The 42,230-nt window shown below is 35.6% G+C and carries 44 protein-coding genes, 1 pseudogene and 1 other annotated feature; of the genes and pseudogenes, 43 read left to right on the top strand and 2 right to left on the bottom strand.

What is annotated here, in order from left to right; all coding sequences use genetic code 11:
* The first annotated feature begins 205 nt into the window (after positions 1-205).
* The 33 genes and pseudogenes from BUA73_RS11300 to BUA73_RS11140 all read left to right on the top strand — a co-directional run bounded on the left by BUA73_RS11300 (position 206) and on the right by BUA73_RS11140 (position 27,971).
* A complete protein-coding gene (locus BUA73_RS11300; protein WP_072904231.1) occupies positions 206-697 on the top strand; it encodes a P-loop NTPase family protein in 492 nt (163 codons plus the stop codon).
* Between the two features lie 115 nt (positions 698-812).
* Positions 813-1,715 (top strand): radical SAM protein, encoded by a 903-nt coding sequence (locus BUA73_RS11295; protein ID WP_072904230.1) that lies wholly within the window; start codon positions 813-815, stop codon positions 1,713-1,715.
* A gap of 20 nt (positions 1,716-1,735) precedes the next feature.
* On the top strand, positions 1,736-2,989 hold the full coding sequence (locus tag BUA73_RS11290; RefSeq protein WP_072904229.1) for a coproporphyrinogen-III oxidase family protein: 1,254 nt from the start codon (positions 1,736-1,738) through the stop codon (positions 2,987-2,989).
* Between the two features lie 185 nt (positions 2,990-3,174).
* Positions 3,175-4,044, top strand: a complete 870-nt coding sequence (locus BUA73_RS11285; RefSeq protein WP_072904228.1) for a putative ABC transporter permease — start codon at positions 3,175-3,177, stop codon at positions 4,042-4,044.
* Between the two features lie 155 nt (positions 4,045-4,199).
* The gene (locus tag BUA73_RS11280) at positions 4,200-4,523 is read left to right on the top strand and encodes a metal-sensing transcriptional repressor (protein ID WP_072904227.1); all 324 of its coding nucleotides are present in this window, start codon (positions 4,200-4,202) and stop codon (positions 4,521-4,523) included.
* A gap of 51 nt (positions 4,524-4,574) precedes the next feature.
* Positions 4,575-7,244 carry a heavy metal translocating P-type ATPase gene (locus tag BUA73_RS11275; RefSeq protein ID WP_072904226.1) on the top strand — a complete coding sequence of 890 codons (2,670 nt, stop codon included), beginning with the start codon at positions 4,575-4,577 and terminating at the stop codon, positions 7,242-7,244.
* Between the two features lie 183 nt (positions 7,245-7,427).
* Positions 7,428-7,913 (top strand): NUDIX hydrolase, encoded by a 486-nt coding sequence (locus BUA73_RS11270; protein ID WP_072904225.1) that lies wholly within the window; start codon positions 7,428-7,430, stop codon positions 7,911-7,913.
* A 177-nt stretch (positions 7,914-8,090) separates the two neighbouring features.
* Positions 8,091-8,465 (top strand): annotated as a pseudogene (locus BUA73_RS11265) (RNA polymerase sigma factor); the annotation flags it as partial.
* Positions 8,458-9,426: a DUF4825 domain-containing protein gene (locus tag BUA73_RS11260; protein ID WP_072904224.1), complete on the top strand. Its 969-nt coding sequence runs from the start codon at positions 8,458-8,460 to the stop codon at positions 9,424-9,426. The pseudogene BUA73_RS11265 and the gene BUA73_RS11260, both read left to right, overlap by 8 nt.
* Positions 9,427-9,454: 28 nt before the next feature.
* Positions 9,455-10,045, top strand: coding sequence for a histidine phosphatase family protein (locus tag BUA73_RS11255; protein WP_072904223.1), 591 nt, complete (start codon positions 9,455-9,457; stop codon positions 10,043-10,045).
* Between the two features lie 211 nt (positions 10,046-10,256).
* Positions 10,257-10,382 (top strand): hypothetical protein, encoded by a 126-nt coding sequence (locus tag BUA73_RS14525; protein ID WP_278319415.1) that lies wholly within the window; start codon positions 10,257-10,259, stop codon positions 10,380-10,382.
* A 45-nt stretch (positions 10,383-10,427) separates the two neighbouring features.
* Positions 10,428-10,913, top strand: a complete 486-nt coding sequence (locus BUA73_RS11245) for a DNA-deoxyinosine glycosylase (RefSeq protein WP_072904221.1) — start codon at positions 10,428-10,430, stop codon at positions 10,911-10,913.
* A 31-nt stretch (positions 10,914-10,944) separates the two neighbouring features.
* Positions 10,945-11,820, top strand: coding sequence for an SPL family radical SAM protein (locus BUA73_RS11240; RefSeq protein WP_072904220.1), 876 nt, complete (start codon positions 10,945-10,947; stop codon positions 11,818-11,820).
* Positions 11,821-11,887: 67 nt separating this feature from the next.
* Positions 11,888-12,514: a pseudouridine synthase gene (locus BUA73_RS11235; RefSeq protein ID WP_072904219.1), complete on the top strand. Its 627-nt coding sequence runs from the start codon at positions 11,888-11,890 to the stop codon at positions 12,512-12,514.
* 92 nt (positions 12,515-12,606) lie between these two features.
* Entirely contained in the window at positions 12,607-13,173 is a 567-nt protein-coding gene (locus tag BUA73_RS11230) for a TetR/AcrR family transcriptional regulator (protein WP_072904218.1), read from the top strand.
* A gap of 71 nt (positions 13,174-13,244) precedes the next feature.
* Entirely contained in the window at positions 13,245-13,919 is a 675-nt protein-coding gene (locus BUA73_RS11225; RefSeq protein ID WP_072904217.1) for a hypothetical protein, read from the top strand.
* A gap of 60 nt (positions 13,920-13,979) precedes the next feature.
* On the top strand, positions 13,980-14,756 hold the full coding sequence (locus BUA73_RS11220; RefSeq protein ID WP_072904216.1) for a ZIP family metal transporter: 777 nt from the start codon (positions 13,980-13,982) through the stop codon (positions 14,754-14,756).
* A 182-nt stretch (positions 14,757-14,938) separates the two neighbouring features.
* Entirely contained in the window at positions 14,939-15,559 is a 621-nt protein-coding gene (locus BUA73_RS11215; RefSeq protein ID WP_072904215.1) for a DUF3793 family protein, read from the top strand.
* A gap of 12 nt (positions 15,560-15,571) precedes the next feature.
* Positions 15,572-16,012 (top strand): flavodoxin, encoded by a 441-nt coding sequence (locus BUA73_RS11210; RefSeq protein WP_072904214.1) that lies wholly within the window; start codon positions 15,572-15,574, stop codon positions 16,010-16,012.
* An 86-nt stretch (positions 16,013-16,098) separates the two neighbouring features.
* Positions 16,099-16,343: a binding site (T-box leader), on the top strand.
* Positions 16,344-16,405: 62 nt separating this feature from the next.
* Entirely contained in the window at positions 16,406-17,527 is a 1,122-nt protein-coding gene (gene hisZ, locus BUA73_RS11205) for an ATP phosphoribosyltransferase regulatory subunit (RefSeq protein WP_072904213.1), read from the top strand.
* Positions 17,527-18,153: an ATP phosphoribosyltransferase gene (gene hisG, locus BUA73_RS11200; RefSeq protein ID WP_072904212.1), complete on the top strand. Its 627-nt coding sequence runs from the start codon at positions 17,527-17,529 to the stop codon at positions 18,151-18,153. The genes hisZ and hisG overlap by 1 nt, the downstream gene beginning before the upstream one ends.
* A 42-nt stretch (positions 18,154-18,195) precedes the next feature.
* Positions 18,196-19,485: a histidinol dehydrogenase gene (gene hisD / locus BUA73_RS11195; protein ID WP_072904234.1), complete on the top strand. Its 1,290-nt coding sequence runs from the start codon at positions 18,196-18,198 to the stop codon at positions 19,483-19,485.
* A 24-nt stretch (positions 19,486-19,509) separates the two neighbouring features.
* Positions 19,510-20,529: a pyridoxal phosphate-dependent aminotransferase gene (locus BUA73_RS11190; RefSeq protein WP_072904211.1), complete on the top strand. Its 1,020-nt coding sequence runs from the start codon at positions 19,510-19,512 to the stop codon at positions 20,527-20,529.
* A gap of 30 nt (positions 20,530-20,559) precedes the next feature.
* Positions 20,560-21,156, top strand: a complete 597-nt coding sequence (hisB, locus tag BUA73_RS11185; RefSeq protein WP_072904210.1) for an imidazoleglycerol-phosphate dehydratase HisB — start codon at positions 20,560-20,562, stop codon at positions 21,154-21,156.
* The gene (gene hisH / locus BUA73_RS11180; RefSeq protein WP_072904209.1) at positions 21,156-21,788 is read left to right on the top strand and encodes an imidazole glycerol phosphate synthase subunit HisH; all 633 of its coding nucleotides are present in this window, start codon (positions 21,156-21,158) and stop codon (positions 21,786-21,788) included. Before hisB ends, hisH begins: the two co-directional genes overlap by 1 nt.
* Positions 21,779-22,498 carry a 1-(5-phosphoribosyl)-5-[(5-phosphoribosylamino)methylideneamino]imidazole-4-carboxamide isomerase gene (gene hisA / locus BUA73_RS11175; RefSeq protein ID WP_072904208.1) on the top strand — a complete coding sequence of 240 codons (720 nt, stop codon included), beginning with the start codon at positions 21,779-21,781 and terminating at the stop codon, positions 22,496-22,498. Before hisH ends, hisA begins: the two co-directional genes overlap by 10 nt.
* Before the next feature lie 6 nt (positions 22,499-22,504).
* The gene (gene hisF, locus BUA73_RS11170; protein ID WP_072904207.1) at positions 22,505-23,263 is read left to right on the top strand and encodes an imidazole glycerol phosphate synthase subunit HisF; all 759 of its coding nucleotides are present in this window, start codon (positions 22,505-22,507) and stop codon (positions 23,261-23,263) included.
* An 11-nt stretch (positions 23,264-23,274) separates the two neighbouring features.
* Positions 23,275-23,589, top strand: coding sequence for a phosphoribosyl-AMP cyclohydrolase (gene hisI / locus BUA73_RS11165; RefSeq protein ID WP_072904206.1), 315 nt, complete (start codon positions 23,275-23,277; stop codon positions 23,587-23,589).
* Positions 23,590-23,609: 20 nt separating this feature from the next.
* Positions 23,610-23,933, top strand: a complete 324-nt coding sequence (hisE, locus tag BUA73_RS11160; protein WP_072904205.1) for a phosphoribosyl-ATP diphosphatase — start codon at positions 23,610-23,612, stop codon at positions 23,931-23,933.
* A 104-nt stretch (positions 23,934-24,037) separates the two neighbouring features.
* Positions 24,038-25,177 carry an ABC transporter permease subunit gene (locus tag BUA73_RS11155; protein WP_072904204.1) on the top strand — a complete coding sequence of 380 codons (1,140 nt, stop codon included), beginning with the start codon at positions 24,038-24,040 and terminating at the stop codon, positions 25,175-25,177.
* Positions 25,178-25,193: 16 nt separating this feature from the next.
* Positions 25,194-25,889 carry an ABC transporter ATP-binding protein gene (locus BUA73_RS11150; RefSeq protein WP_072904203.1) on the top strand — a complete coding sequence of 232 codons (696 nt, stop codon included), beginning with the start codon at positions 25,194-25,196 and terminating at the stop codon, positions 25,887-25,889.
* Positions 25,855-27,030, top strand: coding sequence for an ABC transporter permease subunit (locus tag BUA73_RS11145; RefSeq protein WP_084672248.1), 1,176 nt, complete (start codon positions 25,855-25,857; stop codon positions 27,028-27,030). Before BUA73_RS11150 ends, BUA73_RS11145 begins: the two co-directional genes overlap by 35 nt.
* 137 nt (positions 27,031-27,167) lie before the next feature.
* Positions 27,168-27,971 carry a sugar nucleotide-binding protein gene (locus tag BUA73_RS11140; protein WP_072904201.1) on the top strand — a complete coding sequence of 268 codons (804 nt, stop codon included), beginning with the start codon at positions 27,168-27,170 and terminating at the stop codon, positions 27,969-27,971.
* A gap of 109 nt (positions 27,972-28,080) precedes the next feature.
* Here the strand turns inward: BUA73_RS11140 and BUA73_RS11135 are convergent, their stop codons facing one another.
* Positions 28,081-29,079 (bottom strand): PLP-dependent cysteine synthase family protein, encoded by a 999-nt coding sequence (locus BUA73_RS11135; RefSeq protein WP_242942380.1) that lies wholly within the window; start codon positions 29,077-29,079, stop codon positions 28,081-28,083.
* 219 nt (positions 29,080-29,298) lie between these two features.
* Between BUA73_RS11135 and citC the strand changes: the two genes are divergently transcribed.
* From citC to BUA73_RS11085, 10 genes are all read left to right on the top strand, one after another.
* Positions 29,299-30,342: a [citrate (pro-3S)-lyase] ligase gene (gene citC, locus BUA73_RS11130; RefSeq protein WP_072904199.1), complete on the top strand. Its 1,044-nt coding sequence runs from the start codon at positions 29,299-29,301 to the stop codon at positions 30,340-30,342.
* A gap of 28 nt (positions 30,343-30,370) precedes the next feature.
* Positions 30,371-30,913, top strand: coding sequence for a citrate lyase holo-[acyl-carrier protein] synthase (gene citX, locus BUA73_RS11125; protein WP_072904198.1), 543 nt, complete (start codon positions 30,371-30,373; stop codon positions 30,911-30,913).
* A 124-nt stretch (positions 30,914-31,037) separates the two neighbouring features.
* Positions 31,038-31,916: a triphosphoribosyl-dephospho-CoA synthase CitG gene (gene citG / locus BUA73_RS11120; RefSeq protein ID WP_242942379.1), complete on the top strand. Its 879-nt coding sequence runs from the start codon at positions 31,038-31,040 to the stop codon at positions 31,914-31,916.
* Position 31,917: 1 nt separating this feature from the next.
* Positions 31,918-33,186, top strand: coding sequence for a tetratricopeptide repeat protein (locus tag BUA73_RS11115; RefSeq protein WP_072904197.1), 1,269 nt, complete (start codon positions 31,918-31,920; stop codon positions 33,184-33,186).
* A 148-nt stretch (positions 33,187-33,334) separates the two neighbouring features.
* Positions 33,335-34,189, top strand: a complete 855-nt coding sequence (cdaA, locus tag BUA73_RS11110; RefSeq protein WP_072904196.1) for a diadenylate cyclase CdaA — start codon at positions 33,335-33,337, stop codon at positions 34,187-34,189.
* Complete coding sequence (locus BUA73_RS11105; protein ID WP_072904195.1) at positions 34,165-35,385, top strand: CdaR family protein; 1,221 nt, start codon at positions 34,165-34,167, stop codon at positions 35,383-35,385. Before cdaA ends, BUA73_RS11105 begins: the two co-directional genes overlap by 25 nt.
* Positions 35,386-35,392: 7 nt before the next feature.
* Complete coding sequence (locus BUA73_RS11100) at positions 35,393-36,997, top strand: NAD(P)/FAD-dependent oxidoreductase (RefSeq protein ID WP_072904194.1); 1,605 nt, start codon at positions 35,393-35,395, stop codon at positions 36,995-36,997.
* A gap of 26 nt (positions 36,998-37,023) precedes the next feature.
* Positions 37,024-38,109, top strand: coding sequence for a butyrate kinase (locus BUA73_RS11095; protein ID WP_072904193.1), 1,086 nt, complete (start codon positions 37,024-37,026; stop codon positions 38,107-38,109).
* Positions 38,110-38,111: 2 nt separating this feature from the next.
* Complete coding sequence (gene buk, locus BUA73_RS11090; RefSeq protein WP_072904192.1) at positions 38,112-39,227, top strand: butyrate kinase; 1,116 nt, start codon at positions 38,112-38,114, stop codon at positions 39,225-39,227.
* Positions 39,228-39,232: 5 nt separating this feature from the next.
* Positions 39,233-40,063 (top strand): YdcF family protein, encoded by an 831-nt coding sequence (locus BUA73_RS11085; RefSeq protein WP_084672247.1) that lies wholly within the window; start codon positions 39,233-39,235, stop codon positions 40,061-40,063.
* Positions 40,064-40,124: 61 nt separating this feature from the next.
* Here BUA73_RS11085 and BUA73_RS11080 read toward each other — a convergent pair whose 3' ends face one another.
* Positions 40,125-41,837 carry an amylo-alpha-1,6-glucosidase gene (locus BUA73_RS11080; protein WP_072904191.1) on the bottom strand — a complete coding sequence of 571 codons (1,713 nt, stop codon included), beginning with the start codon at positions 41,835-41,837 and terminating at the stop codon, positions 40,125-40,127.
* Positions 41,838-42,230: the final 393 nt, after the last annotated feature.

The following is a 42,230-nucleotide window of genomic DNA, read 5'->3' as shown; positions in this document are numbered from 1 at the left end:
GATAGAGATGCTAATGCAAGTAAGAATATTCTAAAGCAAGGATTAAAAGAACTAAAAATAGAGGTGGCGTAATCCTGTAATAAATACGGTAGGAACTATCGGAATCAAGCCTGTGGAGATAGTAGATTGCGAGGTCGAAGAAGCAGGAAGCCCCATCCCCTTGTGGATGGGGTAAGTTCACTATTAATATTTAAGGAGATTGCTCATGAATAAAAAAATCATTGTCATAGGTTCACCGGGTAGTGGAAAAAGCTATTTTTCAAAAAAATTAGCTAAGCTACTAAACATTCCAGTATATCATATGGACAATATCTATTGGAGGGAGGACAAGACCCATATTTCCAGAGAGGAATTGGTACATTCTATTGATGATATTATGAATAAAGAACAGTGGATTATCGATGGAAATTATTTTTCCACTATGGAGCAACGCCTTAAGGGCGCTGAAACTATTGTCTATTTGGATTTTGATACAGAACAGTGCGTTGAAGGAATAAAGAGCAGAATACGCATAAAACGCGACGATATGCCATGGATTGAAGAGGAGGTTGATGAAGAGTTTCTTGATTTTGTTACTGGATTTAGAGAAAAAATTGGACCACAGATTACTAATCTTCTAGAGCAGTATAAGGATAAGGAGATAATTCGTTTTTCATCTCGTGAAGAAGAGGAAAGACTTTTAAGTGAGTATTTTTAATAATTAGTAAATAAATAGATTACCATGCGTATAAATGTTATAATGTAAATCAATAGAGGGGACATGCTACTTTAGAAAAAACAAACACATTATAGTGAAATTGGGGGGTTGAAAATTGAAATTATCATCTTTTTTATACTTTGCCAGGTTTGGCATAAAGACGTTTTTATTTAAGAAGAAAGATCCTATTCTAGGCACAGTGATTTTGACGGATAAATGCAACTTGAGCTGTAAGCACTGTTCAGTGAATAATATAACTGCCGTAATTCATCCCTATGAGCAAATTAAATCTGAAATGAAGCAACTTTACAATATGGGTGTGAGAATTTTGTTCTTCTGTGGTGGAGAAACATTTATGTGGCAGTATGGTGGAAAGACCTTAAGGGATCTAGTGATAGAAGCTAAAAAAATGGGATTTTTCATTGTGAATACTGTTACTAATGGTACATTTCCGCTGGATTTACCAGAAGCTGATTTGATTCTTCTAAGCCTTGACGGGAATAGAGAAAAGCATAACGAAATTCGAGGGGATACCTACGATAAAATTATGGAAAACATAGAAAATGCCACAAGCAATAACATCTGTTTTTATATGGCTATTAATCAAATAAATAAGGATACTATTGAAGATGTGTGTGAAGTGGCAAAGAAGACGAAGAATGTACGTGCAGTGTCTTTTAACTTTCATACGCCATACCCTAATACCAAGAGTCTTGCATTGTCAAGGGAGGAAAAACAACAGTGCTGTAATGTTATTTCTGAAATGATGGACAATGGTGTCCCTGTGTTTAATTTGAAAAGTGCTTTTCCATATCTCATAGATAATAAATTTCCTACACCTTGTCATCAATGTGTTGTCATAGAGAATGGAAAAATTAGCACTTGTGGACGTTGTATAGATATACCAGGACTTTGTGAACAATGTGGATATTTTTTTGTGGCGGAATACACTCTTTTGTTTGCTGGCAATGTAAAAATAGTAGGGGAAATGCTTAAAACATATCTAAAATATATTTAAACATATATAGGGGGGATCATATGGGGTGTATAACTACTCTTACAAGAATGTGGCTTACTAGGTCATTTAAACCTTTTCAATTTAAGGATGAATACGATAATCAACTGCCTTTTAAGGACTGTGAAAAGCTTGGGCTTTATGTTCATATTCCATTCTGCAAACAAATATGCCAGTTTTGTCCGTACTGCAAAGAGCTTTATTCAAAAGAGAAGTGTGATAAATACGTGGACTATCTTATAAGAGAGATACATAAAGTTGGTTCTCAAAACATGGAGAAAAAGCAGGTGACAAGCCTTTATTTTGGTGGTGGTACTCCAGCACTTGTCTCCCATAGAATGTGTGAAATTATTGAAGCTATTGAGGATCATTTTGTAATAAATGAAGGCATAGGTGTAGAATTGCATCCACAAAATGTAGATGAGGAAACTTTAGTGTATTTGAAAAATGCTGGGGTTACTAAGATTAGTATAGGAATACAATCTTTTAGTTCTAAATTTCTATGTGTTTTAGGTAGAAATAATTTTGATATTAATAAAATATCAGAGACGTTAAAAAAGGTGGAATTTGATACGGTTTCCATGGATTTTATATTTGCCCTTCCAAAGCAAAATATAGATGACTTGAAAGATGACATTGATACTGCCTTTTTAAGTGGTGCCAATCACATTGCCATTTATCCTTTCATTGATTTTACATTTAATAAAAGTACTTTTAAACCCATGGGGAAAAAGGAAAAAAGAAAATTGCTTGATGATATAACAATATATTGTGAGTCCAAAGGTTATATTAGAGATTCCATTTGGACTTTTTCAAAGGATAAAAATGCAAAATACTCTTCTATGACTCGGGATAACTTTTTAGGCTTTGGCTGTTCTGCCACTACGCTTTTAAATGATCAGTTTAAAGTTAATACTTTTTCTATAGAAGAATATGAAAAAAGAATAGATGGAGATGAGCTTCCAACTTCTCTTACAATACGATTTACGAAAAGACAAAGAATGATATACTATCTATTTTGGACGGCATATAGCACTAAAGTAGATTCTAAGGATTTTCAAACATTCTTTGGTGTACCATTAAAGAAGATGTATGGTTTTGAATTTTGGCTGGCAAAAACTTTAGGATTTTTCACAGAAGAAGATGGTACATTTTATATGACACTTAAAGGTGCATTTTATTATCATTATTATGAGAATTACTATACTCTTTCATATATTGATAAGATGTGGGGGATCCTGCGAAAAGAAGCTTTCCCAGAGAAAATTGAATTTTAATTTAAAAATGTGGAGCTTGATTACTGTAGTGTGTATGATTTAAATGCAAATGGAAAGTGGAATATGCATGGACATAGGAAATAAATAGTTTATATAAGTAGCTTGTTGGCATTGACTATGTTAAATGGTATAGTATATTGTAATAAACTACTGAGTAAACTAATGACTAAATATAGGAGGTCACCATGGTGGATTTTAATTTTGTTAATATATGCATACTTGTTATTACATTTTTTGTATTTTCCGTCCTTGGATGGCTTATGGAAGTAATGTTGAAGTATATTCAATTCCACAGATTCATTAATAGAGGCTTCTTCATTGGACCATACTGCCCTATATATGGCTGTGGAGTTGTAGTTATATCCGTGGTTGTTGGAGGTATTTTTGGAAAACATGGGACTTATGGCGATATTTTTTTAGCTGGAGTTGTAATTTGTGGCGCGCTAGAGTACTTTGTTAGCTGGTACATGGAGAAAGCCTTCCATGCGAGATGGTGGGATTACAGCGGAAAACCAATGAATTTAAATGGTCGAATATGGATTGGCAATCTTGTGTTGTTTGGACTAGCCTCCGTGATAATTGTTAAGTGGGTTGACCCCATAATGATGGAAATTGTAAGTGGTTGGCCAACGGTATTCATTAAAATTATGACTATGGTAATTATAGTTATTTTTATACTGGATTATGTGGCTTCCCATGTTTTAATGAACATGGTGAAAATGGAGATAGACAAGAGTGACGAAGACAACACAGAAGAAATTAGTAAAAAAATACATGATTTGCTTAAGCAAAGAACTAAGTTAACTCGCCGTATACATGAGGCTTATCCTAATTTACAAGCGAGACCATTATGGCTTACAAACCAGCTAAAGAAAAGTCAAGCTGAGTTTAGGCGAATAAAGAAGGCCACAGAAGAGGAAATTAAGAAAGCACTTAAATCTAATGATAAAGATAGAGAAAAACGTGTGGCTGCAGCAAAGCTAAGACAAAAGGAAGCAAAGTTGAAACTTGAGAAAATAAGGAGACGCTTTATATATAGGAAAGATGATATTTAGCGGTTCCAGGAATTAAATATATGAAAAGTGTCCAGAGGTGGAAGAAGCAAAAGAATATTTTAAGTAAATAATTTCTTGACAAATACCCCCATAAGGTATATTATCTAATTAAGATAATACCCTATGGGGGTATTGTGACGCGTGGAGGAAAGTAAATGAAAAATAAGAACGAAGTAAAAGATGAAAAGTGTTGTTGTGTGAGGCATAAAGCGATTCCTAGAAGTGAAAAGACACAGAAACAACTACAGACTAGATTAAACAGGATGATTGGTCAGATGAACGGTATAAAAAAGATGCTTGATGAAAATCGTTATTGTGGTGATATTTTAACACAAATCGCAGCGGTGGAAAGTGCACTGCAGAGCCTTGGGTATATAGTTTTGCAGGAGCATATGGAAACTTGTGTTGTGGAAGAAATACAAAAAGGAAACACACAGATTTTGGACGAAGCAATAGGATTAATGAAGAAGTTAAAGTAGAAAGTTAAAACCAATAAAAATTTAAAAAAAAAGTATGGGGAGAAGAAAAGGATGAAAATTGAGAAATTTAGTATTAGCGGTATGACTTGCGCGTCTTGCCAAGCCAACATTACACGAAATATTGAAAAACTGAGGGGGGTAGAAAAGGTCAGCGTAAATCTTTTAGCAAATCAAATGAGTGTAGAATATGATGAGGATTTGATTGAAAGTGAAGATATTGAAAAAGCTGTTACTAATATAGGGTATGGGGCGTGCTCTATGGAAAACAACACTTCAGAAGAACATGGGTTCCGAGGTGAGTGGAACAAGAGAAAGATACAAGCTGAAGAGGAACAAAGTTATATGAAGAAACGTTTGTTGTATTCTGTAGTATTGCTTATTCCCCTTATGTATATTGCTATGGGACACATGGTTTCCTTGTCAGTACCTAAAATCCTCTCTGGTGTGGAAAATGATCTGTTTTATGCTGTAGTTCAGATGTTCATATCAGCAGCGGTTTTGATTATAAATTGGCATTTTTATTCCTCTGGATTTAAGGCTATTACAAAAGGTGTACCCAATATGGATACATTAGTTGCCATAGGTTCAGGCGCATCTATGTTATATGGTGTTTTTGCAGTGGGACGTATGTTTTACGGTGTAAATACTGGAGATATAGCTTTAGTCCATCATTATTCGCACATCCTTTATTTTGAATCTAGTGCTATGATTTTAACTCTGGTAACACTGGGAAAATACTTGGAGGCTCGTTCGAAGTCAAAGACCTCAGATGCACTGGGAAAGCTTATGGATCTGGCACCTAAAACTACTACGGTTGTAAGGGATGGGCAGGAAGAAATTATTCCTTCTGAGCAAGTTGTGGCAGGTGATATTGTCATCATAAAACCGGGTGAAAGTATACCCGTAGATGGTATAGTTATTGAAGGTATGGGATACGTAGATCAGTCTGCAATTACAGGTGAGAGTATACCTATAGAGAAAAATGTGGGAGATGAAATCATCTCCGCCACTATAAATAAAAATGGTTCTTTTCGTTTTAAAGCTTCAAAGGTGGGAGATGACACCACACTAGCGCAAATTATACGTCTCGTGGACGAAGCAGGAAACTCAAAGGCTCCTATTGCAAGACTTGCCGATAAGGTCAGTGGCATTTTTGTACCTGTAGTTCTTATTATCGCATTAATTACAGGCATTGGATGGGTTGTGGCGGGATATGGTTTTGAGTTTGCACTGAATTGTGCTGTATCCGTTCTTGTGATTTCTTGTCCATGTGCATTGGGTCTGGCAACCCCTGTGGCTATCATGGTTGGTACAGGGAAAGCCGCTGAATATGGAATCCTTGTAAAATCAGCAGAAAGCCTTGAAAAGCTTCAATCCATAGACACCGTTGTACTAGATAAGACAGGTACCATTACTTCAGGTCATCCATCTGTTACGGATATTATAGTAGTAAAAGAAGGCATGTCTCAGGAGGAATTCCTTTCACAGGCCGCTAGCTTAGAGGCTGGAAGTGCTCATCCACTGGCAGAGGCTGTCATAGAAAAAGCCAAGGCTGAAAATATTATTATAGAAGCTGTAGAGAAATTCCAAATTATTGATGGAAGAGGTGTAAAAGCTGAAGTTAATGGTGAAAAATGCTTTGCCGGTAACGCAAAACTTATGTATGATGAAGGGATTATGGACAAAGAAAGCTCTGTTGCAGGCGAGGTAGAAAAACTATCTGCTCAGGGAAAAACACCATTGATTTTTGCTAGTCATGGTGCAGTTACAGGAATAATCGCAGTGGCTGATACTATTCGTGAAACTAGTAGAGAGGCTCTCTCTGTATTGAAGGCTATGGGTATGCACATAATTATGTTAACTGGAGACAATCATTTAACTGCGGAAGCCATAAGAAAAGAGCTGGATATAGAAGAGGCCATTTCTGATGTGCTTCCAGCTGATAAAGAAGCTTGCATACGTTCTCTCCAAGAAAAAGGTTATAAAGTAGCCATGGTAGGCGATGGTATAAATGATGCTCCAGCCCTTATGAGAGCAGATATAGGTATAGCCATAGGTGCAGGCACAGATGTTGCCATAGATTCGGCGGATGTGGTATTGATGAAGGACTCCCTTATGGATGTAGCAACAGCGGTGAAGCTTAGCAAGTCTGTGGTAAAGAACATAAGAATGAATCTTTTCTGGGCTTTCTTCTACAATATTCTGGGCATTCCAGTGGCAGCAGGTATTTTGTATCCGGCCTTTGGACTTTTACTTAGTCCTATGATTGGATCGGCTGCCATGAGCCTTAGTTCCATATGTGTAGTTACAAATGCCTTAAGATTGAGATTCTTTAAGGCTGAGAGTAAGGTAGATACCTTACAATTGGAAAAAGAGAATGCAAGTGATAAAAGGGAAAGCAATAATGAAAATAAAGAGTTAAAAGACAATAAGGAAGACAAAGATAACATGGTAATTTATGATGCCGAAAGTATATCTGAATTAAATGAAAGTGAGGATGTTGTGATGAAAAAAGTACTTGTAGTTGATGGAATGATGTGTGCGCATTGCCAAAGTCACGTTGAGAAAGCATTAAGTGCTGTAGATGGAGTAAGTGAGGTTGTGGTAAACCTTGAAAGCAAGGAAGCTATTGTTCAGCTTACAAGGGACGTGTCAGGCAATGATCTTAAAAATGCAGTAACAGAAGCAGGATATACTGTGTTGAGCTGTGAAGAAGTATAGAAATTAATATTGAAATAGAACTAAGATAAAAAAGATGCTTGGGGCGTTTTCCTAAGCATCTTTTTTGTGAAAGTTATCATAGTTGCAACCATCAGTTGCTATAATGCAAAGTCTCATATGCTTGTCAGCAACTTTCAAAAATGATACATTATTAATAAATAACTAATGTGGGGGAATAATATTATGGAACAAGAATATGATTGTGGTTTTACAAGGGAAAATCATTGGTTTAGGTATAGGGCAGCAGCTATTATTATAGAAAATGGCTGCGTTTTATTTGCGAAGAATGATATGAATGACTATTATTATACTGTAGGCGGAGGAGTGCATATAGGTGAAAGCTCCGAAGAGGCTGTGAAGCGAGAAGTCTTTGAAGAGACGGGCATTAATTATGAAGTTGATAGACTAGCTTTTATCAATGAAGCTTTTTTTGAGGATCAGGGCACTCTATGTCATGCTTTGGAATTTTATTATTTAATGAAACCAAGAGGAACACAGGAACTTCACAGTGATAGTTATTCTCAAGGCGTTAAGGAAAATATGCATTGGTTGCCTATAGAAAAACTTTCGGAATATAAAGCTTTTCCTGAGTTTTTTAGAAATAAACTATTTAATATACCAGAGAATATACAACACATAATTTCAGACGAAATAATTAATAAAAAATAATTTCTTCTTCTGTAACAAAAAGCAGTTTTAAAACATTAATAAGTAGAAACAACAATGAAAGGAGAGGGCGATATGCAAGAAATGGACAAGGTATACCGTGAATATTCTAACACTGTGTATGGTTTTCTTCTTTCATTGACTCATGATAACTTAATATCAGAGTAGCTCACCCAAGAGACTTTTTACCAAGCTATAAAGTGTATAGAAAAGTTTGATGGAAGTTGTAAAATTTCAACGTGGCTGTGTGCTATTGCAAAGAATCAGTGGAAAGCATACATAAGGAAACATAAAGTAGAAGATGAAATGGATGGGATAGAAGTAACATCTCCATCGGCAGAAAGTGAAGGCATATCAAATCTAAGTAGAATAGAGATTATAAAACAGCTACATGAAATTAAGGAACCAATGAGGGAAATCATGTACCTTCGCATGTTTGGAAATCTGTCTTTCAAGGAAATTGGAGATATCTTGGGCAAAACAGAAAATTGGGCCAGAGTTAATTACTATCGTGGCAAAGAGAAACTGCTTAAGGAGATGAAAAATAATGAGTGATGAAATCAAGTGCCAAATTGTAAGAGATTTATTGCCCTTATATGTGGATGGACTTACTAGTGATGTTACTAAGGAAGCTGTAGAAAATCATATAATTCATTGTGAACAATGTAAAGAAAGCTTAGAATTCATGATGGCAAATGAAAATGAAAATAAATATGAAGCAAAGGAAGTGGATTATCTAAAGAAGATAAAAAAGAGGAATTCACGTAAGATGTTCATAGGCATTTTTAGTGCTGTGATTTTAATTACATGTATTTTTGTATGGCGAGTGTTCATACATGGATTCATTGCAAATGCATCTGGTATAGATTATAAGGTTCTTATAAATGGGAAAAATCTTGTGTTAAATGGCAGTCTTTTAAATAGTGGAGAGGGATATTCTCATATTAAAATGACTAAAAACCAAGGTGTTATTAACTTAAAGGTATATACAGCACCCATAAATATTTTTAGGAAAAGTGGTGATTTTAAAGAAACCTTTGAATTAAGTGAGGATATAAAAACAGTTTATCTAGGAGACGTTATTATATATGATAATGGAGAGATAATACCAAAGAGGGTTGCGGAAGTCTTCAATGCTAAGACTCCTTATATTGGAGATATCTCAAAGGCTTTAGGGGTTACTCAAGCACTGGGCGTCAATAGATCTTTAGGGAATTTTACTAGCGAACTTCAAACTTTTGAAGAACCATACAAATGGCAGTTAAATTTCACCGAAAATACCTTTGAAGATATGAAACAATTGGAAAATGAAATTTTTGCATATTCCTGTATAATGCTTGCCACCATTGATAATTTAGGTGAGGTATCTTGGAATTGCAATATAGCAGGCGAGTATAAGATTTCTACTGTGACTGCTGAGTTTGCCTCTAATTTTGCTGGGAAGGACATAAAGAAATGCGCTACTAGTGCAAATGAGCTAAAAAAACTTATGGTAAAATTAGGCCTGTATAGATAATTAAAAATTAACTTTAAGGGAGAACAATATGAATATTTATCTTGTAAGACATGGGAAAGATGATGAAACCGTTCGAGGTGGGTGGAGTAAGGCGTCATTAACTGAAGAGGGCGTCATGCAAGTTAAAAAACTAGCTGAATATATAAGTTCACATAATAAAGAATTGAATATTAAAAAAATATATTCTAGTGATTTAGAACGTGCAAGTGAGACAGCAGGATTTATAGCGGCTGCATTAAATTTATCTGTAGAAAAAGCTCCACAGTTTAGGGAAAATAACAACGGGGAACTAGCTGGTATAAAGAATGATATTGCCAAAGACAAATATCCTGGATTATATTGGAACACCCTTTTATGGGAACAATGTTATCCAGGGGGTGAAAGTCCAAAGTTATTTTTTCATAGGATAAGCAATGCATGGACAGAATTTACCGCTAAAAGTATAAAAGATAATGAAAATGTCATGCTTGTAACTCACGGCGGTGTACTGGAAATAATATTTTCTATTATCAATAACATACCTTATTCCAATAAAGAGAAAATATATTCATTCCATAATGCTTGTCTTATAAAACTAGAATATAATGAAGGTAAATGGAGCAGTGAGGAAATATATTAACTTTCATGCGATGTCATAAGGTGCCATTGTAAATAAAAGTATAACTAAATTTAATTATGAAGATTGATTGAAAAGGCTTCAGCCATTGTCATATGGTTGAGCCTTTTAATTATATAGCCTAATAGACAAGGTTATTGAATTAACAAGTCAGCTATACTACAATATTACTTGATAGCTAGAAAACACATTGATAATAAAGGGGATGATGTACATGTTTTATCATGCTTCACAGGTGAGGGGGATAGAAAACCTTGTGCCTCATATATCGAATCATGGCAAGTCCTTGGTGTACCTTTCAACAAAAAAAGAAAAAAAGAAATCTACAAAGGTTGGGTAAAATATCTACAAGGTAATTATATAGAATATGAGGAGATGAATGCTTATGGCAGAAAAGCTTACCCATGAATTTAAACCAGTTTATAATAGGGAATCGAGAATATTAATTTTGGGCACATTTCCATCGGTGAAATCAAGACAGTGTAACTTTTATTATGGTCATCCACAAAATAGATTTTGGAAAGTGTTAGCTACAATTTTTGGGGAAGGTGTACCGAAAACTGTGGAGGATAAAAAAGACTTTCTTTTAAAAAATAAGGTGGCCATATGGGACGTCATACAAAGTTGCACCATAGAGGGTTCCTCTGATAGTTCCATTAGGGATGTGGTTCCCAGTGATATTACAGAAATCCTTAAAAATGCAGATATAAAATGTATATATGGCAATGGTGCGAAAGCCTGTGAGCTTTACAAAAAGTATATTTTCCCTACAACAAATAGAGAAATAGTAAAGTTGCCTTCAACGAGTCCAGCTAATGCAGTTTGCAATATGGAAAAGTTGGTGAAGCAGTGGAGCGCGATAAAACTATAGGTATAATACAAATGAAAGGGGATTTATGTAAATGCATGAAAAAATGGCAAAGTCTATTTTATCGCCCCAAAATGGCATGAATATTTACAGAGGATGTACTCATGGCTGCATATACTGCGATGCCAGAAGCACGTGTTACCAGATGCAACATAAGTTTGAAGATATTGAAGTGAAAATTAATGCTCCTGAACTTTTAGAGCAGGCTCTTAGAAGTAAGAGAAAAAAGTGCATTATAGGCACTGGAGCCATGAGTGATCCTTATGTTCATGCAGAAAGAGAATTAAAACTTACAAGAAGATGTCTAGAAATCATAGAATATTACGGGTTCGGACTTAGCATACAAACTAAATCTGATATGATTTTAAGAGATCTTGACCTTCTTAAGAAAATAAATAAGAAAGCAAAATGTACTGTGCAGATGACTATGACCACTTGTGATGAAAAACTTTGTGGCATCATAGAGCCTAATGTTTGTACAACCAAGAGGCGAGCAGAAGTATTGAACATCATGGGTGATGAGGGAATCCCTACTATATGTTGGATGACTCCAACACTGCCTTTTATTAATGATACCGAAGAAAATATCTTAGGTATTCTTGATTATTGCATAAAAGCTAAGGTGTATGGACTATTGTTTTTTGACATTGGAGTTACTTTGAGAGATGGAGACCGACAATTTTTCTACAGTAAACTAGATAAGCATTTCCCAGGGCTGAAGGAAAAGTATATAAGAACATACGGTAACAACTACATTGTTCCATCACCAAAAAATAAAGAATTATCCCAGCTAGTGAAAGAGCAGTGCACAAATCATGGTATAATTTACGATGTAAACGAACTCTTTCAATATATGAGAACTTATGAGGAAAAAGAAGTTGCGCACCAACTTAGCATTTTTGAGTTGTAGTATCATAGGACAAATGAATGTGCTAGAGTGGCTGTTACAATACTAAAGATAAAGGAATATATTATTAATGGCAAAATATACAGAAAAAGAAAAGAGATATTACATGTTTCACAAACCTATGGGATGCGTTACTGCTAGAATTGATAAAGATCATAAAACAGTGTTTGATTATTTCAATGAAGAGGATGCAAAGGGACTTTTTCATGTGGGGCGTTTAGATAAGGACACAGAGGGGCTTTTGTTCATCACCAATGATGGAGAATTTGAACACAAACTAATGTATCCGGAAAATCATGTTTGCAAAACATACTTTTTTTGGGCCATAGGATCATTGGAGACAGAAGATATAAAAAAATTGGAGTGCGGTGTGAGTATTGTAAATGGTACTAAAACCACAAAACCTGCTAGGGTAGAAATACTGCACCATGATTCTTATGAGGCGTTGAAGGATAGTATTGATGATCAATGTGGAAGAAATCTTAATTATAATAATCAATATGTTACAGCTGGGTATCTTACAATTTCAGAAGGGTGCAAGCATCAAGTGAAACGAATGCTAAAAGCTGTTGGCTGCTATGTGGTTTACCTTAAGAGAATATCCATTGGTAGTGTGAAATTAGATGAAAGATTGAGAAAGGGAGCTTACAGGCCTTTGTCCCAAGATGAGGTAAGTAGGTTGATAGATGGAGAATAATACCTATTGACAAGTTTATTAAAAAAGTATAAAATGAACATTGTTCAGATAGAATATATAAGTTAACTTAGGTAAGTGTGGTGGAGAAAGTTATGAATAAAACTGATATATCCAATGAAAAGATTATAGAGGTGTCCATAGATATGTTAAAGGGAAGCGAAGTACCGGATCTTAATATGAGACATGTGGCAAAAAAATGTAATATATCTGTGGGAACTATTTATAATTATTTTCCCACCAAATCAGAGCTTATGATAGCTGTAATTCAAGAGGTTTGGAGCAGAGTTTTTCATGGTGATATGTTAAAACCAGAAGTAAATGAGCCTTTTACGCAATACATTTCAAGTATGTATAAGCGTGCTTTTGTATCTCAAAAAGAGTATCGAAATTTCTTCGTAATGCATAGAAATATCATGGATTCTCATTCAAAAAATCACGGACGAATTGTCATGGAAAAGTATATAGGCCATATAAAGCAAGCTTTGACTGAAAAATTGCGCAGTGATGAAAATATTAGCAAAGAAATATGGACAAAGGAATTTAGCCACGAAAAATTAGTTGATTTTATCTTTGAAAATATGGTTTCTATGTTGTCAAAAGGCCAAGATAACTGCGAGTTTTTAATAATGGTATTAAATAAAATATTATATACAAAATAATTCCGCTGGGTAGCGGATTATTATTTAAAGCAAAATGAACAATGTTCATAAACAAAAAAGGAGAGATAATTATGCAAGCTATTATGGAAACATTATTTGATGTAGTGTATTTGCTAACTGTTATAACAGTTGGTATAAAAATGATTAAAGGTAGTAAGGGCAATAAACAATACCTGTTATTTGGAGTCATGGCTGTGACTTTGGGAGCAGGGGATGCCTTTCATTTAGTGCCTAGGGCCGTGGCATTGTGCACTACAGGTCTTGAAAATTACACTGTAGCTTTGGGTATTGGAAAACTGATAACTTCTATAACCATGACAGTTTTTTATGTTATTTTATATTATGTATGGCGTTTAAGATACAAAATCAAGGGTAAAAACTATCTTACAATAAGCATGTATATTTTAGCGGCTATAAGAGTTATATTGTGTCTTTTCCCACAAAATATGTGGACAAGTATTGATGCACCCCTTTCATGGGGAATTTATAGAAACATTCCTTTTGCTATTATGGGGCTCATAGTCATAGTTTTATTTTTTGGTGAAGCTAGAAAAAACAATGATAAAGAGTACAGTTTAATGTGGTTAACTATAGTGTTGAGTTTTGGATTCTATATTCCAGTGGTACTTTGGGCAGACACTATGCCACTAATAGGTATGCTTATGATTCCGAAGACTTGTGCATATGTATGGACCATATTAATCGGATATTTCGATATGAAGAAAAATCATGACAAATTAATTTAGTTGTGATACACTTGTGCTGATGAGTAAAATAGACAAGATTCAAGAAAGGGTGAATATAGTATGCAATTATTTACTGGATTATTGATTCCGTTTTTAGGTACTGTTTTAGGATCAGCCATGGTATTTTTTATGAAGGATAAGATGAATAAGCAGTTAGAGAAAATACTTCTCGGTTTTGCAGCGGGGGTAATGATAGCGGCATCGGTTTGGTCTTTGCTTATACCGTCTATAGAGATGGCACAGGAACAAGGTAAAATTGGCTGGATTCCAGCTTCGGTGGGCTTTTTACTTGGTGTGGCTTTTTTGCTTATACTTGATACAATAATTCCTCACTTGCATATGGATAGTGAAAAACCCGAGGGGATAAAAGCAAATCTAAAGAAAAAGACTATGCTTGTACTAGCGGTTACACTTCACAATATACCTGAAGGTATGGCTGTAGGAGTTACTTTTGCAGGAGCTTTAATGGGAAATATGGGTATAACCATGACAGGTGCCTTTGCACTTGCTATAGGGATAGCAATTCAAAACTTTCCTGAAGGCGCTATTATATCTATGCCTCTAAAAAGTGAGGGTATGACTAGATTAAAAGCTTTTTCTTACGGAGCCATGTCTGGTATAGTCGAACCCATAGGTGCTATTATAACTATACTTTTAACTAATTTGGTGGTGCCAATTCTGCCTTACTTCCTATCATTTGCGGCGGGTGCCATGATATACGTTGTGGTAGAAGAATTAATTCCTGAAGCACAGGTGGGTGAACATTCAAATTTAGGTACAATTGGTGTTGCCATTGGTTTTGTTATTATGATGGTGTTGGATGTAGCATTAGGATAATTAAAAATCGTCTTTTAGACGATTTTTTTTCTTGATTTTTTTATTGTAATGATGTATGCTTTAATTGTGGTTAGTTATCACTAACTCAATAGAAATGAATATAATAAATAATAATATAAATTAAGAAGAAATTAATGCGTTAGAATAGTTATATAGAACTAACTGTAAGAGAGGAAATAAGCATGAGCAATGAAGTGTTACAAGTAGTAAAAAATGTAGATATGAAAAGCTTAGAAATTCAGATGGCTCTTCAATGTGCACCATTACTTTCGGGACTTAAAATGTCTAATTTGCTGAAAATTAGTAAGGATAGAGCCAGGGGTATTGAAAGTGTATTGGCCCAAACTTGTATTTGCTATTTTAAACTTTACGAATCTAGAGAAAAAGTATTTTTTCTTTTATACAAGGAAAGGCAACTCCAGGAATATATTTCCGGGGGAAAGGTTGTAAAGCTTTTAAGGACCATGGGGTATGAAGATTTTAAGCTTAAAAGTGTTTTAAATGTATTTAGAAATAGGTATAGGATTTATATGAATAATGAGGGCGATTTCCCCCATGAGATGGGTATTTTGTTTGGGTATCCTGTGGAAGATGTAACTGGTTTTATTGATAATAAGGGAAAAAATTTTTTGCATTGTGGATATTGGAAAGTTTATGACAATGTTGAAGAAAAAATAGAATTGTTTCAAAGGTTTCAACGAGCTGAGGATAGTGTAGTGAAACTTATGGTATATGGTTTAAAAATCAATCAAATTACGGAATTATTTAAATATAATAATAAACTGCTAAATTTAGCAGTATAGGAGGAGAGAGAAATGGAAAAAATCAATGTGGTATACTGGTCACAGTCAGGAAACACAGAAGAGATGGCTGAGGCCATAGTAAGAGGAATCACAGAAGCCGGGGGAGAAGGTGAAGCCATCCAGGTAAGCAATGCTTCTCTAGAGCAACTTAAAAGCTCAAAGGTATTTGCCTTGGGTTGTCCTGCTATGGGTGCAGAGGTATTAGAAGAGTGTGAGATGGAGCCATTTGTAAGTCAGGTAGAAGGTTTTGCTAAAGAAAAAAACATAGCATTGTTCGGATCCTATGGCTGGGGTGATGGAGAATGGATGCGCAACTGGGTACAGCGTATGAATGATGTTGGGGCAAATGTAGTGAACCCAGAAGGCTTGATTTGCAATGAAGCTCCAGATAATGAGGCCATTAAGCAGTGTGAAGATCTAGGAAAACAGTTAGTTGAAATATTAAAATCTTAGTAAAAAATTATTTTACAATATAAACTTAGAGTATTGACATTAATAAAAAATGGTGATATTATTAATTAAAATTTAAATATGGTGAATTAAAAGCAAAGAAGAGAAATAGTATCAGTGTGAAACTTTACAGAGACTTTTCGGTTGGTGAAAGAAAAGAGGGGAAGCAGTGTGAACACATCTCAGAGCTGCAAAGGCGAAAATTACAGTAGTCTTTGACGGAATCCTTGTACCCGTTACAGTACTAGAGTATGATTGTACTCGAAGAGGTTATTTTCGGGAGAAGATAATGAATTAAGGTGGAACCACGAAGTTATAAGCTTTCGTCCTTTTATAGGATGAGGGCTTTTTTTTCGTCTATTTTTACATGATTTTTTTTAGAGGAGGGAAAAGTTAATGAGTAAGTTTAGCATACCAGATGGAACTAGAGATTTATGTTTAAGTCAGTGCAGTATAAAAAAGCAATTGCAAAATAACATTGAGAAGGTTATGGAGCTTTGGGGTTATAGGGAAATTGTAACACCTACTGTAGAGTATTATGACACCTACAACCATGGCTTTGGCAATTTAGAAGATGAAAAAATGGTGAGATTTTTCGATAGAGCCGGCAAAATAGTGACTTTGAGAATGGATATGACAGTACCTATTGCCAGAGTGGTAGCTACAAAATTTAAGGATGAAAGAGCCCCTTTAAGATTTAGGTACTGTGCCAATGTGTTTAGAATAGAGAATTATTTATCTGGCATGAAAAATGAGTTGACGGATTGTGGGGTAGAGCTTGTAGGACTTAATAGTGAACAGGGAGATCTTGAAATCATATGTTGTGCCATGGAAGTATTGAAGGAGATAAAGGCAAAGGTTTATACTTTGGAAATTGGAAATACAGAGTTTTTAAAGGAAGCTTTTAAAAGTATGGGACTTCATGTGGAGAAACAGCAGGATTTAGCTTTGCTGATACACAATAAAAAAATAGATGAGTTAAAGACATATGTGGACGGGTTAAATTTAAATAAGGAGTACTCGGAATTCTTGAAATATATGCCGTTGCTTTGTGGTGGTGTAGAGGTACTAAAAATTGCAAAGCAGTATTGCTTTGATTGTAAGCTTCTCCGTGTGGTGGAACAGTTACAACAGTTGTGGGATGATTTGAAGGAACTTGGATATGGAGAGAACATAAGCTTTGATTTAGGAAAGATACCTGGACTTAATTATTATACGGGGATAATTTTCGAGGCCTTTGTGGAAAATGTGGGAAAAGCAGTGCTTAGCGGTGGTAGATACGATGACCTCATTGGAAGATTTGGTGTTAATTTACCTGCAGTAGGTTTTTCTGTGAAGTTAGATTATGCCATGGAAATTGTGAAAGCACAGGATAAAACAAAGCTTATACTGCTAAAGTATCCTTTGAGTAAGAAAGTGGAGGCAATGAAGCTGGCAGGAAAACTTAGAAAATATAATGTAGTTCGGTTAGTACCATGGAGTGATGGGGAAATCACTGTAAAGGAGGTGGAGGAATAATGGGATTATCAATAGCGCTAACCAAGGGTAGACTGGAGACGGAGATAGTCAGACTATTAGGTTATAGGGGCTATGGCGTTGAAGTTTTAAAGAACAAGGGGCGTCAACTGGTTTTTCAAGATTCGGTGAAGGATATAAAATACTTTCTTGTGAAATCTAATGATTGCTTGACTTATGTTCAACATGGTGTGGCGGATATAGGGATTGTTGGGAAGGATACTATACTAGAAGTTGGAGGCGACTACTATGAGGTCATGGATCTTGGCATTGGAAAGTGCAAGTTTATAGTGGCTGGAATACAGGGTAAAGAGTTGTCAAAAGTTCATGGAAGAATTAAGATTGGGACAAAATATCCTGCAGTGGCTAGAGAGTATTTTACTAAAAAATCTATGGATGTGGAAATTATTAAGATTGATGGATCCGTGGAGCTTGCTCCTATATTGGGATTATGTCATGGTATTGTGGACATCATGGAGACTGGAAGCACATTGAAGGAAAATGGACTTGTGGTTTTTGATACGGTTTGCCATATAAGTGCAAGAGTTATAGTAAATAGGGCTAGTTTTAAACTGAAAAACCGTGAAGTAATGGAATTCATAGGGCATTTAAAGCAGAATGAAGATTAATAACACTTTAAAGTGCCAGTGTTTTAAATTGGGAGGGTGAAAATAGTGAGATTAAGTGAAATAAATATAGAAGATAAAAAAGTGTTGAAAAAATACCTGGATAGTAGAAGAGAAGATATAAATTCAGATATATTAAAAAATGTGGTTGATATTTTGCAAGAAGTTAAGTTAAGGGGCGATGCGGCATTAAGGCAATACACTGCAAAATTCGATGGTGTAGAGCTTGGAAGTTTTGAAATAAGTAAGACAGAACTAGAACAATGTTTTAATAAAGTAGATCCGTTTTTTGTGGAAAGCATGAAACAGGCAAAGGAAAATATAGAGTTTTATCATAAAGCACAGATACAAAATGGGTATACGTTATACAAAGAATATGGTGTATATCTTGGACAAAGGGTAATACCTTTGGACAGTGTAGGTGTATACGTGCCTGGGGGAAGAGCTCAGTATCCTTCAAGTGTTCTCATGAATGTAATTCCAGCAAAATTAGCTGGTGTAAAGAACATTGTCATGATAACTCCGCCAAGCAAAGGTGGTGGTATAGATCCATACATTGGGGTGGCAGCTTGTATGGCAGGTGTGGACAAAATATACACTTTGGGCGGGGCACAGGGCATAGCTGCTCTTGCGTATGGCACAGAGACCATAGAAAAAGTAGATAAAATCATAGGTCCTGGAAATATATATGTGGCAGCGGCAAAAAAATTAGTATATGGCACTGTGGACATTGATATGATAGCAGGTCCTAGCGAAATTCTAGTCATTGCCGATGAAGGGGCTGATCCATCCTACGTGGCAGCGGATCTTTTATCCCAGGCAGAACACGACACCATGGCAAGTAGTATATTGCTTACTACTAGCAAGGAAGTTGCAGAAAAAACAAACTATGAACTGGAAAAACAGCTTTCACTTCTTCCAAAGAAAGATATAGCGGAAGATTCAGTAAAGAACTTTGGAAAGTTTGTGCTATGTAAATCTATTGAACAATGCGTGGAGTTGTCTAATGAGATTGCACCAGAACATTTGGAACTTATGATAAAAAATCCTATGGAGTATTTAGCTAGTGTCCGTCATGCCGGCAGTGTATTTTTAGGATACTATACTTGCGAGAGTATTGGAGATTACTTTGGAGGTACCAATCACGTATTGCCTACAGGTGGTACAGCGAGATTTTGCTCTGCTTTGTCTGTGGACAGCTTTATTAAGAAATCTAGCTATCTTTATTACAGCAGAGAAGCTGTTGAAAAGTATGGTGACAATATAATGGAAATTGCTATGAAGGAAAATCTACAAGGTCATGCCAATGCGGTCAAGGTAAGGCTAGGAAAATAACTTAACGGGAAATGGAGTGATAATATGGTAAATGAAAAAGTTGTGGATGTATATAAGTGTGCAGAAAATACGGGGATTTTACTAAATGCCAATGAACTTTATGAAAACGTAAATAATAATCTTATGTCGCAAATTAAAGAGGCCATGGGTGATGTGATGTTCAATAGGTATCCAGATACTAGCTGTAAAACTTTGAGAGACGAATATGCAAAGCTGCAAGGCATAGACAGTCATGAGGTATTAGCTGGCAATGGCAGCGATGAACTTATCGGTTTACTTATAGGCATTGCACTAGGCAATGGAAAAAAGCTGTTTACTCTTGTACCGGATTTCTCCATGTATAATTATTATGCTTCTATGAATGAAGCTCAGGTTGTGGGATTAAAAACTAAGGAGGATGGAAGTTTTCAAATTGAGGATTTCATAAGTGAAGCGAAGAAAGAAAATCCTGACATGATAATGTTTTCGAATCCCAATAATCCCACGGGAAGTTATGTGGAAAGTGAAGATATAATAAAGATCTTAGAGGCTTTTCCAAAGATACCGGTAATAATTGATGAAGCCTATGGTGAATTTGCAGGGGAAAGTATGATACCGTATATCAATATATATGAAAATTTATATGTGACGAGAACACTGTCAAAAGCTTATGGATTAGCTGCAGCCAGGGTTGGATTTTTGGTGAGCAATAGTAAAAATATTAGTTTTGTTAAGGAAAAGCAAGTACCTTTTACAGTAAATAGTATGTCCCAAGCTATAGGAACCATAGTAATTAAAAATGCGGACAAGTTTATTCCTGTAATAGAAAACATAAGGAAATGGAGAGATACCCTATATAACAAGTGTAAAAGTGGCAAGGACTATAATATATATCCATCTAGGGCTAACTTTTTAATGGTGAGAAGTAAGAAAAAAATTGAGATATTACAGGCATTTAAACAACATAATATTGCCGTAAGAAATTTTAAAGATGATACATTCCGTATAACCATAGGAAATGAAGAGGAAAACTTAAAAGTAAAGGGAATATTAGAAAGATTTTAAAAAGATTTTAAAGGCAGGGGAGGAATAAACATGGAATGCAATCAGTATGGTAGAATAGCTAAAATACAGAGAGATACTAAGGAGACAAAAATAAATTGTGCATTGAATATAGATGGCCATGGTGCAAGTGATGTAGATACAGGTGTGGGTTTTTTTGACCATATGCTGCAGCTTCTAGCTTTTCACTCGGGTATGAATCTGGAGATAGAAGCTATAGGTGATTTAGGTGTATGCGATCATCACACCATTGAGGATGTGGGAATTACTTTAGGAAAGTGTTTTAATATGGCTCTTGGAGATAAAAAAGGGATAAATAGATATGGATTTATGAGTTTACCCATGGACGAATCTTTGGCCCAAGTAACTTTAGATATTAGTGGCAGAAGTTTTCTTGTATACAATTGTGAATTAAAGAGAGAAAAGGTAGGGGAGATGTCCTGTGAAATGGTGGAGGAATTCTTGAGGGCTTTTGCATTCAATGCAGGCATTACTCTTCATGTACAGGTTCCCTATGGAACTAATGATCATCACAAAATTGAGGCTATATTTAAAGGATTGGGAAGGGCATTAAATATGGCTACAAAAATCATAGGCAATGAATTGCCAAGTAGCAAGGGGGTTTTGTAATGATAGTTATCATAGATTATGGCATGGGAAATCTTAAGAGTGTAGAAAATGCTTTAAAAAAGATAAATTGTCCTTGCAAAATATCTAGTAAAAGAGAAGATATAATTTCGGCTCAAGGATTGATACTGCCTGGGGTTGGTGCATTTTATGATTGTATGAAAAATTTAGAATATAGCGGACTTGTACCTGTAATAAAGGAACAAGTGAAAGGTGGAAAACCATTACTGGGCATATGTCTTGGTATGCAAGTACTATTTGAACGGGGTTTTGAAACGGAACCTTGTAATGGATTAGGTCTTTTCAAAGGAAACATAATAAAGATGGAAGATAGTACCGTAAAAATTCCACATATAGGTTGGAATATGTTGGTTGGAAATGATCAATGCAAGTATACATCAGATGTTTTTAATAGATTGTCCAAGAAACCTTTTGTATATTACGTTCACTCTTTTTATGTATCAGATTATTGTGAAGAGGAGCTTGTAGCATATTCCCATTATGGAATCATGAAGGTGCCTGGTATGTTTAGAAAAGATAACCTTATGGGTTGTCAGTTTCATCCTGAAAAGAGCGGAGAAGATGGATTAGCTATTTTAAAATATTATGTGGAGGAAGTGGTCAAATGCAAATAATACCAGCTATAGATATAATAAACGGGAAACCTGTGAGGCTTTATCAAGGTGATTATTCTAAAATGGAGCAAGTGGGAGAAAGTATTCTGGATATAGCAAAAAGATTTGAGAAGGAAGGGACAGAGTATCTTCATCTTGTAGATCTTGATGCCGCCAAATGTGGAGTGCCCTGTAATGAAGAGATTATTATTAAGGTGGCTCAAAGCATTGATATACCTGTGGAAGTCGGCGGAGGAATAAGAAATATGGAGCAGATCAAACATTACCTGAATAATGGCGTAAATAGGGTTATTCTTGGGACTGCTGCCATAGAAGATGAAGAATTATTAAGAGAAGCAGTGAGGGAATATGGCGATTCAGTGGCTGTGGGTATAGATTGCAAAGATGGATATGCCTATGGTAGGGGATGGCTTGCCTCTTCGGATAAGGAGTATATAACTTTTGCACAAAAACTGCAGTCCATGGGAGTGAGAACCATTATTTTCACCGATATTTCCAAGGATGGCACGCTCCAGGGTCCCAACTTAGCTATGTTAAAGAAACTTAGGGAAAGTGTAGACATGTATATCATAGCTTCTGGGGGAATTAGGGATATAGAGAACATTGAAGAACTTAGAAAAATGGGAGTAGATGCGGCTATAACTGGAAAAGCCATGTACGCAGGTACGTTGAATCTGGCAGATGCCATTAAAATTGGAAGAGAGGTGTAGAAGAAAATGCACACTAAACGAATAATTCCTTGTCTTGATGTGAAGGATGGAAAAGTTGTAAAGGGGGTAAACTTTCAGGTATTAAAGCAAGTAGGAGATCCTGTGGAATTGGCAAAGTCTTATTATGAACAAGGAGCAGATGAATTGGTGTTCCTAGATATAAGTGCCACAAATGAAGGACGAGGTACCATGGTAAATGTGGTGGAGAGCATTTCCAAGGAGATTTTCATTCCCTTTACTGTGGGCGGTGGAATAAAAACTTTGGACAACATAAAACAACTTTTGAGAGCAGGTGCTGACAAGATAAGCTTGAATTCCGCTGCTATAAAAGATAAAAGTCTTATTGCTAAAGGAGCAAGAATTTTCGGAAGTCAGTGTATTGCTCTTGCTGTAGACGCAAAGCGAAATGGCAGAGGAGGATTTAATGTATATATCAATGGAGGCCTTGTAGATACTGGATTAGAGTTAGTGGATTGGGTTAAAGAAGGTGTGGGATTAGGTGCTGGAGAGATACTCCTTACTAGCATGGATGGAGATGGCACTAAGCATGGTTTTGATTGTGAAATGTATAGGGCTATAAAGGATAAAGTAAATGTACCAATAATCGCTTCCGGTGGTTGCGGAATTGTGGAAGATTTCTATGAGGTTTTTAAGGATGAGCTTTGTGATGCCGCTTTGGCAGCTTCTATTTTTCACTATGGGGAGGCCACTGTGGGAGATGTGAAGAAATATCTTAATAATAAAAATATAGACGTGAGATTGTAGGTGAAAACATTATGATATCAGTTGATTTTAAAAAAGCTGGTGGACTTGTACCTGCCATTGTGCAAGATTATAAAAGCAAAGAGGTATTAATGCTTGCATACATGAATGAGGAGAGTCTTAGCATAACAATGAAAGAGGGGAGGGCATGTTATTACAGTCGTTCTAGGCAGGAGCTTTGGAGAAAAGGCCAAACTTCCGGCCATGTACAATACGTAAAGGAAATAAAAATCGATTGCGACAACGACACTTTGTTATTATTTGTGGAACAGGTAGGAGCTGCTTGCCACACCGGTAATAAATCATGTTTTTATAGAACTATGAAATAAGAATGGAGGATGAGAGGAATATGGAAGAATTCAATAAATTATATGAAATTATAAAGCAACGAAAAAGTGAACCGGAAGAGGGGTCTTACACAACATATCTTTTTGAAACGGGATTAGGCAAAATTCTAAAGAAAGTTGGAGAAGAGAGCACAGAAGTAGTAATCAGCGCATTGAAGGAGACAAAAGAAGAACAGGTGGGGGAAATCTGCGATGTCTTATATCATCTTATGGTACTTTTAGTGGAGCTAAACATACCGATGGAGGATATTGAGGAAGAATTGAAGAAGCGAAGTGCAAAAACGCACAATTTAAAATGTCAGAGAAAAGATGTAGAAAGATTATAATAGATATACAATTCACAAAAAAAGCGTATAATTATGTTAGGGACATATTATAACGGCTAGCAATGAGGAAAATTATTTTATTAAATAAGTGGGGAGGGGTTTATTTGTTTAAATTAATTGGTTTTTACTTTAAAACATTTTTCAAATCACCAAAAAACTATATTAATATTGTACTTGTGGGGTGCGCCATTATTGGAGGTTGTGTCATGTTTAACCTTAGAAGAGCACCATATGAGGGGAATTTCAGTAGACCACCATTGACTTATACCGTGGAATGTAGTGATGAGAAGGGGGAAAAACTAGTTAAACTTCAACAGGAAGTGGAATCAGCTTTCTTTCAAAAAGAATGGACAAATTACTACGGAAAAGCCATTGAATATTATGAATATTGCTATGAAACGAGAACGGGAGAAGATCAAGGTGTAGGATACAAAAAAGAAATAGAGCGTTACGAATATCTTTTACAAGAAAATGTGCCATATATAGATGAAAATACAAGTACAACTTCACTGGTATTTTTAAAGAATCTCTTAAATGAGCCCATTGTGTTGCTAATGCTAATTGGAGTATTGCTAAGTAGTGCTCAACTTTTTTCAAGCGAAGTTGAAAATAAAACCTATAAGTTGCTATATACACAGCCTATGAGCAAAAATAAAATCTTTTTTTCAAAATTAATCTCTATTATTTTTATTAATTTTGCCATAGTTATTTCTCTTATTCTAGTATGTTTTATTTATCAAACCATAGTAAAGGGATTAGGGTCCCCAAAATGGCTTACTGGTGTTGCATTGTCAGCAAAGGATGCATTAGCAGAAAGCACATCTTATATTACGCTGGGTAAATACGTTTTATGCGAAATGGGATTTTTGGCAATGATGATTATTTTCACTTGTTGTTTAGGAACTATGGTATCACTGATAATAAATAATTCTGCTGCAAGTTTGTGTGGAGCCACAGTGATTTTAGGATTACTATATGTATTATTTAAAAATAAGCCTTTTGATGTGATTCAAAAATTCAATCCCTGTGCTTATATGGATATAGACAGGATTATGTCCTTATCACCTATGAGTGGACTTGACGCCATGTTACAGACAAATCCTATGCAACTTATGAGAAAGGGGCAAATGAAATCACTTGTTAACCTTAGTTTAAGTAGCGGTATTATGATACTATCCGCTAGTATTGTAGTGTTGGTTTGCATAAATCTTTTTATTGTAAACAAGAAAAACATAGCCAAGTAAAGGGGAAGATGTAGGTATGGAGTTGTTAAATGTAGAGAATGTGAATAAATCATATTCAAAAAAAGTATTAGATGATGTGAATTTTACTATAAACCAAGGGGAAGTAGTGGGATTGGTAGGTCCTAATGGAGCTGGGAAAACCACATTGATGAGGATTCTATGCTTGCTCAGCAATGCCGATAGTGGTGAGGTAAAATTGTGTGGTATATCCAACAAGAGCAGAAAAGAAAGAGAAAAATATTTAAGCAACCTTGCTGCCATCATAGAAACACCAGCTTTATACGAAAATCTTTCAGGATATGATAATCTAGACATGATAAGGCGCATAAACAATTTATCCAAGGATAGGATGAATGAAATCATAGAATTTGTAAATATCGGAAACATGATAAAACACAGGGTAAAAGAGTATTCTCTTGGTATGAAGCAGCGTTTAGCTCTTGGCATTGCTCTTATAAATTCTCCTAAGCTTTTGATATTGGACGAACCAACTAATGGACTGGATTACGATGGAATCATAGAGTTTAGAGAACTAGTGGCAAAGGTGGTGGAGGAAAATAAGGTATCAGTGATTATTTCTTCTCATATTTTATCGGAAGTGGAAAAGATGTGTCACAGAATATTATTCCTAAAAGATGGCAAAATCATCGATGCTAGCGTATCAGAAAAAACTGTAGATGAAATGTACAGAACCATCTATCGAGGTGAGTGATATGACTTCTCTCATGCTATATGAATTTAAAAAAGTATTCAAGGACATAAAAAATATAATCTGTTTTATGCTTTTTGTAATGTTTATCGTTATTTTTGTTGTTATTAATGAAAGAGCTAATATTGAAAAAATCAATGGCTGGGGAGATGAACTTCAATTAAAGTATAATGGTATAAATAGTAATATAAGGCAAATTAATGATGATATAGAGGTATTCGGTGGTGGCATACCTACGGCAAAACAACAAAAGGAAATTGAATTCTTGTCAGAACGCGAGATTTTAATGAGGGAGCTTATAAAACAATATAAGGACAAGGATTTACAAGGATATCTTGCAGCAGAAAAAGCTATAGAACTTCATGAGATAAAGGGTGCGAGACAAGGTCTAAGTTTTATGGACCAAAAAACCACAGAGTGGTACGAACACAATATAAAAAAGATAGATTTTTTTGCAGCAAAAAATATAAGGCCTATATTCGAAGACAATTGCATGGAAGGATATAATTTTCTTAGACTGTGTTCATCTAATATAATTATCCTGGTGCTAATCATGGTGATTCTGAATTTAGTTGTAGAATGTTTTTCTAGCGAGGCTGAAAAGGGTACTTATAAGCTACTATATACTCAACCCGTTAGCAAGACTAAAATATTCTTTTCAAAACTTTTTGTAAGGTTAATAGTGTCAACGGTGGCTATGGGCGCTGTAATCATGGGAACTTTTGTAATCTTGGGATTAAAGAATGGGTTTGGCAACTTAGAATATCCTACGGAGATGTATGTAAATGGAGAAGTAATCTTTGTGACTCTTAAGGAATTCTTTCATAACTCAATACCACTTTTATTCATAGGGTTGTTATTCATGTTTTGTTTCTGTATATTTATATCCTGTACTTTTAATAGTACAAGTACTGCTGTATCTATTGCAATTCCAGTAGCATGCCTATGTATGTGTGCACTTATATCTCCTATAAAACCTTTTTTGCCATTTTCATATCTAACTGTGAATGATTTCTTGAGTAGCAGCCAGTATGGTGTAATGAACGGAAATGTTGGTGGAGCCATCATATTTCTTCTTGTGTGTTCAGTTTGTCTAGTGATAGGGGCCCTATATGTGTTGAAGAGAAAGGTGTACAAAAAATAGTATGAATTTTAGAGACACTCCAGTGTGCTAAATCTGGGGTGTCTTTTCATATGTGGCTCTTTTGTACATAACAGTGATGAAAAAAATAGAAGAATGTATGTTATAATAACTAAATAAAACAAAAGGTGGATAACTAGATGAGGATACTAATTATGGGGGCTAGCGGATATTTGGGAGGTACTATATATAAAAAATTAAAACAGCATGGTAGAGATGAGATTTATGGGACATGTTGTAGAGGGGAAAATCCAGAATTCATCAAAGCTAATGTTTTAGATAAATCAGACATAAAAAGAGTATTGCTTTTTGAACCTGATGTAATCATATGGAGTATATTGGAGAAAGAACAAGGAGAATTAATAACAGAAACTGGAGTTAAGTATATCATTGATAATGCATCTAAGGATGTAAGATTTATTTACGTATCCACTACTGTTGGACAAGGCAAAGATCAAACCGAGGAAGTTATTCCTCATAAACGCCATTCTGAAGAATATTTATCGGAATATGTAAATGGGAAAATAAAAGGAGAGAGTATAGTTAGTAGACATGATAATCATGTCATTGTAAGACCTGGGAATATTTATGGATATGATTATGATGGTAACATGGATAATAGGATGAAGCAATTAATGGAGGTATGGAAGTCAGGTAAGGAGTATTCTAGGACAGCTAATATGTATGCCAGCTTTGTTAATGTGCAAGAACTTTCTGATGCCATAATTGAACTGGCATATGGTAAATTTACAGGAACGCTAAATATAGCGAGTGAAAATCCTGTAAGTCATTATGTATTTAATAAATATTTGGCTAATCTAATGAATATTGATAGTGGCTTTATAATAGCAGATTATAGGGAAAAAGATGAATATCACAATTTAAGTGGTGACAAGAGACGGAATGTATTAAGTACTGAAATACGTGATATGGACAAATATTAAGCAATATTATTTCACCACTGACATATCCAACACAGCTTTTTTGCTAGAATAACAAAGAAAAGGTCTGTAGCGCTAACTAGTCATATTTAGTGCTACAGACCCTTTTATATTAGATTGCTTCCATAGAAATCAATTTTACATCGGTAGATAAGAAACCTTCTTTCACTGGTTCTTCTTTGAGAAGGTCAGTGGAAAGGTATTTCTTATTGTCATCTGAGAATACAGTGACAATGCTTGAAGAAGCTCCTTGCATTTCCTGTGCCATAATAGCTCCTATAAAGTTGGCGCCTGAGGATATACCTACGCCTAGACCAAGGTCTTTGGCGAACTTTTGGGCCATGATGACAGCATCACCGTCGTCTACGCTGATTATTTCATTTAATGTGTCAAGCTTTACAAGGTCAGGGATGAACTCATCTGAGATACCTTGTATTCTATGATTGCCTGTTTTATAGCCTGTGGCAAGGGTAGGAGAATTTTTGGGTTCCAATGGGTAAACCTTTACCTTTGGATTCTGTTGTCTCAAGTATGCTCCAACACCCATCACTGTACCGCCTGTACCTACACCTGCAACGAAACCGTCTGGTGTAACATTTATTTTCTGAAGCCTTTCCCAAATTTCTGGACCTGTAGTAAGGTAATGGGCCTCTGAATTATATTTGTTTGAGAACTGTCTAGGAAGAAAAACCTTAGGATTTTCATTAGCTATATCTTCACATTTTTGTATACTGCCAAGGAAACCCCCTTCTTCTTTTGATACAAGCATAATTTCAGCACCAAAGGATTGAAGTAGTTTTTTTCTTTCTTCACTCATCCAATCTGGCATATATATTCTAACATTATAGCCTAGAGATGCTCCAAGAGCAGCGAAAGATATACCCATATTGCCACTGGTTGCCTCGCAGATAAGGGTATCTTCATGAAGCTTGCCTTCTTCATATGCCCTCTTTAACACATGATAAGCAACTCTGTCCTTTATACTTCCGCTCAAATTATAACTTTCAACTTTTGCGTATATGCAACGTGGTTGACCTTTATAAGTGAAATTTATTTTAACAAGAGGGGTATTACCTATTAATCCTTGAAGATTCTTAAATTTATTCTGCACAATATCACCTCAAAATACATTTTCAAAATACTTTTTCATAATACATCCTCATAATATTGTATCACAATTGGATAGACAGTGACACGAAAAATTATATAATTTATTAAGTTTTTAACTATAAATATCATATGAATATTAAATAAAAACCTCTATTTCTCTTTAGATATGATAAAATGTACTTAATAGATTTTTAACAGAGGAAAGGGGAACTGCATACAAATGTACGGTCATTCCATAGAGAGAATAAATCTTAGCAATAGTAAAGAGAGAGAAGAGCTAGTGTTGTTTTTAAAAGAAAATCAGTTGGATTTGGACAACAATGTAGATTATTCTGTGGTCATAAGAGAAAATGGTAAGATAAAAGCCACATGCTCAAAATCAAAGAATGTATTGAAGTGCTTTGCAGTGAGCAGTGAACTTAGAGGTGAGGGTATAAGTGAGGCCCTTATAACTGAACTTAACAATAAATTGTTTGAAGAAGGCATATATCACAGTTTTATCTTTACAAAACCTTTAAACATACCTATTTTCCAAGGATTGAATTATAAATTAATTGCCCAAGTGGAGAATGTTGCTCTGCTAGAAAACGGAATGTGCAACATAAACTCCTATCTACAAAAATTAAAGGAAAAGCATCACTTAGAAGACAGCATAAGTCGTAGTGCACTTGTGATGAATTGTAACCCTTTTACTAAGGGGCATAGGTTTCTTATAGAGCAGGCATCAAAAGAAAGTGATGAAGTATTAGTATTTATTGTCCAAGAAGATAAATCTGTATTTCCTTTCAATGTAAGGTATAGGCTTGTGAAGGAGGGGGTAAAGGATCTTCAAAATGTGAAGGTCATAGAGGGCGGACCCTATATAATATCTTCGGCTACCTTTCCATCATACTTCTTAAGAGAAGAGAGTAAGGTGCTCAAGGCATACACAGAATTGGATAGTGAAATATTTGCCAAGTATTTTTGTCAAATACTGAATATAGAGAAACGTTATGTGGGTGAAGAGCCTTATTGCAACGTTACAAGACAGTACAATGAATCCTTAAAAAGTATATTCTCAAAATATAATAAGGAGTTAGTTGTTATACCTAGAAAAGAGGATAAAAATCAAGCTATAAGTGCATCGAGAGTTAGAAACATGATAAGGGGAGATGATTGGGAAGGTATAGTGGAATTAGTTCCCACGGTTACCTATGATTTTCTGTTGTCTACGGAGGCGGAAAGCATTATATTTAAGATAAGACAGGGTAACTCACCTCATTAAATTCTAAGTAAAAAGGGAGTGTCTAGCTATGAAGAATATCCAAAATATCAATGCAAATTTAGAGAGTCAAATTAAGAAGATACTAATAGCAAGAGAAGAACGGGTAAATCTACAGGATAAGCTTAGAAATAAATACAAAAAAAGCATAGTTACACTTAGGGTAAATTATCCGGGTGCGTACAAGGATAATGAGATAACTAGGGGGATCATAAAGATAATAGACAATGAGATGGATAACATATTTAAAGGTAAAATCTGTGGAAGGGAAAAGCTTTTCAAAGAGGAGGGCCCTATTGTTATTTATATTGTCGATGAGGAGCCATTAACTATAAAAAAATACACCCTTGACTTGGAGGAAAATCATGAGCTTGGCAGACTTTTAGATATAGATGTCTATAGAGAAGACGGGACAAGCATCAGCAGAAGGGATTTGGGATTTGGCAGTAGAAAGTGTTTTCTATGCAATGAAGATGCCCATCTGTGTGTTAGACAAAAAGCTCATATGGAAGATGATGTTGTAAACTACATAGAATCTTTATATGCAAAATATCTAAATAAAGTTACAATATAGACTTTCAAGGAAATATGGAAGCCTATATAAAATAAAAAATTAAAAGAGAGAAAGGAGAAGCTACTAGGCAATGTAATATATTTAATATAATAATTGTCCATATTTTGAGTAGCACATAGTTAACATGACAATAAGCATGAAAATGGGAAAAGAAGATGTTGTTAAAAATCTAGGCAAATTTAGCCTAAAGTCTATGCTGTATGAGGTTTCTTGTTATCCATCACCGGGGCTTGTATCGCCTATATCCAACGGTGCTCACAAGGATATGGATCACTTTACCTTTCTCGATAGTGTGGCGGCTATAGGGGCGTACCTTTACAAATTTGCAGAGAGGGGTTTCAATGAGGAGGAACCAAAGGAAATCTTCCAGCAGATCAGAAATATTGGTTTGGAAGCTGAGAAGGCTATGATGGATTGTACAAAAGGTGTTAATACATACAAAGGCATGATATTTTTAATGGGCATAAGCCTTGCAGCCACTGCAAAAGCTATTTTTAATGGAGAGGATTTTGAACAAATTCCTTCTATAATAGCCAGTATGACAGAGGGAATTGTGGAAAAAGAACTAGCTTCAAAGGTGAATGTGGACAATAATTCTACCTATGGTGAGAGAATATATAAAAAGTATGGGATTCCTGGGGTAAGAGGAGAGGTACAGTGTGGTTTGTCTATAATATTTGAGAGGACATTATCATATTATGAAGAGAAGGAATATCTAGATGAGCAAGAGAGATTAGTTCAAACCCTTGTATACATTATGAGTATTTGCGATGATACAAATATTCTTCATAGACATGATATAGACAAGCTACAGTATGTAAAATCTATGGCTAGTGGTGCTTTAGAACTTGGTGGCATGGAAACTATAGAGGGAAGAGATGCTATAAATGATATGGATTTCAAGTTTTCAAGGGACGGAATAAGCCCAGGGGGTTCTGCAGATTTGTTGGCAGTTACAATTTTCTTTAGCTTAGTAAAAAAATATATGAAAAGGATGAGTTAGTTTGAACAGGGGAGAGTATGATTTAGAGGATAAGAGCAATAAAATATACTGTAAGGTACTTAAGTACTACAATAGGGGGATGCTTGAAAAGGCTTTGGAGGTCTGTGATGACAATGAAGAGGCTGTTCAAGCAAACTCCGCCCTTCTCAATTTAAGAGGTCTTATGCATTATCTTAAAGGGGAAATGAATGAGGCTCGGCGGTGTTGGAATTTAAACTACAAAATTTACGCTGATGTTGTATCAGAGAAATACCTGTTAGACAGCAAAAACGATGAGGAATTGTGGAAGTGTTACGTAAAGGGTGTAAAACTAGCTAGAGCATTGAATGTTACCGGAGCCATTATGGAATTTGAACGCTGCAAGATGAAGAGCAATTTCAATGCCATAAATGTAAACAACCAACTCACCCGCTGCTATATGCAGAAGTCTAATTATGATGAGGCCATTAAATGTATAAATGATGTGCTTTCGGTGGACAAGTATAATAAAGAGGCTCATGATAACAGAAAGCTGCTTAAGGAATTAAATATTATAAGGAACCCTAAGAGAAATATTGTGGTGGCAGCATTGGCTGGAGTTGTCATATTTGTGTCAGTTCTCAGCGCGGGCATAAGAATTACGGCATGGAAAAATAAAGCTGAAACAAAAGGGAAAGTAAAAGACCAGTTAAATGATATGACAAAAGATATGACAAATGACGAGATAAAAAAAGACGCAAAAAAAGAGATAGAAAAAGATACAAAAAATGGGACAGAAAAAGGGTCCATAAAGCAAATAGAAGATGCTCCACAGGTGAAATTCCCTTTAGAGAAGCTCCATTCTTATCTAGAAAATAAAGATTACAAGTCCATAGATGTGGAATTGGATAAGTGGGAGGATAAAAAATCATCTTTAGGCATAAATGAAAAGACTATTTTAAACAAGTGCAGAATATTCATGGACAACAATGCGGGAGAGTATTTTTATAAACTTGCATACGATCTAAGCAAGAGTGGAAACTATAAAGATTCAATTGATTACTACAAAAGGTCTTTGAAATATGGAAGGGGCCAATTTCCCTACGAGCACGCATTGTATATGTTGGGTGTTGCTTATAATAAAAATAATGATTATGAAAATAGCATAATAATTTTTGAAAAATATTATGAGGAGTACAAGAATAAAACATATGTAAAAGAGGGAAATTATATAGAGGATGTCTTACGATATTTAAGGACCATGACACAGGGTGTGGATAAAGAGAAATACAATAAATACAAGGCTAAATAAGATATTTAAAAAGGGTGTCTCGTGGTGGAGGCACCTTTTTAAATTTTTATAGCATACATATTTACTATGGGTGTACAATAAACATTTATATTAGTGTATAATTAAAATATACAATACTTAAAACTGATATTAAATTCGAGGTGATATTATGGCATACGTTAAGGAAATATTTACAGCACTATTCGATATATTAAAAAATATAAGTGTTTTTAATATACTGGATATACTGGTTGTATCATTTATATTTTATAAAATGTATAATCTTTTAAAAGAGACAAGGGCGGAGCAACTACTAAAAGGCATTCTTTTTGTATTTCTTCTTATACCTATTAGTGAGATTTTGAAACTTCGTACACTGAGGTGGATAATTGATCAAACCCTTACTATTGGTGTGTTAACTTTAGTAATTATCTTTCAACCTGAGATACGAAAGGCACTTGAGCACATAGGACGAAGTACTTTTACGGATAAGCACTTTTTGCAGGACGAGGAAACCCGAAGCAAAATTATAAATGAAATAGTCACAGCTGTAGAAAATTTGGCCGCCACTAAAACCGGTGCTCTAATGGTAATTGAGCAAAAAACAGGTTTAGCTGAGATAGTAAATACAGGGACAAAAATAGATGCCATAGTATCAGCAGCACTACTAGAAAACATATTTGTGGTAAACACACCTCTTCACGATGGTGCCACTATTATACGGGATAATAGAATAATATCTTCCGGATGTTTTCTACCTCTTACTGAAAATAATGATATAAGTAAAAAACTTGGAACACGTCATAGAGCAGGACTAGGATTGTCGGAAACAGTGGATGCCATAGTTATCATTGTTTCTGAGGAAACTGGTGTTATCTCCATGGCGTTAAATGGAAAGCTAGTGAGAAATTTTGATGGCGATAAGTTGAAAAATACGCTTAATAAAATTATCGTTAGCAGACAAGATAAAAAACTTACATTAAGTGAAAGGGTGAGCTTATGGAAAAAGAAAAAACAAAATTAGTCTTTGTCAGGGTGTGCTGTGTATTACTAGCCTTCTCCCTTTGGCTTTATATAACAAAAACTGAGAATCCAAATGTCACCTACACTATCAGAAATATTACGGTGCAGCTAAAGAATGCAGATGCACTATCTCAAAAAAATCTTTGCATAGAGAATACTACGGGATATACTACCGATGTTAAGGTAGAAGGGAAATCCTCAGATGGCAGGGTTACAGCCAATGAGTTTAACCTTTATGTTGATCTGGCAGAATATGCTTTAAAGGAGGGAAGCAACAAACTTCCTATAAAAGTTGAAAACAGTCCATCTAGTGTAAATATTTTAAATGATAGCGGATTATGGTTGGAAATAAGCGTGGACAGAATAGCAGAGCAGGTTGTTCCTGTAAAGATTGAAGTCGCCGAGGGAAGCAGTGAGGATAGATTTTTAAAGGATGTTATAACGGATCCAAAAGAGGTTACGGTGACTGGACCTAGCCGAAAGGTAAGTCAGGTTAAGTATGCTCTTGGTCACTTTGATGTAAAAAAATCTACACAGACTAAAACAGCTGTGGTCACTGTTAAACCTGTAAATGCTTTGAATGATGAAGTAAAGGATGTAAAGCTAGACACCAACATTGTAAATGTAGCTTTAGGTGTAAATACAATAAAAAGTCTGCCTGTAAAAGTTATAACTAGCGGAAATTCTTCAACTAGTTACAAGGTTACCAAGACAGAGGTTAACCCATCCATTATAAAAGTCATGGGTGATGAAAAAATCGTAAATTCTCTTCAGTATATAGAAACAAGTCCTGTTGACATATCAGATTTAAAGGACACTACTACAGTTGGCAATGTTAAGCTTATGCTGCCACAGGGTGTAGATTTTTTGGAGAGCACTACTAAAGTTGATGTGACGGTTTATGTGGATAGGCATTATATTGAAAAGAAAATTACAGATAGCATTGAGGTAAAGAACTTGCCTAGCGACTATACAGTAACCATGGACCACAATAGTATAACATATACGGTGTCAGGTTTGGACTCCATCATGTCTTCTTTAAAGGATAGCGACATTAAAGTATATGTGGATGTTTCAGGGTATTCTGAAGGAAGTCATAGTGCACAAATTAAAATGGAGTTGCCAAGTGGTGTGACTCTTGTAAAAAAAGATATAGAAAATGTAAATATTAATATACAAAAGAAAGTAGAGGGATAAACTAATAGTGTCAATTCAAGTGAATAACATAACATTGTCCATAGATGAACCCATGGAAAAATTAAAGAGTAAAGTCGCACATACTCTTAAAATTAATGAAAATGATATAATAAATTTAAGTATAATAAAAGAATCTATAGATGCAAGAAAAAAAGATAACATAAGGTTTAATTATCAAGTGGCCATAGAAGTAAATGGCAACGAGAAAACCATTGTAAAAGGAAGAAATTCCAATGAAGTTTCTATAAGAGAAAAGGCATATGCGCCGGAGTTTAAAATGGGAGATAAGATCCTTGAGAACAGGCCGGTAATAGTTGGTATGGGGCCTGCGGGAATGTTTGCAGGTCTTATTCTGGCAAAGCAAGGTTATAAGCCTCTAATTTTAGAGAGAGGTGAAAAGGTTGAGGAAAGAAGTAAAACTGTCAAAGAGTTTTGGAGCACTGGAAAACTAAATTCTGAATCCAATGTACAGTTTGGTGAAGGTGGTGCAGGTACTTTTTCTGATGGAAAGCTGACCACTAGAAGCAAGGACTATAGATGTGATTATATTTTAGAGCAATTTGTAAAGGCTGGAGCTAGGGAAGAGATTAAATACATGGGAAAACCTCATGTGGGTACAGACATTTTGAAAATTGTGGTGAAAAATATAAGAGAGGAAATTATTTCTCTTGGGGGCGAGATAAGGTTTAATAGCAAACTGGAGGATATTGTTACTAGAAATGAAAAGCTATGTGCTATCGTCGCAAATGGCCAAAAAATTCCTTGTGAGGTGGCTGTACTTGCCACTGGCCACAGTGCTCGAGATACCTATGAGATGCTTCACAAAAGAGGGATTTTTATCAGTGCAAAACCCTTTGCCATAGGAGTTAGAGTGGAACACCCTCAAGAGCTTATCAATAAAAATCAGTACGGTAAATTCTACAATCATCCAAGGTTAAAGGCTGCAGATTACAAATTGACATATACCGATGAAGTCAATGGCAGGGGTGTATACAGTTTTTGTATGTGTCCTGGTGGTGTGGTGGTTGCTTCCTCCTCAGAGCAAGGCATGTTGGTCACCAATGGTATGAGCTACTCAAAAAGAGATATGGAAAATGCCAATTCTGCCCTTGTGGTAACTGTATCGGAAAAGGATTTTGAAGGTAAAGGCCCCCTTAGTGGCATAGAGTTCCAAAGGCATTATGAAAGGCTTGCCTACGAATGTGGGGGAGGAGATCATGTGGCGCCAGTACAGCTAGTTGGAGACTTCCTAAAGGATAAAAACTCAAAATCTCTTGCAGGTGTAAATGCTAGCTTTACAAGAGGTTATGTATTCAATGAAATCAAAAAGTGCCTTCCAAGTTATGTAGTGGATTCTTTGAAAAGAGGTATATTAAACTTTGATAGAAAAATAAAGGGTTTCGCCATGGATGGAGCTATAATTACAGGAATTGAAAGTAGAACATCGGCACCGGTTAGAATAGACAGAAATGAAAATCTTGAAAGTATATCTTTAAGCGGTTTATACGTAGCTGGCGAGGGAGCGGGCTTTGCTGGAGGAATTATTTCTGCGGCAGTGGATGGAATAAAGGTAGCTGAGAGGATCATAGAAGCATTTAAAATTAGGGAGTAATTTGTTAGGAAGGTGAGACAGGAGCCATGGCAAAAAAACAGTTCATATTGGCCATAAGCCCGCACAATTTATATACGAAAATATCCGTTTTAAATAAAAAGGGTATGGAAGTTGTTAGTTCAAAGGTCCAATGCTATAATCCTAGTGTGAAAATGTATTCTCAAAGGGACTTTAGAGTGGGGGACATTATAGACGAACTTAGGCGATTTGGAATCACTTTGGGCGAACTAATCTGCACTGTTGGCACAGGTGGTATATTGAGACCTATGCCAGGTGGAACATATTTTATAACCCCAAAGCTTTTAGAGGATATAAGAATCGCTTATGGCGGGGGACACATAACAAATTTAGGTGCCCTTATTGCCTTTGAAATAGCAAAAAAAGCAAATATAAAGGCTTATATGGTGGATTCCATGAGCGTGGATGAAATGCCAGAAGAAGCTAGAATAACTGGATTACCATATATAAAGAGGACAGCTATAAGCTATGCTCTGGACATGAAATATATTGGGACTATGGTAGCAGAGAAAATTTGTAAAAATATTAATGACAGCTCTTTTATTGTGTGTCAAATGAATGAAGAGGTATCTACCATCGCTTTAAAAAATGGTAAAATAGTGGATGCAGTTAATTTTTACGATGAAGGTGTGTTTTCTATTAAAAGTTGTGGAGACATTCCACCTCTGAAATTGGCTAGCAAGGCATTGGAGTACAAGGGCGATTATAAAAGTTTCTGCAATGAGATGTATAATCAATCTGGACTTCTTCAGCTCATGGAGTTTTCCACTGTGGAAAGATTAAAAGAAGTTATTATGAACGATATTGTAATAGAAGAGTATCGAGATGTAATGGAGGCTTTTTCCTATGGTGTTGCAAAGGATATCGGCACCATGGCATCGGCCCTTTCTTTTAAGGTTGATAGAATAATATTAACAGGAGATCTTTGCGCTAGTCATTTTATCATGGATAACATAGCGAGAAGAGTGAGTTTTATAAGCCCTGTGGAAGTTATTCAGGGCAATTACGAGATAGAAGCCATGTTTAATGGAGTAAAAAGAGTGCTGGACAACATAGAGCAGCCGAAAATTTATGAAAATGAGGTGGATATTTAAACATGAACCCTTCCCGGAAAAACAGTAAGATTTATCCCAAAATACTAGTGGTGAATGTAAAATTAAACAGTACTGTTGTATGTGTTTATGAGGGAGAAGAAAATATTTTTGCTGATACCATATGGTACTCTAATCAAGAGATGAGAAACTATATTACCATCGAGGACCAAATTTCACTGAGAATAGAATCTGTAGAGCAGCTATTAAAGAATAAAAGAGTCTACTTTGATGAAATAGAAGGTCTGGTATGCCGTGGATTCATTGTAGATAAAGCGTGCAGTGGCACTTATGTAATCGATGGAAATTTGTATGTGGCGTTAAATTATGAGGATCTAACGCAGCGTTTTAATGAGTCAAAGTGCTTGTTTACAGAACCTCTTCTTGCCTATGAATTATGCAAAAAACACAATGTAAGTGGCTATATGGTAACCACAGTAAATATAGATGAAATGATATCTCAGGCTAAGATAACTGGTATGAAGGGCATTGAAAGGGATAGTTTTTTTAATGCACTGACTCAAAAAACTGTGGCAAAGCGGTTTTGCAAACATCACAATAAAAAATACGAGAAAACCAATCTAATCGTGGCATATCTGGGCAACAGAATGACCATAGCAGCTCACAAGATGGGCAGGGTAATTGAGGTGAACAATACCAGTGAGGGTGAAGGTCCTTTTTCTCCCGAGAGAACAGGAAATCTACCCATGAGGGAACTTGTTAAGATGTGTTTTAGTGGCAATTACATATATGAGGAACTTAAGGAAATTGTTCAGAGCAGGGGTGGTTGTACGGCATATTTCGGGTATAAGGACTTCAAAGTCCTCATGGAAAACGTTCAAAAAGGCGATGAAATGTCCAAAGTGGTTTTTGACGCCATGGCATACAATATCTGCAAAGAAATTGCCAAGTGTGCTATAGCTCTTGAAGGTCAAGTTTACAGCATTATTTTAACAGGCAGAATTGCACACTCGAAAATCATGGTGGAAAACATAAGAAACAGGGTGTCATCTTTGGCCGGGGTTCATGTATATGCAGGAAAAGAAGAGATTACCAATTTGGTAGAGGAAGTTTTACAAGTTTTGAGAGGTGAGGAAAAAGAAATAATATACAAGGGGTGATTGAAGTGTCCAAATTTGGGCTAATGGGCAATTTATTTGTGGAAAATAACGTTACGTACACTAGACCTAAAAAGGAAGGCTTTACTTTTATCAATATATTTTTAATTATTCTTGGCATTGCTTGCCTTATGTATGCTGTGGGCATGATGCTCATGGGCTCCACTGTATTTGTTATCTTTTGGATTCTAAGTGGCATGTTTTTTCTAGGACTTGGTATAATTCGCAGCAAGAGAACGGATATACATATGGCTCGATACGTAATACTTAGAAAAGTATTTTACACCTTTCTTTGGGTGGGTATTATATGTTTTGTGGCCTTAGAAGCTATTATAATCGTCAATGGCACTGAAGAGAGAATAGGCTCTCCCAATATAGTTATGGTTTTAGGGGCTGGACTTAGAGGAGAGACACCAACAGCTACACTAGCATATAGACTGGACACCGCTGCTGAATATCTTAAGAAAAACAACAGCGCTAAGGTGATAGTGTCTGGTGGACAAGGTAAGGATGAGATGATAACTGAGGCCTCTGCTATGGAGAAATATCTTATAAATTGTGGAATAGAATCAGAACGCATTATAAAAGAAGAACAGTCGATAAATACTAAAGAGAACTTTCAATATACTAGAAAAAAATTGGACGAAGAAGGTTACGACAAAAATGAAAAAGTATTGATTGTAACGAATTCTTTTCACATGGCTAGAGCAAAGCTTTTAGCAGAAAGAAATGGATTTGAAGCATATGGTGAGTCAGCTCCATCATATCCCTATTTAATTCCCAATTCTTATGCAAGAGAAGCTTTTGCACTGATTAAGACATATCTATTTGACAAATAATAATAAGAAAAATAAAAAACCAACATTTGCAAAGATACACCTTGCAAATGTTGGTTTTATTTTATATCCTTTCATTGAGTTCTCTTGAAAATACAAGAAAAACAGAAGAAGTCCATGTAAAGGCTTTATCCCTGAGACCTTCTCCAGAAATAGCATCGAAATTCTCAGCCATGCCTTCTTTGTTGCACATCTCGCAGAATCTTTTCTTTATTTCCCATGCAAATTCAAATTCACCGCAGGCTTCAAGCCCCCTTACAATAAGGAATGTGGATGGAGCCCATATAGGACCTCTCCAATAGCCGTCAGGCTCGTAGAAAGGACTCTTAACACTTTCTGTTGCAAGGCCATTTTCAGTGAAGAAGCGACCTTCCTCCTTTAAACCGGAAACAAGATAATCTCTAATATAAGATGGCAGGCGTTTGCCAAGTATAATAGGTACAAACAAAAGTAAACTATCTCCAGTATTGCAAATAGAACCATTGTTATGTCTAGCTACAAAGCCGTCTTTAGTCCAAAAGTGCTTTATGAGTAGTACCAAATTCTCTTTAGCTGTTTCATAATGTTTTTTGCTTTCTTCATGTTTACCCAGCTTTTCTGCTACTAGAGCAAGAAATTCGAACTGTAAAATAAGGAAACTTAAAAGATCTGGACTCTCTATAGGCACACCATTGTGGAACACCGTACTATTATCCCAACCACAGTCATTGCCATGTTTATACTGAGGAACACCATTGTGGTTAAAGTCATTAAAATCTAGCCACCATCTAGTCCAAAGACACATAGGCTGGTAAATTTTTTCTAAGGTTTCTAGGCTGAAAACCTGTTCTTCAGTTTTGTCCATGATTTCCTTCATGATTATTCCTTGCACCGGTGGCTTGTTAAAACTCCAAATGCATTTTGAATCATTTATAAGGTCAGGGAAAGAACCCGATTTATCTTGGTGATCAAAAAAAATCATAAACTGCTCTAAGGCAAGCTCAGGGAACGTAGTAGATAAAGCCAGTGCATTAAAGCAGTTATCCCAACTCCATATACTAGTCATCCAGTTTTTTGACATATACATGGCTTTCCTTGTAAGGTTTCCTCTAGGAGGAACCACACAGGACCATGTAATGTAAGAAGCCAATTTATTGCCTCTATGATATTTTGGATGGCAATTGTGGGTACTATTTAATAACCAACCATAATAATAATGTTTTATTTCTTTCTTATCCTCTTCAAAGGAAGTTTTAGAAAAATCCTTTGGATCCCATTCAGTTAAAAAATTGTCTATAATCCCTTCCACCGTATTTCCCACCGTAGCCACAAAATCCATGGTAATGCTGGTACAACGACTTACATCCCAAGGTGCAGAAACATCAACCTTTGTAGCCTTAAGCGGTATCATCATAAATTTCGTGTTGCTTGTAGCATATGTTAAAAGAAGTTTATCGCTATCATATGGAGCTACACAGTCATACTTTGTAGTTTCCACGGAAAGCCTAAGTCCCACACCAGCACCTCTAAACCTAATGGTGTTTTCGTCAGAAATAATAAATTCCATAAATCCCTTGTCGGAAATTAATTTCAATGAGTAAGGCGAGCAGCGCTCCGTATAAGGAATTATTTCATTATTGTAAATCAAATCAATTCTAAAAATGTTGCTTCTGGAAAATGAAGAAGAAACATTTCGAATATAAACTTTGTAATCTTGCGTGTCATCTTGCTGAAGCTTAGAAAATACAAAAAATGAATTATACCTACTGAAAGGAACATATCTTAAATCGAAGTTCATTATAATACCACCTCCACTTATATTATGCCATAAATATTTTGAATAGTCGATTGAAATATTATTGGAATTTTATGAAAAATTATCTCAACTTGCATAACTAACATTGTAAATGTTCCTATGGCTCTTTTGTACTTGGCAGTGATGAATGAATTAGTTGCCAGTATGGTCACGTTTCAAAAACTTCTCAAAAGGATACAACTAGAGTTTTGAGAGTGAACTTACCCCATCCACAAGGGGATGGGGCTTCCTGCTTCTTCGACCTCGCAATCTACTATCTCCACAGGCTTGATTCCGATAGTTCCTACCGTATTTATTACAGGATTACGCCACCTCTATTTTTAGTTCTTTTAATCCTTGCTTTAGAATATTCTTACTTGCATTAGCATCTCTATC

Source organism: Hathewaya proteolytica DSM 3090 (assembly GCF_900142225.1).
Classification (GTDB): Bacteria; Bacillota; Clostridia; order Clostridiales; family Clostridiaceae; genus Hathewaya; species Hathewaya proteolytica.
The sequence above is the reverse complement of the archived record's forward strand: the minus strand, read 5'-3'. Positions and strand labels throughout refer to the sequence as shown.

What these genes read in the sequence shown, in the direction of transcription:
- BUA73_RS11300 (WP_072904231.1), top strand. Translation starts at nt 206, where the DNA reads ATGAATAAAAAAATCATTGTCATAGGTTCACCGGGTAGTGGAAAAAGC.
- BUA73_RS11290 (WP_072904229.1), top strand. Translation starts at nt 1,736, where the DNA reads ATGGGGTGTATAACTACTCTTACAAGAATGTGGCTTACTAGGTCATTT.
- BUA73_RS11285 (WP_072904228.1), top strand. Translation starts at nt 3,175, where the DNA reads ATGGTGGATTTTAATTTTGTTAATATATGCATACTTGTTATTACATTT.
- BUA73_RS11280 (WP_072904227.1), top strand. Translation starts at nt 4,200, where the DNA reads ATGAAAAATAAGAACGAAGTAAAAGATGAAAAGTGTTGTTGTGTGAGG.
- BUA73_RS11275 (WP_072904226.1), top strand. Translation starts at nt 4,575, where the DNA reads ATGAAAATTGAGAAATTTAGTATTAGCGGTATGACTTGCGCGTCTTGC.
- BUA73_RS11270 (WP_072904225.1), top strand. Translation starts at nt 7,428, where the DNA reads ATGGAACAAGAATATGATTGTGGTTTTACAAGGGAAAATCATTGGTTT.
- BUA73_RS11260 (WP_072904224.1), top strand. Translation starts at nt 8,458, where the DNA reads ATGAGTGATGAAATCAAGTGCCAAATTGTAAGAGATTTATTGCCCTTA.
- BUA73_RS11255 (WP_072904223.1), top strand. Translation starts at nt 9,455, where the DNA reads ATGAATATTTATCTTGTAAGACATGGGAAAGATGATGAAACCGTTCGA.
- BUA73_RS14525 (WP_278319415.1), top strand. Translation starts at nt 10,257, where the DNA reads ATGTTTTATCATGCTTCACAGGTGAGGGGGATAGAAAACCTTGTGCCT.
- BUA73_RS11245 (WP_072904221.1), top strand. Translation starts at nt 10,428, where the DNA reads ATGGCAGAAAAGCTTACCCATGAATTTAAACCAGTTTATAATAGGGAA.
- BUA73_RS11240 (WP_072904220.1), top strand. Translation starts at nt 10,945, where the DNA reads ATGCATGAAAAAATGGCAAAGTCTATTTTATCGCCCCAAAATGGCATG.
- BUA73_RS11235 (WP_072904219.1), top strand. Translation starts at nt 11,888, where the DNA reads ATGGCAAAATATACAGAAAAAGAAAAGAGATATTACATGTTTCACAAA.
- BUA73_RS11230 (WP_072904218.1), top strand. Translation starts at nt 12,607, where the DNA reads ATGAATAAAACTGATATATCCAATGAAAAGATTATAGAGGTGTCCATA.
- BUA73_RS11225 (WP_072904217.1), top strand. Translation starts at nt 13,245, where the DNA reads ATGCAAGCTATTATGGAAACATTATTTGATGTAGTGTATTTGCTAACT.
- BUA73_RS11220 (WP_072904216.1), top strand. Translation starts at nt 13,980, where the DNA reads ATGCAATTATTTACTGGATTATTGATTCCGTTTTTAGGTACTGTTTTA.
- BUA73_RS11215 (WP_072904215.1), top strand. Translation starts at nt 14,939, where the DNA reads ATGAGCAATGAAGTGTTACAAGTAGTAAAAAATGTAGATATGAAAAGC.
- BUA73_RS11210 (WP_072904214.1), top strand. Translation starts at nt 15,572, where the DNA reads ATGGAAAAAATCAATGTGGTATACTGGTCACAGTCAGGAAACACAGAA.
- hisZ (WP_072904213.1), top strand. Translation starts at nt 16,406, where the DNA reads ATGAGTAAGTTTAGCATACCAGATGGAACTAGAGATTTATGTTTAAGT.
- hisG (WP_072904212.1), top strand. Translation starts at nt 17,527, where the DNA reads ATGGGATTATCAATAGCGCTAACCAAGGGTAGACTGGAGACGGAGATA.
- BUA73_RS11190 (WP_072904211.1), top strand. Translation starts at nt 19,510, where the DNA reads ATGGTAAATGAAAAAGTTGTGGATGTATATAAGTGTGCAGAAAATACG.
- hisB (WP_072904210.1), top strand. Translation starts at nt 20,560, where the DNA reads ATGGAATGCAATCAGTATGGTAGAATAGCTAAAATACAGAGAGATACT.
- hisH (WP_072904209.1), top strand. Translation starts at nt 21,156, where the DNA reads ATGATAGTTATCATAGATTATGGCATGGGAAATCTTAAGAGTGTAGAA.
- hisA (WP_072904208.1), top strand. Translation starts at nt 21,779, where the DNA reads ATGCAAATAATACCAGCTATAGATATAATAAACGGGAAACCTGTGAGG.
- hisF (WP_072904207.1), top strand. Translation starts at nt 22,505, where the DNA reads ATGCACACTAAACGAATAATTCCTTGTCTTGATGTGAAGGATGGAAAA.
- hisI (WP_072904206.1), top strand. Translation starts at nt 23,275, where the DNA reads ATGATATCAGTTGATTTTAAAAAAGCTGGTGGACTTGTACCTGCCATT.
- hisE (WP_072904205.1), top strand. Translation starts at nt 23,610, where the DNA reads ATGGAAGAATTCAATAAATTATATGAAATTATAAAGCAACGAAAAAGT.
- BUA73_RS11150 (WP_072904203.1), top strand. Translation starts at nt 25,194, where the DNA reads ATGGAGTTGTTAAATGTAGAGAATGTGAATAAATCATATTCAAAAAAA.
- BUA73_RS11145 (WP_084672248.1), top strand. Translation starts at nt 25,855, where the DNA reads ATGAAATGTACAGAACCATCTATCGAGGTGAGTGATATGACTTCTCTC.
- BUA73_RS11140 (WP_072904201.1), top strand. Translation starts at nt 27,168, where the DNA reads ATGAGGATACTAATTATGGGGGCTAGCGGATATTTGGGAGGTACTATA.
- citC (WP_072904199.1), top strand. Translation starts at nt 29,299, where the DNA reads ATGTACGGTCATTCCATAGAGAGAATAAATCTTAGCAATAGTAAAGAG.
- citX (WP_072904198.1), top strand. Translation starts at nt 30,371, where the DNA reads ATGAAGAATATCCAAAATATCAATGCAAATTTAGAGAGTCAAATTAAG.
- citG (WP_242942379.1), top strand. Translation starts at nt 31,038, where the DNA reads ATGACAATAAGCATGAAAATGGGAAAAGAAGATGTTGTTAAAAATCTA.
- cdaA (WP_072904196.1), top strand. Translation starts at nt 33,335, where the DNA reads ATGGCATACGTTAAGGAAATATTTACAGCACTATTCGATATATTAAAA.
- BUA73_RS11105 (WP_072904195.1), top strand. Translation starts at nt 34,165, where the DNA reads ATGGAAAAAGAAAAAACAAAATTAGTCTTTGTCAGGGTGTGCTGTGTA.
- BUA73_RS11095 (WP_072904193.1), top strand. Translation starts at nt 37,024, where the DNA reads ATGGCAAAAAAACAGTTCATATTGGCCATAAGCCCGCACAATTTATAT.
- buk (WP_072904192.1), top strand. Translation starts at nt 38,112, where the DNA reads ATGAACCCTTCCCGGAAAAACAGTAAGATTTATCCCAAAATACTAGTG.
- BUA73_RS11080 (WP_072904191.1), bottom strand. Translation starts at nt 41,837, where the DNA reads ATGAACTTCGATTTAAGATATGTTCCTTTCAGTAGGTATAATTCATTT.